General features: G+C 53.3%; 52 protein-coding genes (1 of these 52 running past the window's edge). 26 read left to right on the plus strand and 26 right to left on the minus strand.

The window, feature by feature from the left end:
* Positions 1-407 precede the first annotated feature (407 nt).
* From add to glnA, 6 genes are all read right to left on the minus strand, one after another.
* Positions 408-1,412 (minus strand): adenosine deaminase, encoded by a 1,005-nt coding sequence (gene add / locus JIG40_RS10615; protein WP_199465328.1) that lies wholly within the window; start codon positions 1,410-1,412, stop codon positions 408-410.
* A gap of 81 nt (positions 1,413-1,493) precedes the next feature.
* Complete coding sequence (locus JIG40_RS10620) at positions 1,494-4,052, minus strand: GGDEF and EAL domain-containing protein (protein WP_199465329.1); 2,559 nt, start codon at positions 4,050-4,052, stop codon at positions 1,494-1,496.
* Between the two features lie 63 nt (positions 4,053-4,115).
* The gene (glnG, locus tag JIG40_RS10625; RefSeq protein WP_020329310.1) at positions 4,116-5,519 is read right to left on the minus strand and encodes a nitrogen regulation protein NR(I); all 1,404 of its coding nucleotides are present in this window, start codon (positions 5,517-5,519) and stop codon (positions 4,116-4,118) included.
* Between the two features lie 54 nt (positions 5,520-5,573).
* Positions 5,574-6,620: a nitrogen regulation protein NR(II) gene (gene glnL, locus JIG40_RS10630; protein WP_020329311.1), complete on the minus strand. Its 1,047-nt coding sequence runs from the start codon at positions 6,618-6,620 to the stop codon at positions 5,574-5,576.
* A gap of 136 nt (positions 6,621-6,756) precedes the next feature.
* Entirely contained in the window at positions 6,757-7,287 is a 531-nt protein-coding gene (locus tag JIG40_RS10635) for a DUF4124 domain-containing protein (RefSeq protein WP_154183905.1), read from the minus strand.
* 174 nt (positions 7,288-7,461) lie between these two features.
* Complete coding sequence (gene glnA / locus JIG40_RS10640) at positions 7,462-8,871, minus strand: glutamate--ammonia ligase (RefSeq protein WP_020329313.1); 1,410 nt, start codon at positions 8,869-8,871, stop codon at positions 7,462-7,464.
* 504 nt (positions 8,872-9,375) lie between these two features.
* Between glnA and typA the strand changes: the two genes are divergently transcribed.
* Positions 9,376-11,205 carry a translational GTPase TypA gene (gene typA, locus JIG40_RS10645; protein WP_032082483.1) on the plus strand — a complete coding sequence of 610 codons (1,830 nt, stop codon included), beginning with the start codon at positions 9,376-9,378 and terminating at the stop codon, positions 11,203-11,205.
* A gap of 74 nt (positions 11,206-11,279) precedes the next feature.
* Positions 11,280-11,828 (plus strand): AAA family ATPase, encoded by a 549-nt coding sequence (locus JIG40_RS10650; protein WP_158151641.1) that lies wholly within the window; start codon positions 11,280-11,282, stop codon positions 11,826-11,828.
* Here JIG40_RS10650 and JIG40_RS10655 read toward each other — a convergent pair.
* On the minus strand, positions 11,818-12,456 hold the full coding sequence (locus JIG40_RS10655) for a DUF2959 domain-containing protein (protein WP_199465330.1): 639 nt from the start codon (positions 12,454-12,456) through the stop codon (positions 11,818-11,820). The two genes, JIG40_RS10650 and JIG40_RS10655, sit on opposite strands and share 11 nt — an antisense overlap.
* Before the next feature lie 62 nt (positions 12,457-12,518).
* Between JIG40_RS10655 and JIG40_RS10660 the strand changes: the two genes are divergently transcribed.
* The 3 genes from JIG40_RS10660 to JIG40_RS10670 are packed head-to-tail and all read left to right on the plus strand — an operon-like array spanning position 12,519 to position 14,802.
* A complete protein-coding gene (locus JIG40_RS10660) occupies positions 12,519-13,433 on the plus strand; it encodes a virulence factor BrkB family protein (RefSeq protein WP_038127848.1) in 915 nt (304 codons plus the stop codon).
* A complete protein-coding gene (gene dtd, locus JIG40_RS10665; RefSeq protein WP_020329319.1) occupies positions 13,405-13,839 on the plus strand; it encodes a D-aminoacyl-tRNA deacylase in 435 nt (144 codons plus the stop codon). Before JIG40_RS10660 ends, dtd begins: the two co-directional genes overlap by 29 nt.
* 36 nt (positions 13,840-13,875) lie before the next feature.
* Positions 13,876-14,802, plus strand: coding sequence for a bifunctional GNAT family N-acetyltransferase/hotdog fold thioesterase (locus JIG40_RS10670; protein WP_020329320.1), 927 nt, complete (start codon positions 13,876-13,878; stop codon positions 14,800-14,802).
* On the opposite strand, the gene JIG40_RS10675 is transcribed toward JIG40_RS10670, so the two are convergent.
* The 4 genes from JIG40_RS10675 to hslR form a co-directional block, all read right to left on the minus strand.
* Positions 14,799-16,697, minus strand: a complete 1,899-nt coding sequence (locus tag JIG40_RS10675; protein ID WP_199465331.1) for an AsmA family protein — start codon at positions 16,695-16,697, stop codon at positions 14,799-14,801. The two genes, JIG40_RS10670 and JIG40_RS10675, sit on opposite strands and share 4 nt — an antisense overlap.
* A gap of 110 nt (positions 16,698-16,807) precedes the next feature.
* Positions 16,808-18,436 (minus strand): phosphoenolpyruvate carboxykinase (ATP), encoded by a 1,629-nt coding sequence (pckA, locus tag JIG40_RS10680; protein WP_199465332.1) that lies wholly within the window; start codon positions 18,434-18,436, stop codon positions 16,808-16,810.
* A gap of 338 nt (positions 18,437-18,774) precedes the next feature.
* Positions 18,775-19,650 (minus strand): Hsp33 family molecular chaperone HslO, encoded by an 876-nt coding sequence (gene hslO / locus JIG40_RS10685; RefSeq protein ID WP_024373342.1) that lies wholly within the window; start codon positions 19,648-19,650, stop codon positions 18,775-18,777.
* A gap of 33 nt (positions 19,651-19,683) precedes the next feature.
* Positions 19,684-20,070 (minus strand): ribosome-associated heat shock protein Hsp15, encoded by a 387-nt coding sequence (hslR, locus tag JIG40_RS10690; RefSeq protein WP_020329324.1) that lies wholly within the window; start codon positions 20,068-20,070, stop codon positions 19,684-19,686.
* A gap of 266 nt (positions 20,071-20,336) precedes the next feature.
* On the opposite strand from hslR, the gene gspC reads away from it, so the two are divergent.
* Genes gspC through JIG40_RS10750 form a run of 12 tightly spaced genes read left to right on the plus strand, consistent with a single transcriptional unit; the run spans position 20,337 to position 31,533 of the window.
* Positions 20,337-21,182 (plus strand): type II secretion system protein GspC, encoded by an 846-nt coding sequence (gspC, locus tag JIG40_RS10695; RefSeq protein WP_206769376.1) that lies wholly within the window; start codon positions 20,337-20,339, stop codon positions 21,180-21,182.
* A 35-nt stretch (positions 21,183-21,217) separates the two neighbouring features.
* Complete coding sequence (gene gspD / locus JIG40_RS10700) at positions 21,218-23,254, plus strand: type II secretion system secretin GspD (protein ID WP_020329326.1); 2,037 nt, start codon at positions 21,218-21,220, stop codon at positions 23,252-23,254.
* Positions 23,251-24,762 (plus strand): type II secretion system ATPase GspE, encoded by a 1,512-nt coding sequence (gspE, locus tag JIG40_RS10705; RefSeq protein WP_020429371.1) that lies wholly within the window; start codon positions 23,251-23,253, stop codon positions 24,760-24,762. Before gspD ends, gspE begins: the two co-directional genes overlap by 4 nt.
* Complete coding sequence (gspF, locus tag JIG40_RS10710; RefSeq protein ID WP_199465333.1) at positions 24,762-25,985, plus strand: type II secretion system inner membrane protein GspF; 1,224 nt, start codon at positions 24,762-24,764, stop codon at positions 25,983-25,985. Before gspE ends, gspF begins: the two co-directional genes overlap by 1 nt.
* A 37-nt stretch (positions 25,986-26,022) precedes the next feature.
* Positions 26,023-26,466 (plus strand): type II secretion system major pseudopilin GspG, encoded by a 444-nt coding sequence (gspG, locus tag JIG40_RS10715; RefSeq protein ID WP_020329329.1) that lies wholly within the window; start codon positions 26,023-26,025, stop codon positions 26,464-26,466.
* Positions 26,467-26,520: 54 nt separating this feature from the next.
* Positions 26,521-27,102, plus strand: a complete 582-nt coding sequence (gene gspH, locus JIG40_RS10720; RefSeq protein WP_199465379.1) for a type II secretion system minor pseudopilin GspH — start codon at positions 26,521-26,523, stop codon at positions 27,100-27,102.
* Positions 27,089-27,445: a type II secretion system minor pseudopilin GspI gene (gspI, locus tag JIG40_RS10725; RefSeq protein ID WP_158142533.1), complete on the plus strand. Its 357-nt coding sequence runs from the start codon at positions 27,089-27,091 to the stop codon at positions 27,443-27,445. The genes gspH and gspI overlap by 14 nt, the downstream gene beginning before the upstream one ends.
* The gene (gene gspJ, locus JIG40_RS10730) at positions 27,432-28,079 is read left to right on the plus strand and encodes a type II secretion system minor pseudopilin GspJ (RefSeq protein WP_199465334.1); all 648 of its coding nucleotides are present in this window, start codon (positions 27,432-27,434) and stop codon (positions 28,077-28,079) included. Before gspI ends, gspJ begins: the two co-directional genes overlap by 14 nt.
* Positions 28,069-29,079, plus strand: coding sequence for a type II secretion system minor pseudopilin GspK (gene gspK, locus JIG40_RS10735; protein WP_199465335.1), 1,011 nt, complete (start codon positions 28,069-28,071; stop codon positions 29,077-29,079). The genes gspJ and gspK overlap by 11 nt, the downstream gene beginning before the upstream one ends.
* Positions 29,048-30,259, plus strand: coding sequence for a type II secretion system protein GspL (gene gspL, locus JIG40_RS10740; protein ID WP_199465336.1), 1,212 nt, complete (start codon positions 29,048-29,050; stop codon positions 30,257-30,259). The genes gspK and gspL overlap by 32 nt, the downstream gene beginning before the upstream one ends.
* 9 nt (positions 30,260-30,268) lie before the next feature.
* Positions 30,269-30,775: a type II secretion system protein M gene (locus tag JIG40_RS10745; protein ID WP_024373337.1), complete on the plus strand. Its 507-nt coding sequence runs from the start codon at positions 30,269-30,271 to the stop codon at positions 30,773-30,775.
* Positions 30,775-31,533, plus strand: a complete 759-nt coding sequence (locus tag JIG40_RS10750) for a type II secretion system protein N (protein ID WP_199465337.1) — start codon at positions 30,775-30,777, stop codon at positions 31,531-31,533. The genes JIG40_RS10745 and JIG40_RS10750 overlap by 1 nt, the downstream gene beginning before the upstream one ends.
* Before the next feature lie 29 nt (positions 31,534-31,562).
* Here the strand turns inward: JIG40_RS10750 and cysQ are convergent, their stop codons facing one another.
* The 4 genes from cysQ to JIG40_RS10770 form a co-directional block, all read right to left on the minus strand.
* Complete coding sequence (cysQ, locus tag JIG40_RS10755) at positions 31,563-32,390, minus strand: 3'(2'),5'-bisphosphate nucleotidase CysQ (protein WP_020429367.1); 828 nt, start codon at positions 32,388-32,390, stop codon at positions 31,563-31,565.
* 23 nt (positions 32,391-32,413) lie between these two features.
* On the minus strand, positions 32,414-32,962 hold the full coding sequence (nudE, locus tag JIG40_RS10760; protein ID WP_047459232.1) for an ADP compounds hydrolase NudE: 549 nt from the start codon (positions 32,960-32,962) through the stop codon (positions 32,414-32,416).
* A 145-nt stretch (positions 32,963-33,107) separates the two neighbouring features.
* Positions 33,108-33,695: a Fe-S biogenesis protein NfuA gene (nfuA, locus tag JIG40_RS10765; protein WP_024373335.1), complete on the minus strand. Its 588-nt coding sequence runs from the start codon at positions 33,693-33,695 to the stop codon at positions 33,108-33,110.
* A gap of 100 nt (positions 33,696-33,795) precedes the next feature.
* Positions 33,796-34,497: a phosphoribosyltransferase family protein gene (locus JIG40_RS10770; RefSeq protein WP_199465338.1), complete on the minus strand. Its 702-nt coding sequence runs from the start codon at positions 34,495-34,497 to the stop codon at positions 33,796-33,798.
* Positions 34,498-34,583: 86 nt separating this feature from the next.
* On the opposite strand from JIG40_RS10770, the gene bioH reads away from it, so the two are divergent.
* Entirely contained in the window at positions 34,584-35,354 is a 771-nt protein-coding gene (gene bioH / locus JIG40_RS10775; RefSeq protein WP_199465380.1) for a pimeloyl-ACP methyl ester esterase BioH, read from the plus strand.
* A gap of 128 nt (positions 35,355-35,482) precedes the next feature.
* Positions 35,483-35,953: a hypothetical protein gene (locus tag JIG40_RS10780; protein ID WP_020329343.1), complete on the plus strand. Its 471-nt coding sequence runs from the start codon at positions 35,483-35,485 to the stop codon at positions 35,951-35,953.
* 81 nt (positions 35,954-36,034) lie between these two features.
* On the opposite strand, the gene JIG40_RS10785 is transcribed toward JIG40_RS10780, so the two are convergent.
* Together JIG40_RS10785 and JIG40_RS10790 are read right to left on the minus strand one after the other, a co-directional pair.
* On the minus strand, positions 36,035-38,344 hold the full coding sequence (locus tag JIG40_RS10785) for a Tex family protein (protein WP_020429362.1): 2,310 nt from the start codon (positions 38,342-38,344) through the stop codon (positions 36,035-36,037).
* Positions 38,345-38,399: 55 nt separating this feature from the next.
* On the minus strand, positions 38,400-39,062 hold the full coding sequence (locus JIG40_RS10790) for a hypothetical protein (RefSeq protein WP_199465339.1): 663 nt from the start codon (positions 39,060-39,062) through the stop codon (positions 38,400-38,402).
* 143 nt (positions 39,063-39,205) lie between these two features.
* On the opposite strand from JIG40_RS10790, the gene greB reads away from it, so the two are divergent.
* Positions 39,206-39,691 carry a transcription elongation factor GreB gene (greB, locus tag JIG40_RS10795; RefSeq protein ID WP_020329346.1) on the plus strand — a complete coding sequence of 162 codons (486 nt, stop codon included), beginning with the start codon at positions 39,206-39,208 and terminating at the stop codon, positions 39,689-39,691.
* Positions 39,692-39,827: 136 nt separating this feature from the next.
* Positions 39,828-40,826, plus strand: coding sequence for a LacI family DNA-binding transcriptional regulator (locus JIG40_RS10800; RefSeq protein ID WP_020329347.1), 999 nt, complete (start codon positions 39,828-39,830; stop codon positions 40,824-40,826).
* A gap of 8 nt (positions 40,827-40,834) precedes the next feature.
* Here JIG40_RS10800 and edd read toward each other — a convergent pair whose 3' ends face one another.
* Together edd and JIG40_RS10810 are read right to left on the minus strand one after the other, a co-directional pair.
* Positions 40,835-42,640 (minus strand): phosphogluconate dehydratase, encoded by a 1,806-nt coding sequence (gene edd / locus JIG40_RS10805; RefSeq protein ID WP_199465340.1) that lies wholly within the window; start codon positions 42,638-42,640, stop codon positions 40,835-40,837.
* Positions 42,637-43,158: a gluconokinase gene (locus tag JIG40_RS10810; RefSeq protein WP_199465341.1), complete on the minus strand. Its 522-nt coding sequence runs from the start codon at positions 43,156-43,158 to the stop codon at positions 42,637-42,639. The genes edd and JIG40_RS10810 overlap by 4 nt, the downstream gene beginning before the upstream one ends.
* Positions 43,159-43,317: 159 nt before the next feature.
* Here JIG40_RS10810 and JIG40_RS10815 point away from each other — a divergent pair, with 159 nt between their 5' ends.
* The 4 genes from JIG40_RS10815 to envZ all read left to right on the plus strand — a co-directional run bounded on the left by JIG40_RS10815 (position 43,318) and on the right by envZ (position 47,691).
* Complete coding sequence (locus JIG40_RS10815; protein WP_020329350.1) at positions 43,318-44,697, plus strand: GntP family permease; 1,380 nt, start codon at positions 43,318-43,320, stop codon at positions 44,695-44,697.
* A 12-nt stretch (positions 44,698-44,709) separates the two neighbouring features.
* Positions 44,710-45,315, plus strand: a complete 606-nt coding sequence (locus JIG40_RS10820; protein ID WP_199465381.1) for a bifunctional 4-hydroxy-2-oxoglutarate aldolase/2-dehydro-3-deoxy-phosphogluconate aldolase — start codon at positions 44,710-44,712, stop codon at positions 45,313-45,315.
* Between the two features lie 273 nt (positions 45,316-45,588).
* Positions 45,589-46,311, plus strand: coding sequence for a two-component system response regulator OmpR (gene ompR, locus JIG40_RS10825; RefSeq protein WP_020329352.1), 723 nt, complete (start codon positions 45,589-45,591; stop codon positions 46,309-46,311).
* Between the two features lie 72 nt (positions 46,312-46,383).
* Positions 46,384-47,691 carry a two-component system sensor histidine kinase EnvZ gene (envZ, locus tag JIG40_RS10830; protein WP_020329353.1) on the plus strand — a complete coding sequence of 436 codons (1,308 nt, stop codon included), beginning with the start codon at positions 46,384-46,386 and terminating at the stop codon, positions 47,689-47,691.
* Positions 47,692-47,767: 76 nt separating this feature from the next.
* Here envZ and JIG40_RS10835 read toward each other — a convergent pair whose 3' ends face one another.
* From JIG40_RS10835 to gmk, 6 genes are all read right to left on the minus strand, one after another.
* Complete coding sequence (locus JIG40_RS10835) at positions 47,768-49,159, minus strand: uracil-xanthine permease family protein (protein WP_032080316.1); 1,392 nt, start codon at positions 49,157-49,159, stop codon at positions 47,768-47,770.
* A 267-nt stretch (positions 49,160-49,426) separates the two neighbouring features.
* Complete coding sequence (gene recG, locus JIG40_RS10840; protein ID WP_199465342.1) at positions 49,427-51,505, minus strand: ATP-dependent DNA helicase RecG; 2,079 nt, start codon at positions 51,503-51,505, stop codon at positions 49,427-49,429.
* An 88-nt stretch (positions 51,506-51,593) separates the two neighbouring features.
* Positions 51,594-52,280, minus strand: a complete 687-nt coding sequence (gene trmH, locus JIG40_RS10845; RefSeq protein WP_020329356.1) for a tRNA (guanosine(18)-2'-O)-methyltransferase TrmH — start codon at positions 52,278-52,280, stop codon at positions 51,594-51,596.
* A gap of 144 nt (positions 52,281-52,424) precedes the next feature.
* Positions 52,425-54,545 carry a bifunctional GTP diphosphokinase/guanosine-3',5'-bis pyrophosphate 3'-pyrophosphohydrolase gene (gene spoT, locus JIG40_RS10850; RefSeq protein WP_020329357.1) on the minus strand — a complete coding sequence of 707 codons (2,121 nt, stop codon included), beginning with the start codon at positions 54,543-54,545 and terminating at the stop codon, positions 52,425-52,427.
* Positions 54,546-54,583: 38 nt separating this feature from the next.
* A complete protein-coding gene (gene rpoZ / locus JIG40_RS10855) occupies positions 54,584-54,856 on the minus strand; it encodes a DNA-directed RNA polymerase subunit omega (RefSeq protein ID WP_004728487.1) in 273 nt (90 codons plus the stop codon).
* A gap of 102 nt (positions 54,857-54,958) precedes the next feature.
* Positions 54,959-55,582 (minus strand): guanylate kinase, encoded by a 624-nt coding sequence (gmk, locus tag JIG40_RS10860; RefSeq protein WP_020329359.1) that lies wholly within the window; start codon positions 55,580-55,582, stop codon positions 54,959-54,961.
* A gap of 396 nt (positions 55,583-55,978) precedes the next feature.
* Here gmk and JIG40_RS10865 point away from each other — a divergent pair, with 396 nt between their 5' ends.
* Positions 55,979-56,644 (plus strand): 7-cyano-7-deazaguanine/7-aminomethyl-7-deazaguanine transporter, encoded by a 666-nt coding sequence (locus JIG40_RS10865; RefSeq protein ID WP_020329360.1) that lies wholly within the window; start codon positions 55,979-55,981, stop codon positions 56,642-56,644.
* A gap of 80 nt (positions 56,645-56,724) precedes the next feature.
* Here the strand turns inward: JIG40_RS10865 and JIG40_RS10870 are convergent, their stop codons facing one another.
* Positions 56,725-57,671, minus strand: partial view of a sodium:solute symporter family protein gene (locus JIG40_RS10870; RefSeq protein ID WP_044363295.1) — the 3' portion only. The gene runs 757 nt beyond the window's last position; only the last 947 of its 1,704 coding nucleotides appear in the window; its start codon lies beyond the right edge, outside the window; its stop codon occupies positions 56,725-56,727.

Below are 57,671 nucleotides of genomic sequence, written 5' to 3' on the forward strand. Positions count from 1 at the left end.
TGCTGGGGTTTTTTGCTATCTGGGAGTTGCTAAACCTCCACACTCTCCAGCCTCACTGAGCGCTTCGCTCTCCTCTTTCTCTCGCCCCAGCGCTTTGTCGCTCTTAAGTGTTATTCCTAACGGCTAACGGATTGTTACCTATCTCAGGCTCTTACCCCTTCGGCTTTGTTGTCATCGCGCCTCTGTTTGGTAAAGATAGACTTGGCTTCTCTTGCTTGGCATTGCTCAGGTTGGCTTCAGACTGGTGCACTACAGAACCTTGTCTTGAAGGCTTGCGGAAGAGAGTGTGCGAATCTGGGCCGAAAGTTGTGACCCCTTGGTGCGGTGTTTCTGAGTGGTTAGGGGAGAGCAGAGATATAAAAAAGCCGATGCAGGGCATCGGCTTGGTAAGAGATAGATTCTTTATACTAAACGCGTTGAGCGACTTTGGCTTTCAGCGCCTGTTTATCGCTATCGGACAAGAACGCCAGTTCCAAGCCGTTTAATTGCGCCTGACGAATCTGCTCTTGGCTCAATCCGGCTTGAGGCGCAGCAACTTCATACTCATAAGGCAGCTCAATGCCCTCTACGGCAGGATCATCGGTATTTAGACAGGCGAGTACCCCATGCTCAAGAAAACGCTTGAGAGGGTGTAATGCCAAGCTTTCTACTGTACTGGTTTGAATGTTGGATGTCAGACATGACTCAATACCAATGCGATGTTTTGCTAAATAATCCATTAGCTGCGGATCGTGAATCGCTTTCACCCCATGACCAATACGGGTCGCGCCTAAGTCACGAATCGCTTGCCACATACTTTCCGGACCAGCCGCTTCTCCTGCGTGAACAGTAATATGCAGGCCTGCATCGCGTACCTGTTTAAAATGGCTGACGAAACGATCGCCGGGCTGGCCGAGCTCATCACCGGCAAGGTCGACGGCCACAACATGATCTTTCTGGCTCAGAATCGCGTCCAGTTCTTGCTGACAAGCGTCTGTGCCAAAAGTACGGCTCATGATGCCAATCAGGTTGGCTTGTACGCCAAAATCGCGCACGCCGGCTTTTACGCCGTCGACAACGGCTTCAACGACACCCGCTACAGGCAAGTTGTGTTTCATTGCCATGTAGTACGGTGAGAAGCGCAGCTCGGCGTAATCAATTTGCGCGTTGAGTGCATCTTCTACGTTTTCATACGCAACGCGGCGGCAAGCGTCCAGATCGCCCAGTACTGCCACACCCCAGTCTAGTTTAGACAGGAAAGCGACCAGTGAAGGTTCAGCTTCAACGATCTGTACGTGCGGAGTGAGATCCGCAACGGTGTAGGCTGGCAGAGCTACACCAAATTTTTGACCGAGGTCGAGAATGGTTTGAGTGCGAATGTTACCGTCAAGATGGCGGTGTAAATCAGTGAGTGGAATATTTTTCGTAATCATTATCGTCTACCAAGGCAAAATCTGCGCTAAGTATAAAAACCAAACCTTGCGGTGTCAGTAGTGAGAATGGCGAATCGAGTGCTATTTTGCTGATATTCTCTTCATGTTAACCAGATCTGTTGGCCATTCATGGTACGACATCGGTTTGTTGAACAAGAACCCCTGGCCTTGTGGGCAGTCAAGTTTGGCTAGCAATTCGGCCTGTTCAGGTGTTTCAATGCCTTCTGCAACGATGTTGACCTTAAAACTGTTGGCCAGATTGATGATGGTGGCTGCAATGCTGCTTTCATACTGTTCTTGCTTGAGTAGAGAAACGAAAGCCCGATCGATCTTAAGGCAATCGAAAGGCAGCTTATACAGATAGGCGAGCGAGCTGTAGCCGGTCCCAAAGTCGTCAATCGCCAGACGGATCCCCAAGCGCTTGATGGAGTGCATGGTGTTTAAAATCACCGGGTCGTTATTGACGATACGGGATTCGGTAATTTCCAGCGTCAGATTGTTCGGTTGCATGCCCGTGACACGCAGCGTCTCTTCAAGCTGTGGCATGAATTCAGGATGGGAAAGCTGATTGACTGACAAATTAACGTGCATCTGGAAGTCTGCGGCCCATTTACCTTGCTCGATACCTTTCACGGTATCGCAGCATGCTTGTCGCAGGATTTGTTCGCCAATCGCGTTAATAAGCCCGCTTTCTTCTGCAATCGGGATGAAGTCCATGGGTGGTACTAAACCATATTCTGGCGACAGCCAGCGCGCTAAGGCTTCTGCTCCCAACACTTCGCCGCTGTGCAGGTCAACGATTGGTTGATAGAACGGAACAAACTCGTGGTTTTCCAGCGCCAGCTTAATCTGCGTCACCATTTGGGTTCGCTTGCGAGAAACATCGGCCATCTCCGGCACATAGTAACTGAGACGGGTGGAGTCTTGCTTGGCGTTACTTAATGCGATGCTGCCGTTGCGCAGCCACACCGTCATGCTGGCAGGTTCAAGCCCATGAACAATACCCACCGAGATGTTCACGGCGATGTTTTCATTCGGCATATTGAACGGCGTGGCGAACAGTTGCAGCAACTGTTGGGCAAACTGCTTGATGGCCGGAATATCATTGCTTTGAGGAAGATAGATGGCGAACTCATCACCACCAATGCGGGCGATGTAGCTGTTGTCGTGACTGACGGTTTTCAGGCGTTGGGCAATGAGGACGAGCAGCTGATCGGCCTGGTGATGGCCAAGGCTGTCATTGATGTCTCTGAACTTATCGATGCCAATCAAGAACAGGCTACCATGCAACGTTGGCAATTGGTTGCAGCTGTCTATCATGCCTTCGCGACTGTAAACCTTGGTCAGCGAATCGTAGATGAGTTGCTCGCGCAGCGCTTTAAATGACGCTTTGAGGTTGTTCGCCATTTCCGTAAAGGCAAACACCATCATACTGGTTTCGTAGATCTTGCCCGGTTTGGGCATTGGGCTGTCCCAATCTCCCTGCGCCAGATGTTTTGCTGCCGCCGCGGTAGAGGTAATGGGCGCCGTGATGCGGTTAAAGGTGATAAAGCCGATGCCAATCCCAAACAGGCTGACGATCAGGCCCAGCAACCAGCTGTTGCGCTGGTTTTGCGGCAGAGAGCCTAGAAGGTCTGCTTCGGAGATGGTGACATTGATGTACCACTTGAGCCCATGTTCGTCCTCGACCGACGTCACTTGGTTGAAATAGCGCGCGCCATCGACCTCGGTGCTGAACACCTCTTTCGGCAGGGTATGCGCGCTTTGCAGAACGCGGGAAATCTCGATGGCACTGGCTTTCAACACCGGATTCGGGGTTTCCTGAGTGGTGAGTCGATCGCCTTTGGGTGAATACTCGGTGCCCCATGAGACAACGCCCGTTGGCGCTGAATGTGCGATCAGACGCTGGGTTTCGTCAAAGATATACACGTCGGCATTGGTTTCACGTTTCAGCATGTGGAGAAAGGTGTTAAAGGTGCTGATTTTGACGTCGGTGACCATGACGCCGACAAACTGGGTTTGTTGCATCACCGGTGTCAGAGCGGATAACGTGATGTCCTGGCGTTCGTCCATGTTGGTATACACCGGTGACCACATCGGATGTGGATTCGCTGCCACTGGCGTATAGAAGGGACGAGTACGGGGATCATATCCGGCTATCACCGAACGGATTTCATCGCTGACTGAATCGCCATGGTAAATCGTGAGCTGCTGCTTTGTGCGGCTGTCTTTGAGCATCAGCGTGAAGCTCTGATTGTCTTCCTTGCGAAAGCCGACAAATTCGCCGTTGATGCCAGCAAAACTCATCACATCGATTTGAGAAATCGGGCGGTACAGGTCGCTGAAGCCGGAAACCAGAAATTGTTCGATCTGCTGTGAGTCATTGGGCTGATACAGATGGTGAAAGCCGATGCCGTGGCTCATGCTCTGATTAGCACGGAACGGTTCATCGAGAAAGGCGTGTAAGCGTTGGTCAACGTTGTGGGTCAGGAAGGTGAGCTGTTTGCGGCTCACATCCTGCACCATCTGTTCGTAGCTGTATTTCTGAACCGCTCCAATGACACCGATCGTCACCAGAATAATGATCACGAAAGGGAATAACACAGCGGTTTTCAAAGTCATCTGTTGTCTGAACGGCATATCCTGATTCTGCAATAATGGCCTGTGATTCGGGGCATTGGCAGTGGAGACAACAAAAGTCCTTTAATACAACTCTTTCAATTTACGTGTGAGTGTATTGCGTCCCCAGCCTAATACTTTTGCGGCATCCTGCTTATGGCCATTGGTATGGTTGAGCGCTGCTTCTAAAAGTATACGTTCAAACTCCGGGAGTGCGTAAGACAGTATCTCAGTTTCTCCTGAAGCGAGAGCGGATTTCGCCCAGGATTCCAGCTGTTTCTGCCAGCTGACATCACTGTCGAAATCGACGTTTTTCTTCTCGGCCAGCAACTCTGAAGGCAGGTCGCTCGGCAGTACCTCTGTCCCACTCGCCATTACGGTCAGCCAGCGGCACATGTTTTCCAACTGGCGAACGTTGCCTGGCCAGTCGAGGCGATTAAGAATCTCGATGGTCTTAGGATGCAGGGTTTTCATCTCCACGCCTAACTCTTTTGCGGCCAAAGCGAGGAAATGTTTAGTTAATTTATCAATATCCTGACGCCGCTCACGCAATGACGGGATCTGGATTCGAATCACGTTGAGGCGGTGAAACAAGTCTTCACGAAACTTGCCCTGATGCACCAGCTTCTCAAGATTCTGGTGTGTGGCCGCGACAATACGTACATCCACCTTGATCGCAGAGTGACCGCCGACGCGATAAAATTGCCCATCGGCCAGTACGCGCAGCAAGCGCGTCTGAATATCTAAAGGCATATCACCGATTTCGTCGAGAAACAGAGTGCCGCCGTTGGCCTGCTCAAAACGTCCCTGACGCACATTGTTTGCGCCGGTAAAGGCACCTTTTTCGTGACCAAACAGCTCTGATTCGATCAAGTCTTTCGGAATGGCCGCCATGTTAAGTGCGATAAAGGGTTTCTGCGCGCGTGGGCTGTGACGATGCAGAGCATGAGCCACCAGTTCTTTACCGGTACCGGATTCACCATTGATCAGCACTGAAATCGACGAGCGGGACAAACGACCAATGGCGCGAAACACTTCCTGCATCGCTGGCGCTTCGCCGATGATTTCCGGAGCATCATAGGTTGGGGTCAGGCGTTGTGACTGCTCTTTACGCTGCTCCTGGCCGTGGGCGATGGCACGTTCGACCAGCGTCAGGGTTTCATCCACATCAAACGGCTTAGGCAGATATTCGAATGCCCCCTTCTGGTAAGCGTTGACGGCAGCATCCAGATCGGAGTGCGCGGTCATGATGATGACGGGCAGTTCTGGTGAGCGTGAGTGCACCTGATGGAGCAACTCAATGCCGTCAATTCCGGGCATGCGAATATCGGACACCAGTACGTCAGGCGTTTCTCTTTCGAGTGCCATTAACACACTTTCGGCATCGGAAAATGTTTCGCACTTGATGTTGGCTGATGACAGGGTTTTCTCCATCACCCAGCGAATCGAGCTGTCGTCATCGACAACCCATACGTATCCTTTACTCATAGTTTGGTTCCTCAACAGCAGCCCCCATTCTCATGGTGAGAATGGTCACGTCGTTCAAATCGGTAAATAAATCGTAAATGTTGTTCTTCCTGGCCAGCTTTCTACGTCTATTTTTCCATTGTGCTGGTCTATCAGGTTTTGCGAAATGGATAAGCCGAGCCCGGTTCCTCCCTCACGGCCGCTGACCATGGGGTAGAACAAGGTGTCCTGCAGTTCTAGCGGAATGCCCGGACCGTTATCAATAATTTCGATTCTGGCCACCAACTTATGTCGCTGGCCGTGAATATTGGCTTGGTGCACTGTTCTGGTGCGCAGGGTAATCACGCCGTGTGGCTGGTTGGCCAGAATCTGCGCTGCGTTACTGACAATGTTGAGCAGCGCCTGCTCAATCTGGTAGGTGTCCATCATGATGTTGGGCAGGCTAGGATCGTAATCACGTTCAATATGCAGATCGGCACTGCCTTCCAGTTCGACCAACTGGCGTACTTTTTCCAGAATCAGGTGCAAATTTTCGGAGGTTTTTTTACCCGGCTTTTGCGGCCCCAGCAAGCGATCGACCAGAGCGCGCAGGCGATCGGCTTGTTCGATAATGATTTGGGTGTATTCGGTCAGGCTCTGGTCGGGCAGCATGCGTTCTAGTAACTGAGCTGCGCCGCGCAGGCCTCCGAGCGGATTCTTGATTTCATGAGCCAGGCCACGCACCAACAGCTTAGCGGCTTGTTGCTGCGCATGCTGGTTGAGTTCCTGAGTCAGACGGCGCTGCTGGCCTATCTTGCGCATTTCAACCAGCAACATCAGCTCTTTCTGCCATGACAGCGGGCTGACGGTAACTTCCAGCATCAGCGGCTTGCCATCCACCACAAACGTTACATCGCTGTCGGTGATGCTTTGTCCGCTCTGTAGCGGTTGGGAGAGCAGCGCCAGATCCATCGAAGCGTGTTGAATCAGCTTGGAGAGTGGTTGATTAATGATGCGTTTGGCACTTTGTGAGAACAACTGCTCGGCGGCGGGATTGGCATAACGCACACACAGGGTTTCATCCAGCATTAAAGTGGCGGTTACAACGTTGTTCAGTATCGTTTCGCTTAGCTCTGCGCTCACAGGTTCGTCCTTGTCCGTGTTCCAAAATGATGCAATGCACAATATTGGTGCATTGATTTTGTCAAGTATGGCGCAACGGAGCACAAAGAAAAAGTCAGAGACTGTTGGAAATCGAGCTATTTAGTGCAGATCTTGCCTAATTCACGGACGCTCGATGTAAATGCACCGTTACAAATAGAGACGATGCAATAACCTTGCCGTTTCCAAACGCCTGAATTGAAAAGGTATGCGACCCGCGTTCAATATTTTTCAGCTCCCACACCGTTTTGGTGCTGGGCGCACCATAAGGCTTGCCATCCATGACGAGCTGCAGGTGTTCGGAAACGTCAAGCGAGCGATTCAGCTCGGCCGCGACGGTGATTTGCCCCTGATTATTGCGGATGGTTTGGTCTGGTTGGGGAGAAGTCAGGTGGATTTGCAACGCGAGAGGCGCTGCTTTGTTCGCTTTCGGTGCAGGCAGGTCAATAGGTTGCGCGGCTTCGTAGCTGGGTTCTGGCGCAGATGCGTCATAATCGGGCAACTGAAGAGTCTGAGCTTGTGTATCGGCCGGAGCATCACTGAAGTGAACAACGCCATGTTCATCTTCCCATGTGTAAACGCTTTGTGCGTAAAGCCATTGGGGCATAATGAGCAGCCACGATAAGCATAAACCTGAAAAACGTTTCATCTTCCACCTCACTAGGTTGTGGGTTCGCCAAGACGCGGAGTCACTGGTTCGATACTGAGTATGTAACGTTCATGTTAAATGGCTTCATCACGGGCCCAAATACGAAAAAGGCCCGCCTGCGAGGCGAGCCTGATTTTCGTGTGTAACCTGCGTTACGCTTACAAAGAATAAGACTTATACAGAGTAGTACAGTTCGAATTCTAGTGGGTGTACTGCAACGTTCACGCGCTCTACATCTTTCGTTTTCAGTTCGATGTAAGAGTTGATGAAATCATCAGAGAATACGCCACCTGCAGTCAGGAACTCGCGGTCATCGCTCAGGCACTGCAGCGCTTGTTGCAGTGATTCAGCAACTTTTGGAATCTCGGCTGCTTCTTCAGCTGGAAGATCGTACAGGTCTTTATCCATTGCTTCGCCTGGGTGGATCTTGTTCTTAATACCGTCAAGGCCAGCCATCAGCATTGCTGCAAACGCCAAGTATGGGTTCGCTGCTGGATCTGGGAAGCGAACTTCGATACGACGTGCTTTAGGGCTTGGTACCACTGGGATACGGATAGACGCTGAACGGTTACGTGCAGAGTAAGCCAGCATGACAGGCGCTTCGTAGTGTGGAACCAGACGTTTGTATGAGTTGGTCGATGGGTTAGTCAGTGCGTTCAGTGCACGTGCGTGCTTGATGATACCACCGATGTAGTAGATCGCCATTTCAGACAGGCCGCCGTACTTGTCGCCAGCGAACAGGTTAACGCCGTCTTTCGCCAGAGATTGGTGTACGTGCATACCAGAACCGTTGTCGCCAACCAGTGGTTTAGGCATGAAAGTCGCTGTTTTGCCGAATGCGTGAGCAACGTTATGAACAACGTACTTGTAGATTTGGATTTCGTCCGCTTTGCTGGTCAGCGTGTTGAAACGTGTTGCGATTTCGTTCTGACCTGCAGTTGCAACTTCGTGGTGGTGTGCTTCAACAACCAGACCCATTTCTTCCATGATCAGACACATTGCTGAACGGATGTCTTGAGATGAGTCAACTGGCGCTACTGGGAAGTAACCGCCTTTCACACCTGGACGGTGACCTTTGTTACCGTCTTCGTAGTCAGTACCTGTGTTCCAAGCTGCTTCTACGTCATCGATCTTGAAGAAAGAACCTGACATGTCAGTAGAGAATTTCACGTCGTCAAACAGGAAGAATTCTGGCTCTGGACCTACCAGAACAGTATCTGCGATTCCAGTAGAACGCATGTACTCTTCCGCGCGTTTTGCGATAGAACGTGGGTCACGGTCGTAGCCTTGCATTGTTGCAGGCTCAAGAATGTCACAACGGATGTTCAGCGTTGCGTCTTCTGTGAATGGGTCAAGCACAGCTGATGATGCATCTGGCATCATTACCATGTCTGATTCGTTGATACCTTTCCAGCCAGCAACTGATGAACCATCGAACATTTTACCTTCTTCGAAGAAGTCTGCGTCGATTTGGTGAGCAGGAATTGAGATGTGCTGCTCTTTACCTTTTGTGTCTGTGAAGCGTAGGTCAACAAACTTAACTTCGTTTTCTTGGATCAGCGATAGTACGTTTTCTACTGACATCTTGGATAACCTCCAGTGTTAATAAAGCGGTTTGGGCTCGAATCAAAGTGAAACCAGCATTGATTAATGTCTGAACTACTACTTAATCTGTGCTGAATTCATATTAGCTAGAATCGTGCCAATTTCTTAAGTCCTATAAATTCAATGCCTTGCATAAGCTTGGCTCTTTTTGGTGCTTTTCGTTGCACCAATAAGATCCCTCATTGCACCTTGTTGGTGCGTTATCGGTTTCACTGCACCAATATCTATCAAAGCGAACACTATTCAGCCGATAATTTGTAGGGTTGTCAATTGGCATTTCCGTCCAGTATGCCGCGGTTTGTTTTAAATCAATTTGACGGCTAGGCTCTAAAGGAGCGAAATTCAGCGTGACAGATCACATATTCCTAGGTTTTTCGCCAAAATCTGGTACATTATTGGCCGTTTTTTGAACCAAACTCAGGTACCGGTTTTGCCTACGCGCGGAAGCGGACCATTTTGTGTAATTAAGTGAAGCAAAACTCCATGGCTACTCCACAGATTGAAAAATTAAGAAACATCGCGATCATCGCGCACGTTGACCACGGCAAAACGACCCTGGTGGATAAACTACTCCAGCAATCAGGCACGTTAGAGTCGCGCGGTGATGTTGAAGAGCGAGTCATGGACTCGAACGACATTGAAAAAGAGCGCGGCATTACCATCCTGGCGAAGAACACCGCTATCAACTGGAACGACTACCGTATCAACATCGTAGACACCCCGGGACACGCGGACTTCGGTGGTGAAGTTGAACGTATCATGTCAATGGTTGACTGTGTTTGTCTGATCGTTGATGCGGTTGACGGCCCAATGCCACAAACTCGTTTCGTAACCCAAAAAGCGTTTGCTCACGGTCTGAAACCAATTGTTGTTATCAACAAAATCGACCGCCCTGGCGCGCGTCCTGACTGGGTAATGGATCAGGTATTTGACCTGTTCGACAACCTAGGTGCAACGGATGAACAGCTGGACTTCCAAGTGGTTTACGCATCAGCTCTGAACGGCTGGGCAACGTTGGAAGAAGGCGAAACTGGCGAAAACATGGAACCGCTGTTCCAAGCCATCGTTGATAACGTAGAGCCTCCTCAAGTTGACCTTGACGGTCCGCTGCAAATGCAAATTTCTCAGCTGGACTACAGTTCATACGTTGGTGTTATCGGTGTTGGCCGTGTGACTCGCGGTACGGTAAAACCAAACCAGCAAGTGACCGTTGTGAGCGCTGATGGCAAAAAACGTAACGGCAAAGTTGGTACTGTTCTGGGTTACCTGGGTCTGCAACGCTCTGAAACAGAACAAGCGACTGCGGGCGACATCGTTGCGATCACCGGTCTTGGCGAACTGAAAATTTCAGACACCATCTGTGACGTGAACTGCATCGAAGCGCTGCCACCACTGAGCGTTGACGAACCAACGGTAACCATGACTTTCCAGGTAAACACTTCTCCGTTCGCGGGTAAAGAAGGTAAGTTCGTGACTTCACGTAACATCCTTGAGCGTCTGGAAAAAGAACTGGTTCACAACGTTGCACTACGTGTTGAGCAAACGGACGATCCAGATAAATTCCGCGTATCAGGCCGTGGTGAACTTCACTTGTCTATCCTGATCGAAAACATGCGCCGTGAAGGTTTCGAACTGGCGGTATCTCGTCCAGAAGTAATCCTGAAAGAAGAAAACGGCCAACTGATGGAACCGTTTGAAACGGTAACTATCGACGTGTTGGAAGAGCACCAAGGCGGCATCATGGAGAAAATCGGTCTGCGTAAAGGCGAACTGAAAGACATGTCTCCAGATGGCAAAGGTCGTGTACGTCTAGACTTCGTGATGCCATCACGCGGCCTGATCGGCTTCCAGACGGAGTTCATGACCCTGACTTCAGGTTCTGGTCTGCTGTACCATACCTTTGACCACTACGGCCCACACAAAGGCGGTAACATCGGCCAACGTGTGAACGGCGTACTGATTTCGAATGCAACCGGTAAAGCACTGACTTACGCTCTGTTTAACCTGCAAGAGCGTGGCCGTCTGTTCACTGAACACGCGGACGAAGTTTACGAAGGTCAAATCGTGGGTATTCACAACCGTTCGAACGACCTGACAGTAAACTGTCTGAAAGGTAAACAGCTGACGAACGTACGTGCATCAGGTACCGATGAAGCTCAGGTTCTGACTCCAGCAATCAAATACACGCTAGAGCAAGCGCTTGAGTTTATCGATGACGATGAGCTGGTAGAAGTTACGCCACAAAGCATCCGTATTCGTAAACGTCACCTGACTGAAAACGATCGTAAACGTGCATCTCGCGACGCAAAATAATCGTTGAACGAATAGAATTGAGCCCTCGGCGGTAACGCTGGGGGCTTTTTTTATGCATCTGATAAGGAGCGAATGTGAAACCCATCATCATCACTGGCGGTCCGGGCGCCGGCAAAACCACTCTGATTGACGCGTTAGCACAGGCGGGTTTGGCAACGTTTCCCGAAGTGTCGCGCACCTTGATTGAGCAAGAGAGTGCGAAGCCGAATGGCATATTGCCGTGGCACGATTTAGCAGGATTTGCTCAATTGTGTCTGGTCGCGATGAGTGAGCAAAAACGGAATGCGGACAAAGAGCCACTGGCGTTTCTCGACCGGGCGATTCCTGACATTTGTGGTTATCTGCAGGCGGCGGATATCGAACCGGATCTGCATTATGTGCAGGCCAGTCAGGGCTATTTCCCGACCGTGTTTGTGTGTCGGCCACACGCCGCCATTTATGTGCAGGATGATGTGAGACCTTATCCATTTGAGCACGCATTGGCGATTCATGAACAGTTAGTGATGACTTACATACAACTGGGTTATCACTGTGTTGAAGTGCCGTTTGATGCGGTCAGCGAGCGAGTGCGCTTTGTGCTGCGCGCCGTGGAGCACGCAGCATCATGCCACGCTACTGTTTGAGATGGGCGAGGAACTGATCCGATTCTTTAATCGCGGCGTTCATCTGCGTGATCGCGGTGCGAATATCCTGCTCTAAGGTCGCAAATTCACCTTGCAGTGAACCCACCGCGCTGGCATTGAGGTTATGCTTCAGATACAGAGTATTGTCGCGCAGGGTGTTGAGCACTGGTGTCATCTTTTGCTCGGAGCGTTTCATCGCTTTAAGCATCGTCTGATATGAAGCTTTGGTGGTGTTGAGTTTCTGCTCACTGGCACGGCGCAGTTTACTGCTGGTGTAAAGCGCAAGCTCGCCTTGCCATTCGTCAAACAAGGCATCGGCAACGTCTTCAATCGCGGCAATGCGCTCATGCACATCGGCAGCTGCTGCTTCGCTTTGTTGGTACTGATCGTTGATGCGCTCATAGGCGCTTTCCAGTTCGCCACCATCAAATTGCGTGAATGCCGACAGGGCTTCCAGTGCGCTGGTCAGCTCCTGCTGTGCGTCTTTTTGTGACTCTTGGGCGGCCTCGACACGGTCAACCATAATGTCGCGTTTGTGATAACCGACCTTTTCCATCGCCGAATAATAGGCGCTTTGACAGCCTGTCAGGGTAAAGATCGATAAGAAGATGGCCAACAGGTAAGGCATCATGAGCTCCTTTCTATTAAAATGAAGGCGTTAGCATGGCTTAGTCGCATGGGAGAGACAAGTTGAAAATCCAATCTTTGGTAAAGGATAGCGTATTGTTCGGGCGTTATTTGTTGGTGCGTATGGGCCACGACCGAGTCAATGTGAATGCCGGATACCTTGCGTACATCACGCTGTTGTCGATTGTACCAATGTTGACCGTATTGCTGTCGATCCTCTCTTCCTTCTCCATTTTTGAAAACGTCGGTGATGTGGTTCAGGATTATGTGATTACCCACTTCGTGCCCGCGGCTGGGGATGCGGTGCGTAACGCGCTGACAGAGTTCGTCACCAATACCGGCAAAATGACCGCAGTGGGTGGTATGTTCCTGTTTGTCGCAGCGCTGACGCTGATTTCGAATATCGATAAGAACCTCAACTACATCTGGCGGGTACGTAAGAAACGCCGCATGGTGTTTTCGTTCTCAATGTACTGGATGATCCTCACGCTGGGACCAATTCTGGTCGGTGCCAGTATTGCGGTCACCTCGTACATCACGTCGCTCAAACTGCTCGACAGCGAAGCACTGACTGGTGCCTTCAACTTCTTCCTGCGTCGCCTGCCGCTGTTGCTGTCGTTTTCTGCGTTTGCCGGGTTATATCTGTTGGTGCCAAACAAAAAAATTCATTTTCTGCATGCTATCGCTGGCGCATTTGTCGCTGCTATTCTGTTTGAGCTGAGTAAAAAAGCCTTTGCGGCCTACATTACTCAGTTCCCTTCTTATCAGTTGATATACGGGGCGCTTGCCGCGATTCCCATTCTGTTTGTTTGGGTGTATTTATGTTGGCTGATTGTGTTGATCGGGGCCGAAGTGACCGCTGCGCTCGGTGAGCGTGAGTACTGGAGTGACGACCCAGACGTGGTACACTCACTGCCTCAAACTCAGCACAAACAAGAAGGAAACCAAAGTGATAGCCTTGATTCAACGGGTGAGTGAAGCGGCAGTCCGCGTGGAGGGCGAAATCGTCGGTGAGATTAACCATGGCCTGTTAGTGCTGCTTGGGGTTGAACGTGATGACGATGAAGCCAAAGCCAAACGCCTGATGGAACGAGTGACCAGCTATCGTGTGTTTGAGGATGACGCAGGCAAAATGAACCTCAGCGTCAAAGATGTCGGGGGCAGTGTGCTGGTGGTCTCGCAGTTTACCTTGCCTGCGGATACGAAAAAGGGCACCCGTGCCGGCTTTTCACGTGGCGCGCACCCACAAGAGGCGCAGCGTCTATACGACTATTTTTCTGATTTGTGTGCACAGGTTTTGCCGACAGAGCGTGGACGTTTTGCGGCCGACATGAAAGTGTCACTCATCAATGATGGCCCGGTAACCTTCTGGTTGCAGGCTTAAATTTCGGCTCCTTGTGAGCTTTCGGGAACGGACTCTATGTTTAAACTTATTACGCCGAAAACGGATAATCAGCTCAATAAGTATTATCACTTCCGCTGGCAGTTGCTGCGCGAGCCGTGGCGTATGCCGATTGGCTCAGAGCGTGATGAATATGACGCGATGAGCCACCACCGCATGATTGTCGACAGTCGGGGACGGCCAATCGCGATTGGTCGCCTGTACATTACCCCGGATAACGAAGGCCAGATCCGCTACATGGCGGTCAAAGCCAGTCGTCGCGCCAAGGGTATGGGCTCGCTCGTGCTGGTGGCGCTTGAGTCTCTGGCGCGTCAGGAAGGGGCGAAACGCTTGGTGTGTAACGCTCGTGAAGACGCGATCAAATTCTATGAGAAAAATGGTTTTGAGCGCCGCGGTGAACTGACCGATGAACGCGGCCCGGTACGCCATCAGCAGATGGTCAAACCGCTCGACCCGATGGCCAATGTGCTGCGTAAACCGGAGTGGTGTACCGAGCTTCAGGAGCGCTGGGCGGCGCACATTCCGATCAGCGAAAAAATGGGGATCAAAGTGCTGCAGTACACGGGCTATCAGTTCCAGTGTGGCGCGCAGCTTAACCCGAACCTCAATCCCCATAACACCATGTTTGCGGGCTCTGCCTTTACGCTGGCGACGCTGACTGGCTGGGGGATGGCGTGGCTGCTGATGCGTGAGCGTAACCTGGAAGGAGATATTGTGCTGGTCGACAGCCGTATCCGTTACCGCCATCCGGTGGTACACAACCCGGTGGCGTCGACGTCACTGGATGGCATCAGCGGCGATTTGGACCGCCTGGCCTCCGGGCGCAAAGCGCGCATTGTGGTTAACGTGAATATTTCGAGTGGCGATAACGACGCCGTGGAGTTCATCGGCACTTACATGCTGATCCCGAACTACCAAGCCATTTTGGAAAATGCGCGCGGCTAAGGGGCTGGCACGCACGCTTTGTCCGAGCCTTTCTCCTCGCGCTGTTGATTGCGCAGCAGATCAAAATGCTGAGTATCGCAGCGCTGAGTCACCTCCAGTTCCAACATCCCTTGTTTGGGTTCAACCAAATCGATGTCACCGTGCAGGCGGGCATTGAGCGTTGGGCCGGACAGCGGCGTCGCATGCAGTGACAGGCGACCGCGGTCGGCGTTCAGCCTCAGCCCGTCGAGCGAGAAAGGCTGCACCACCAACGCATCAGAGTTCTTCATCACCAACGTGCCATCGCGCAAATTGAGGTTCAGTTCGCCGCTCAGTGAGTGAGCCAGCATCGTATAGTCGCCCGCAAGGCCATCGGCGGCCAAATCGATTTCGGCCAAGGCATCGACTTTCAATGGCAGAGGCAGCCACTGGCCGAGTTGAGTGAGCGGTACGCCGTCCCCATGCAAATTGACGTTCCATGGCGCGCTGGCTGCGTCAAATGCCCAGTTGGCAGTGGCATCCAAATAACCGTTCTCCAACGGCAGGAACGCGCGCTCAAGCTGCCAGTGTGCCTCTTTGCTGCTCATCTCCACCACACCTTGGCTACTGACGAGCGAGCCGATACTGGCGCTGTTGGCGCTGATGCTCAGTTTCCCATTCCACAGGCCCCAACGGCCATTGCGATTGAGCTCGGTATTGCGTCCTTCAACATTCAGGCCAGAGAGTTGCCAAAACGGCTTATGAGTCAGTTGGATCAATTGCAGGTTGTTGAGATCCCATTGATCAATGGTCAGATTTTTCAGCGCAGGAAGATCGCTGTCCAGCCACGCCCAATCCTGTTGCTGCTCGGCAAACCATTTGATGCCGCGTGCGGTTAACTGGTGAAGATGGATGCCGGAGGGCTGAATGTCACCACTGAGCTGAATGCTGCCTTGCAGCAATTCGGCAGCAAAATCACTGATGGTGATGTTGCCCGGGCGAAACTCGAGCTTAAACGTCGGTTCAATCCATTGCAGTCCATGCCAGTCCGCGGATTCGGCGTTGAGTGACAGGTAGCCACTGTCTTGCTGCCACAGTGACTGATCGACCGTCAGGTTCTCCAGCGACAGCGCGAGGTTGGTCAGTTTGGTCTCACCCAGCTGCAAATTGCTGCTCAGCACATCGAGGCTGTTGATGTGGTGAAGATAAGGCTTGGCCAGCTGCCACCACGGCGCGCTCAGCGTAGACAGATCGTCTTTCAGGTCCAGCTTGCTGATGGTGACGTTGACCAGCGACCAACCGGCCGGATACTGCTCTGCCTGACCAGAAAACTCGCCGCCGCGCCATTGAAACGAGGCGCCGTAAACGGTGCTGTCCTGTGCTTTGTAATCGGCATCGATCAGTACATTGTTGAGCGCTTCACCTTGCCAGTAAAACTGTTCGGCTGAGAGTTGCAGTTCGCCGTAAGGCAGCCACTGTTTGGCGTTGTTCCAGATAGGCTTTTTGACCTGTAAATTGACGCCGCGTGCAATCAGGCCGCGATTGGCGAAATCGATATTGTGCAGCGCCAGTTGATTGAGCTGCAGTTGGGCAAGAAAATCATTGTCTGGCAAGCCATCGGAAAAGTTGGCGCCATCGAGCAGTACGCTGTCGATCACCCATTTGTCCTGATGAAACAGTTGCGGGCTGAGCCAGATATCCACTTGTTGAAAGCTCAGCGGGTTGGCTCTGGTTTCCAGCGTCACATTGTGCAGGCGGAAATGGAGTGGGTATTCGTAATCGAGCTCACTGAAGGTCAGTTTTTCGGGCCACAGATGCTCGGTCAGCCACTGCGCAGACGGTGTCAGGTAACGGGTGTGCATGATGCCGAATGCGACCAGCGTCAGTGCCAGCAGCAGCGCAACCAATCCAACCCCGAGAGCAAGCAGCTTTTTCATAATTCCCTGATGCGATGACCGTCCTGAAAGTCCACAGCTTGGAGTAAATTGGCGTTGGCTTCAACAAAAAAAGCCCCTCAAAAGAGGGGCTTGCTACTGAGTTATCAGTTTTAGTCCAGTTGAGGGCCTGCCGCAACCAGCGCTTTACCTTCCGCGTTGTCGGTGTACTTAGCAAAGTTGTTGATAAAGCGAGAGGCCAAATCTTTAGCTTTGCTTTCCCATTGTAGTGGGTCGGTATAAGTATCACGTGGGTCAAGGATTGCAGGATCTACGCCTGGCAGCGCTGTTGGGACTTCCAGGTTGAAGATAGGAATGTGCTTGGTTTCGGCTTGTTCGATTGAACCATCCAGAATCGCATCAATGATGCCACGGGTATCTTTAATCGAGATACGTTTGCCCGTGCCGTTCCAGCCCGTGTTAACCAGGTAAGCTTCCGCACCAGCGGCTTCCATGCGTTTCACCAGCACTTCGGCGTACTTGGTCGGGTGTAGCGTCAGGAACGCTGCGCCGAAACAAGCAGAGAAGGTTGGCGTTGGCTCGGTAATGCCGCGTTCAGTACCAGCCAGTTTGGCAGTAAAGCCAGACAGGAAGTGGTACTTGGTTTGTTCCGGCGTCAGTTTAGACACTGGAGGCAGCACGCCGAATGCATCGGCAGACAGGAAGATCACTTTGTTCGCGTGACCGCTTTTAGAGACGGGTTTAACGATGTTGTCGATGTGGTAAATCGGGTAAGAAACACGGGTGTTCTCGGTTTTTGAACCATCATCGAAATCGATCGAGCCATCAGCGCGGACAGTCACGTTTTCCAGCAATGCATCACGACGAATCGCGTTGTAGATGTCTGGCTCGGCTTCTTTCGAGAGCTTGATGGTTTTCGCGTAGCAACCGCCTTCGAAGTTGAAGACGCCATCGTCATCCCAGCCATGCTCATCGTCACCAATCAGCGCGCGTTTTGGATCGGTCGACAGAGTCGTTTTACCGGTACCAGACAGACCAAAGAACACGGCGACGTCGCCATCTTTGCTCATGTTGGCACTACAGTGCATTGATGCGATGCCTTGCAGCGGCAGGAAGTAGTTCATCATCGCGAACATACCTTTTTTCATCTCGCCGCCGTACCAAGTACCGCCAATCAGTTGCATTTTTTCGGTCAGGTTGAATACGGTGAAGTTTTCAGAGTTCAGACCGTGTTCCTGCCATTTATCGTTGGTGCATTTCGCGCCGTTCATGACCACGAAATCCGGTTTGAACGTCGCCAGCTCTTCTTCTGAAGGACGGATGAACATGTTCTTCACGAAGTGAGCCTGCCATGCCACTTCAGTAATAAAGCGTACGCACAGACGGGTATCGGCGTTCGCACCGCAGTAGCCATCAACCACAAACAGGCGCTTGCCGGACAATTGCTTGCCAACCAGCGCTTTCAGATCGTTCCACACGGCCTGATTGATCGGTTTGTTGTCGTTTTTCGCTTGTTCAGACGTCCACCACATGTTTTCTTCGGTAGTGGCGTCTTTAACGATGAATTTGTCTTTTGGTGAGCGGCCAGTGAAGATGCCGGTATCAACGGCCACTGCACCCAGTTCAGTGACTACGCCTTTTTCGTAGCCTTCCAGATCTGAGCGAGTTTCTTCTTCGAATAACAATTCGTAACTTGGGTTTCGCACCACTTCAGTTACATCGGTTATTCCGTATTGGGTAAGATCTAATTGTGCAGCCTTAGTATGTTCCATAACGGTCATAGGTGCTCCTTATAAGGATTTTGTAGGGATTTTTAATAATGTTTGTAATTGTTATCTGCTCACCATGCTAGCAACGGGGTGGGGAAAAAACAGGGAGATAGTTCAAAAATTATCCACGCTTTCCCTGTGGTTTTAGGTAACCCGTCACATATTGTTGGCTGGGGTATTTTATCGCGCACGCAAACCATTGCGCCAGACCAAAGGGATTATTATTCCAAAGAAATTAAGTACGGCGTACGGTGAGTGTAACTATTGATTTTATTGGGTTTTGATCACAAAAAAAGCCAGCATAATGCTGGCTGTAGTGGTAAATTTTCGTGCTTGTTAAACCCGATAAATTAATGCAGGGTTTTGTTCTCTGAGCTATCTTGTGCGAACAATTCAGCCACTTGCGCGGAATCGAACGAGTAAGTGGTGCCGCAATAGTCACAATGCAGAGCGACAAAACCTTCTTCTGCCAGAATCTCGTACACCTCGTCACGCGAGAGGGTTACGATCGCTGCGGCGCTGCGCTCACGAGAACAACCGCACTGGAATTGAACCGGTTGAGGTTCGAATACTTTCACTTTTTCCTGGTTGTACAGGCGGTACAGCAGCTCATTGGCTTCCAGTGTGAACAGCTCTTCATCCTTCACCGTATTGGTCAGTTGTTCCAGGTGTTCGAAATCTTCCGGAGTACCTGTGCCGTCAGGCATGATTTGTAGCAGCATGCCAGCAGCATGAGGTTTGCCATCTTGTTCACCAACGCGAATCCACAGGCGGGTTTTCAGCTGTTCTGAACGCAGGAAGTAACCTTCCAGTACCTCTGCCAGATTGTCACCTTCCAGGCCAACCACGCCCTGATAGCGCTCGCCCTGTTTCGGTTCAATGGTGATCACCAGATAGCCGCTGCCCATCATATCGTGCAGGCCTGCGTCATCGGCAATATCGCCTTCCCAGCGAGCCACACCACGTACTTTCTGGTTGTTGTCACCGTTAATCACAGCCAGTGAAACCGGGCCGTTGCCTTGCAGCTGCAGGGTAATCGAGCCTTCAAACTTCAGCGTAGCCGTCAGCAGTGAGGTCGCAACCAAAAGCTCACCCAACAGTTTCTGTACTGGAGCTGGGTATTCCTTGCTGGTAATCATGTGTTGGTACGTTTCATCCAGTTGCACCAACTCGCCACGTACTGAAAGATCTTCAAATAGGTAGCGGTTTAACGTGTTTTTCGACACTGAGCTTGTAGTCATAAGGAATAGTCCGGCTCTTTATTGATGTTTAAATTTTAGAAGATCGCGGCGCTGTTTTTTATCCGGGCGGCGATCCGGGGCTGGGTTGGTGGCGTTGAGTTTACGCGCCAGCGCCATGCGCTCGCGTTTCACCACGCTTTCAGCCGTTTCTGAATACAGGGTCTGAGCTTCCGGTGCGCCACGTCTCTGTTCGGAAACGCGTTCAATTACAACGGTTTTTTCTTCGTTGCCTTGGCGCAGGGTAATGATCGCACCGACTTCGACCAGCTTACTTGGTTTTGTTCGCTGGCCATTATAGTGAACTTTGCCACCATCGACCATATTCCGCGCCAGCGAGCGAGTTTTGTAAAATCTTGCGGCCCACAACCATTTATCGAGTCGAACCGCTTCAGATGGGGAACTCATGCTGGCAAATTACCTCTAATGTGTTTATTTCGCTTTTGGCTTGCTGGTTACAATGGTGATTGCATGTCAGTTTTTCAAGCAAGTCGACAATTTAATCGTAAGTTAAAAGAAGTCCGCGAAGCTTGTGATATATTGCTATATTTTATATAAGGTCCTGAATTAAAAGGCTCCTACTGATAAAAAACATGACGTTAGCGCAACAATTTAGGAATGAAGGACACAGAGTGGAGCGTATCAATTTACAACAGCTGACATCCGGGGATTGGATGCAGCGTTTTCCACATTGGCAAAAGCCGCTCAGTTTGTGGGTCACTTTGATTTGCATCGCATTGTCTGCGTGGATCGTCGGCAAAATGGTTTGGATGCTGCACAGTGAACAGACGACGGTCGCCGCATGGTCAGCCAATGCGTCTGCTCAGCCCAAAACCAGCAGTGGCATGGACATCAGCGTGTTGCAGAAAGGTGATCTGTTCGGACATTACAACGACCAGACGCCACCTCCGGCGCCTGTCAAAGTCGACGCGCCTAAAACCCGTTTAAACCTTGTGCTGGTGGGCGTTGTTGCGAGTTCTGAGCCGAGCCAGAGTCTGGCGGTGATTGCCAATCGTGGGTCTCAGGCAACGTATGGTCTGAATGAAGTGATTGAAGGCACGCGAGTAAAACTCAAAGCGGTGATGCCGGATCGGGTCATTATTGATAATTCTGGCCGGGATGAGACCCTGATGCTGGAAGGAATAGACTATTCTAAAGTCAGTGCCCAACCTGCCGCAGCACCAACCCGAACAGCCAAAGACACGCCCGTGGAAGATAAACTCGACGCGATTCGCGCCGCGGTCGCCAAAAACCCCCGCGAAATTTTCCAATACGTCACGCTCTCCCAGTTGAAGCAGGATGACAAAATTCTGGGCTATCGTGTCAGTCCGGGTAAAGACCCGGCACTGTTTGAGTCAGTGGGATTACAGAACGGCGATATCGCCACACAATTAAATGGTCTGGATCTGACGGATCCGGACGTGATGAGCAAGGTCTTTGAGTCGATTACGGATTTGACCGAGATTAACCTCACAGTAGAACGAGATGGACAGCAACATGACATCTATATTCAGTTTTAACATCAAAGTGTCAGCAAACGTTGAGGGAGTATTCTGTGAAGCATTGGCTTAACAAAAGTGCATGGCTGTTAGCCGGAAGTTTATTGGCAACGCCGTTAGCACTGGCGAATGAATTCAGCGCCAGCTTTAAAGGCACGGATATTCAGGAATTCATCAACATTGTCGGCCGCAACCTCGAGAAAACCATTATTGTTGACCCTTCTGTACGAGGCAAAGTGGATGTCCGCAGCTACGATACGTTGAATGAAAAGCAGTACTACAGCTTTTTCCTCAATGTTCTCGAAGTGTACGGCTTCGCGGTGGTTGAAATGGACAACGGCGTGCTGAAAGTCATCAAGGCGAAGGATGCCAAAACGTCCGCCATTCCGGTTCTGGGCGACAATGATCGCGCCAACGGCGACAACGTCATCACTCAGGTAGTGGCGGTCAAAAACGTATCAGTGCGTGAACTCTCGCCGCTGCTGCGTCAGCTGATTGATAACGCAGGCGCGGGTAACGTGGTGCATTACGACCCGGCTAACATCATTCTGATCACTGGCCGCGCGGCGGTGGTTAACCGTCTGGCGGACATTATTCGTCGTGTCGATCAGGCTGGTGATAAAGACATCGAAGTGGTTGAGCTTAAAAATGCGTCGGCGTCTGAAATGGTGCGTATCGTTGAAGCGCTCAATAAGGCCAACGACGCGAAAAATACGCCGGAATTCCTGCAGCCGAAATTCGTCGCCGACGAGCGAACCAATTCAATTCTGATTTCCGGTGACCCGAAAGTGCGTGAACGTCTCAAACGTCTGATCAGACAACTGGATGTTGAGATGGCGACCAAAGGTAATAACCGCGTGGTGTACCTCAAATACGCCAAAGCGGAAGACCTGGTCGATGTGCTCAAAGGCGTGTCGGATAACCTGCAGGCCGATAAGCAAAATGGCCAGAAGGGCGCCACAGCGTCCGGTGGCGGCCAGCGTAATGACGTGATGATTGCTGCGCATGCGGAAACCAACTCACTGGTGATCACGGCGCCGCAGGACATCATGAACGCGATTCTTGATGTGGTTGCACAACTGGATATTCGTCGTGCTCAGGTCCTAATTGAAGCGCTGATCGTCGAAATGTCGGAAGCGGACGGTATTAACCTCGGCGTGCAGTGGGGCTCTTTGGAAAGCGGCTCTGTGGTTCAGTTCAGCAACAGCGGCGCTTCGATCGGTAATGTGATGGTCGGTCTGGAAGAAGCCAAAGATCAGACCACGACCGAGTACTACTATGACTCAAGCGGCAACCGTCGTCCTTATACCAGTACCGAATCGGGTGATTACACCAGCCTCGCGTCAGCACTCTCCGGCATCAATGGTGCTGCGGTCAGCGTGCTGATGGGCGACTGGACCGCACTGATCAGCGCGGTATCGACCAACTCCAACACCAACATCCTGTCATCGCCAAGCATTACCGTGATGGATAACGGCGAAGCGTCGTTCATCGTCGGTGAAGAAGTGCCGGTGATTACCGGCTCAACATCGAGCTCAAATAACGATAATCCGTTTCAGACGGTGGATCGTAAAGAGGTCGGTATCAAACTCAAAGTGGTACCGCAAATCAACGAAGGCGATTCCGTACAGCTGTCGATTGAACAGGAAGTTTCCAACGTACTGGGTGCGAATGGCGCGGTCGATGTGCGTTTTGCCAAACGTCAGCTCAATACTTCTGTCATGGTACAGGATGGTCAGATGCTGGTGCTGGGTGGTTTGATTGATGAGCGTACGGCTGAAAGCGAATCCAAAGTGCCACTGCTGGGCGACATTCCGATTCTGGGCCATCTGTTCACCTCAACCAGTACTCAGGTTGAGAAGAAAAACCTGATGGTCTTTATCAAGCCAACCATTATCCGCAACGGCGTAACCGCCGATGGTATTACGCAGCGTAAATACAACTACATTCGCGCTGAACAACTGTTTAAAGCGGACAAAGGCTTGAAACTGATGGAAGACAGCAACATTCCGGTGCTGCCGAAATATGGTCAGGATCGCCTGCATCAACCTGAAATTCAGGCATTTATTGAACAAATGGACGAGAAGCAATGACGGAAGTGGTAGCAGCGCAAGTGGCCCGTAATCTGGTTCGCCGTTTGCCGTTTAGCTTCGCGAACCGCTACAAGATTGTGTTGGAATGGCACGATGGCTTAGAGGCGCCGACGGTCTATTACGTGGCTCCGATGTCGATGGCGCCGCTGGCTGAGGTCCGCCGCGTGGTCAAAGGCAGCCTGACCTTAGTCGAGCTGCCAGCGAACGAGTTTGAAAGCAAACTGACTCAGGTGTACCAGCGTGATTCGTCGGAAGCCCGTCAGTTAATGGAAGACATCGGTGCCGACAGCGATGATTTCTTCTCGATTGTGGAAGAATTGCCACAAAACGAAGACCTGCTCGAATCGGAAGACGATGCGCCCATCATTAAACTGATTAACGCCATGCTCGGCGAAGCGATCAAAGAAGGCGCATCCGATATTCATATCGAGACGTTTGAGAAAGCGTTGTCGATTCGTTTTCGTGTCGACGGTGTACTGCGTGAAGTGTTGTCGCCGAGCCGCAAGCTCTCGCCGCTGCTGGTGTCGCGGGTCAAAGTCATGGCTAAGCTCGATATTGCAGAAAAACGCGTCCCGCAGGATGGCCGGATTTCGCTGCGCATTGGTGGTCGTTCGGTGGATGTGCGGGTGTCAACCATGCCCTCATCCCATGGCGAACGGGTGGTTATGCGTCTGCTCGACAAAAACGCGACCCGTCTGGATCTGCACAGTTTGGGAATGACCGAGCGTAACCACGACAACTTCCGCCATCTGATTGAACGCCCGCACGGCATTTTGCTGGTTACCGGCCCGACGGGTTCGGGTAAATCGACCACGCTGTATGCTGGTTTGCAGGAGCTCAACAGCAACGAGCGCAATATTCTGACCGTCGAAGATCCGATCGAATTCGATATCGACGGCATTGGTCAGACTCAGGTTAACCCGAAAGTGGACATGACCTTTGCCCGCGGGTTGCGCGCTATCTTGCGCCAGGACCCGGATGTGGTGATGGTGGGGGAGATTCGCGACCTGGAGACTGCGCAGATTGCAGTACAGGCGTCGCTGACTGGTCACCTGGTGATGTCAACGCTGCACACCAATACTGCGATTGGCGCGGTGACGCGTCTGCGCGATATGGGCATTGAACCGTTTCTGATTTCTTCGTCACTGCTGGGCGTATTGGCTCAGCGTCTGGTACGTACCCTGTGTCCGGACTGTAAAGTGCCGTATGAAGCGGATAAAGAGCAGCGTAAGTTGTTCGATTTGAAGAAAAAAGATGAGCTGATCTTATACAAAGCGCATGGCTGCGAGAAATGTAACTTCAAAGGCTATCGTGGCCGGACCGGGATTCATGAACTGGTGCTGGTGACGGATGAAGTTCAGGCGCTGATTCACGCCGAAGCGGGTGAACAGGCGATTGAAAAGCTGGTGCGCGAAACCACACCAAGCATTCGCGACGATGGTCTGGAAAAAGTGCGTCTGGGCGTGACCTCGCTTGAAGAAGTGATGCGCGTGACCAAGGAGTCCTGATGGCCGCGTTTGAATACAAAGCGCTGGATGCTCGTGGCAAACAGAAAAAAGGTGTCTTGGAAGGCGACAATGCGCGTCAGGTGCGCCTGCGTCTCAAAGAGCAGGGGCTGGTGCCGGTCGAGGTCGTCGAAACCAAAGCCAAAGCGGCTAAGGCGCAGAGTGCCAGTCTCGGTTTATCCCGTCGTGGTATCAGTACGCCGGATCTGGCGCTGCTGACGCGTCAGCTTTCAACGCTGGTACAGTCCGGTATGCCGCTGGAAGAGTGTCTGCGCGCGGTGTCCGAGCAGTCTGAGAAACCACGTATTCGCAACATGCTGGCGGCGGTACGCTCCAAAGTCACCGAAGGTTATACGCTGGCAGACAGTATGGCGGATTACCCGCAGGTGTTTGATGAGCTGTTTCGCTCCATGGTGGCTGCCGGGGAAAAATCCGGTCATCTTGATTCGGTGCTGGAGCGTCTGGCGGATTATGCAGAAAACCGTCAGAAACTGCGTTCCAAACTGCTACAGGCAATGCTGTATCCGATTGTACTGGTGGTATTTGCGGTCTGTATCGTGGCGTTTCTGCTGGCCGCAGTGGTCCCGAAAATTGTCGGCCAGTTTATTCAGATGGGGCAGGAACTGCCGAAATCGACTCAGTTTCTGCTCTCGGCCAGTGATTTTGTGCAGCATTGGGGTATCCAGTTGGTGATTGCGCTGATGCTGGTGGTCTACCTGTGCCGCTGGCTGCTGCGTAAGCCGGATGTGCGCCTGAACTGGGATCGCCGAGTGATTCACATGCCGGTGATCGGCAAAATTGCCCGCGGCCTAAATACCTCGCGTTTTGCGCGCACGCTGTCCATCTGTACCTCCAGTGCCATTCCTATTCTCGATGGTATGCGCGTGGCGGTGGATGTCATGACCAATCAGTACGTCAAACAGCAAGTGCTGGCGGCGGCTGAGAATGTGCGTGAAGGTTCGAGTCTGCGTAAAGCGCTCGATCAGACCAAACTGTTTCCCCCGATGATGCTGCACATGATCGCCAGTGGCGAGCAGAGTGGTGAGCTGGAAAGCATGCTCACGCGCGCGGCCGATAACCAGGACACCAACTTTGAATCCACGGTCAATATTGCGCTGGGGATTTTCACTCCGGCACTGATCGCGCTGATGGCAGGTCTGGTGCTGTTTATCGTCATGGCAACGCTGATGCCTATTCTTGAAATGAATAACTTGATGAGCCGCTGAGTCGGCTCAACTTCGCCTTGTTTAACATGGAGTCTTTATGAACAAAAAAGTAAACAAACAGTCTGGTTTTACCTTGCTGGAAGTGATGGTCGTGGTGGTGATTCTGGGTATTCTGGCCAGCTTCGTTGTTCCTAATCTGTTAGGTAACAAAGAAAAAGCGGACCAACAGAAAGCGATTACGGACATCGTGGCACTGGAAAATGCACTCGATATGTACAAGCTGGACAACAACGTTTACCCAACCACCGACCAAGGGCTTGACGCGCTGGTCAACAAACCATCCAGTCCTGAGCCACGCAACTACCGTGCCGGTGGCTACATTAAGCGTCTGCCAAAAGATCCTTGGGGCAACGATTACCAATACCTGAGCCCGGGTGATAAAGGCACGATAGACGTTTTTACGCTGGGTGCGGATGGTCAGGAAGGCGGTGAAGGAACCAGTACCGATATCGGTAACTGGAACCTGCAGGATTTCCAATAAGGTCGGTAGGGCGGTTTTGCCGCCCGGTGATGTATGACGAGTTGCGACGGTGTGATGAAGTACAAACGCGGGTTTACCCTGCTGGAAATTCTGCTGGTGCTGGTGCTGTTGTCAATGAGTGCCGTTGCGGTGATTGCCACGTTGCCTTCGAAACAGAACGACGACGCCAAAGAAGTCGCGGAAAGCCTTTATCAGCGTCTGCAACTGCTGAATGAAGAAGCGATCCTCAGCGGGCTTGATTATGGCCTGCGCGTGGATGAAAAAACGCACCAACTGCATTTTCTCAGTCTGAATGAAAAAGGCTGGCAGCGGCTGAATAAGTCCGGTTTTGCCTCGATGTTGGCGCTGAAAGAGGGGCTGGCGATGCAGTTTTTGCCAGGCGGCGATGTGTGGCAGGACAAAGATCGACTGTTCAAACCCGGCTCGCTGTTTGATGAAGAGATGTTTGCCGCGAAGGAAGACGAGAAGAAAGTGCGTCCGCCGCAGGTGTTTATTCTGTCCAGCGGTGAGCTGACCCCGTTTACGCTTGATGTCTTCGCAACCGGGGATAACCCGGAGAAAGGGTGGCAGGTGCGTGTGCAGGATAATGGTGAAATTCGCCTGCTGGCGCCGGGAGAGCACAATGCGAAGCGCTAAGCGAGGGTTTACGCTGCTGGAAGTGTTGGTGGCACTGGCCATTTTTGCCACTGCGGCCATCAGTGTCATGCGCGCCGTGAGCCAGCACATCAATACCATCAGCTATCTGGAAGAGAAAACCTTTGCGGCGATGGTGGTGGACAATCAAATGGCCAATGTCATGCTGGCGAATACCACGCCACAGGCGCGGGAAGGGACGCAGCAACTGGCAGGACGCACCTGGTACTGGAAAGTCACGCCAGTGAAAACCAGTAACGATATCCTGGTGGCGTTTGATGTCAGTGTTGCGACTGAGAAAAAAGCCGCTCCGGTGGTCACGGTGAGAAGTTATGTGGCGAAATAACGCTGGACGTCAGCGCCGCCTACGCGGCTTCACTCTGATCGAAGTGCTGGTGGCGATGGCCATATTTGCCAGTCTGAGCCTTGCGGCGTATCAGGTACTGAATCAAGTGCAGCGCAGCAACAGTTTGTCTGCTGAGCGCGAAGCCCGCCTGAGCGAGCTGCAACGTGCCGTGGTGATGATGGATGCCGATTTTCGTCAGATGGCGCTGCGCCGCTTTCGAACCAATGGCGAAGAGCCGGGCGAAAAAATGCTGCTGTGGAGTGACTATCTGCTCGACTCTGACAGCAAAGGCGTGCTGTTTGTGCGTCTGGGGTGGCATAACCCGCAGCAACAGTTTCCGCGTGGCGAAGTTGCTAAGGTTGGCTATCGTATAAAAGATGGCGTGCTTGAACGGTTGTGGTGGCGTTATGCCGACACGCCCGTGGCCCAAGAGCCTGTCGTAATGCCGCTGCTGACTAAGGTTGAATCCTGGTCTATGAAGTTTTATCACAAAGGGGAGTGGCTGGATGAATGGGATGCCAAAAACGCCATTCCGCAGGCTGTTTCGGTCACGCTGACACTGAAAGATTACGGTCAGATTGAACGTATCTACCTGACCACGGGTGGTCAGTTGGGAGATGGCAATGATTCGTAACCAGCGTGGCGTTGCCCTGATTATCGTTTTGCTGCTGCTCGCGATCATGGTTTCTATCGCCGCAACGATGTCGCAACGTATGTTTACTCAGTTCCAGCGTACGGGTCATCAGCTCAATTATCAACAGGCATACTGGTACAGCGTCGGGGTGGAAGCGCTGGCCAGAGCGGCGATTGAGCAGAGCCTGAAAGATAACGATGTGGTGAGTCTTAATCAGCCATGGGCGCAGAAAGACCGCCGCTATCCGCTGGATTATGGTGAAGTGGTGGGCAGCATTACCGACAAGCAGGCGTGTTTTAACGTCAATGTGTTTGCCAGTGAACAAGCCGTCAATACCGGCACCAGCCAGCCTTATATTTATCGCGTGTGGCGCGCATTGCTCGATGATCTCGACATCGATAATTACCAGGCTGAAACCATTGCCGATTCGACCTGGGATTACATCGACAGCAACGACAGCGTCAACGCGTCGAGCGGGGTTGAAGACAGTTACTACGAGTCGATGTCACCCGCGTATCTGGCGGCCAACTCGCTGCTGGCCGATGCCAGCGAGCTGCGGGCAGTCAATCAGGTCAGTGGCGATGTGATGCAGAAATTATTGCCGTATGTGTGTGCGTTGCCAGTCGATGACTGGCGGCTCAACATCAATACACTGGCACCGGATCAGGCCAAACTGCTGGCCGCGATGTTCAGCCCGGCGCTGAGCGACGCCAATGCCAAAACGGTATTGGAAAACCGACCATTTGATGGTTGGAGCAGTGTCGATAACTTTCTGGCGGAAGCCCAGATAGCCGCGGTGGACAGCGCAATACGCGATGAAGCCAAAGCGTATCTGGCCGTAGATAGCCAATATTTTGAACTGGATGCGCAGGTGAAAGTGGACGAGTCCCGCGTGCGTGTTCGGAGCCTGTTTTATAGTAATGAACAAGAAACTGCAACGGTGATACGCCGTCGCTTTGGAGGAATCAGTGAGCGAGTTTCTGACCGTTCGGCTGAGTAGTCAACAAGATGCCACCATTCCCTGGTTGGTGTGGTCGCCTCAGCAGCAGGCGGTGATCGCCAGCGGAGAAGTGGCTGGTTTGGATCAGTTGGAAGAACTGACCCCGTATGCGGCTCAGCGCTCGACGTTGCTGTTGTTAGCGGCCAGTGATGTGGTACTGACGCAAGTCGATATTCCATCGGGCGCCAGCCGACAACTGGAATCGATGCTGCCGTATTTGGTGGAAGATGAGATTGCGCAGGATGTCGATGAGCTGCATTTCAGCGTATTGAACAAAAGTGGTGGCGTGGCCTCGGTTGCCGGGGTAGATCGCCAATGGTTGCAATCGTGCCTCGACACTCTGAAAGCCCTCCAGTTTGATGTGAAACGCGTCCTGCCGGATGTGCTCGCGCTGCCACAGGCTGAAGGCATGGCTGCGGTGCAACTGGGTGATGAATGGCTGGTGCGTAAGGGCGAGTTTTCAGGCCTGAGCGTGGAATCTCAGTGGCTGCCGCTGTTCAGTCAGTCTGATTGGGTGCGTGATGGCGACGCCTGGCTGCCGCTGAAGGCCTACACGCCGCTACCTGAGCTCACGCTGGCAGAAGGTCAGGATTGGCGCAGCGAGCCTTCTGAGCTGGTGATGCAGGTCCTGACACAGGAAGCATTGCGCAGCAAAATGACCTTGCTGACTGGAGAATTCACACCGAAATCTTCCTGGTCTAAATACTGGCTGGTGTGGCGCAAAGCGGCCATTGCCGCCGGGTTACTGCTGGTGGTATCGATGGGATATCGCCTGGTTGAAGCTTATCAATATGAAACGACCGCACAGACTTACCGTGCGGAAAGTGAACGCATTTTCCGAGCCATTTTCCCTGATAAGCAGCGCATTCCGACCGTCAGCTATTTAAAACGCCAAATGAGCGATGAACTGGCGATGTTATCCGGAGGCAGCAGCGGTGAGCATGTGTTGGGCTGGCTGAGCAAGTTGCCGGATACCCTACGCAGTATCAATGCACTGCAGGTGCAGAGCCTGCGTTTTGATGGCGATCGCGGCGAAGTGCGCCTGGAAGCAACCAGTAAAGATTTCCAGACCTTTGAGCAAGCACGGGTGAAGTTCGAAGAGAACTTTGCGGTTGAGCAAGGGCAACTGAGCAAAAATGGCGAATTAGTGGTGGGGTCGTATGTCCTCAAACGCAAATAGGGGCAGAGCATGAAAAATTTACTCAACCCGTTACAAATCTCACTCCACACCTGGTGGAGCAGTATCAGCCAGCGTGAGCAGCGTCTGGTGCTGGTGTGTGGCGGTTTGCTGCTGCTGGGCATTCTCTACTGGGGTGTGCTGCAGCCGCTGCAGCAACGCAGTGACGCGGCGAGAGCGCGTATTGTCTCGGAGCAGCAGCTTCTGCAATGGGTGCAGTCCACCGCTGACGATATCGTCACACTGCGTCGACAGGGAGGCGTGGTGGGCACGGCTCAACCGCTTAATCAGGTTATTTCCAGCTCGACGCGTCAGTTTAATATTGAGCTGATCCGCGTGCAGCCTCGAGGCGAGATGATGCAAGTGTGGATTCAGCCACTGCCCTTCTCGCAATTGGTCTCGTGGATTGCGTACCTCAAAGAGAAACAGGGCGTGGATGTCGAATTTATGGATCTCGACCGCGGTAAAGTGCCGGGTGTGGTAGAAGTGAAACGTCTGCAGCTGAAACGGGGAGTGTGATGAAACACAAGTTAGGTTATGTCGCCCTGTTTGTGGTGGTGTTTGCGGTCAGTGCGATTGTCCATTTACCGGCTAGCGTGGTGCTTAAGTCGGTGCCGCTGCCGTCGGGGCTTGAGCTGCAAGGTGTGCAGGGCAATTGGTGGCAGGGGAGTGCCAGTCAGGTACGCTGGCAGAGCAGCAATCTCGGCGCATTGAACTGGCATTTGCAGTGGTCCTCACTGCTCAGCGCCGAAGCCAGAGTCGCGGTGCGTTTTGGACGCGGCAGTGATCTGGATGTGCGCGGCAAAGGCATGGTGGGTTACACTTTTTCCGGCCCGTTTGCCGAGGATATGGTGGTGTCTGCGCCTGCAGAAAAAGTGGTGCAGTCGCTGCATCTGCCACTGCCTATCAATGCTATGGGACAGGTCGAGCTGACACTGCGTGATTATCGCTATGGAGCGCCTTGGTGTCGTGCGGCCAGTGGCAATCTGGTGTGGGCTCAGAGTGCCATTCAGTCACCGCTTGGCGATTTACAGCTTGGGCCGGTCATGGCCGAAGTGGGATGTGAAGACAACGTATTGAACGTCAAAGGTGGTCAGCAGAGTGGTCAGGTGAGCAGTGAATTCAGCGCACAGATTAATGCCAATCGCCGTTTTACGGCTCAGGCCTGGTTTAAACCCGGCGCAGAATTTCCCAACTCTATGGCTGAGCAGCTTAAATATCTGCCACGTCCGGATGGGCAAGGGCGTTTTCAGTTTTCCCGTCAGGGCCAGCTGTAAAGAAAAGGGCGAGGTTATCTCGCCCTTTTTTAATCTTTGACCTTGAGAATCTTGTCCCATGGCAGGTCAGCGTCACCCAGCACAATAAAGTTCGGGTTCTCCAGCGTATCCCGCTCGTTGTACGACAGCGGTTCTAACTGTGTGCTGAGTATGCGACCGCCGGCTTCTTCTACAATACACTGGGTCGCGGCGGTGTCCCACTCGCCAGTCGGCCCCAGACGCAGGTAGCAATCGACCGCCCCTTCGGCCACCAGGCACGCTTTGAGTGCCGCAGAGCCGAGTGGCACCAATTCGTAGTTCCACTGACTGCTTAACCGGTTGGTAATGCGGTTAATGTCCTGGCGGCGGCTGATGGCAATCGCGATCGACTGTCCCGGCAGTTCATGTTTGTGGGTCTCGATGCGCAGGCTTTCCGACATATCCGGGATCTTCCATGCGCCTTTGCCGGAATACGCGTAGTAAGTGACGCCGGAAACCGGGCCATACACCACGCCCATCACTGGTCGGTTGTTTTCCACCAGCGCAATGATGGTCGCGAAATCACCGCTACGGGCGATGAACTCCTGCGTACCATCCAATGGGTCAACCAGCCAATAGCGCTGCCAGGTTTCCCGCGTGGTCAGGCTAATGTTCGCCGCTTCTTCGGATAACACCGGAATGTCAGGTGTCAGTTCGCTCAGGCGTTCCACCACCAGTTTATGCGCTGCGAGATCGGCGCTGGTGACTGGGGTTTCATCACTTTTGGTATAGGATTCGTAGGATTTGTTCTCGTAAATATCGAGAATCAGTTGTCCGGCAGAACGCGCGATGCTGATGACATCGGGCAGCAGGTGAGACAGATCTTTGGCGGTAGGCATACTCTTTCCTTTAGCTCTGCTGGTCAGGATTGCAAGTGGCGCAGAGCGAGCAGTAGTGCAGTGATGCTGCGAGCTTCGCTAAAATCTAAGTGAGTCAGCAACTCTTCGGCTTGAGCGAGGGGCCAGCGAACCACTTCGAGTGGCTCAGGTTCATCGCCTTCCAATTGTTCTGAGTATAGATCCTGTGCGATGAAGAGTGTCATACGGCTGGAAAAATACGACGGCGCCAACACCACTTCTTTGAGGTGGGTTAAGCGATGCGCACCAAAGCCAATCTCTTCTTTCAGTTCGCGCACGGCGGCTTCCTGAGCTGATTCTCCCGGGTCAATCAAACCTTTGGGAAAACCGAGTTCGTAGTTTTCAGTGCCCGCGGCGTATTCGCGCACCAACAGCAGATCGCCGTTCTCGGTGACTGGTACCATCATTACGGCGTTGCGGCCACTGGGTTTCATGCGTTCGTAGGTGCGTTGCTCACCATTAGAAAAACGGAGGTCGAGCGCCTCAATGGCAAACAGTCTCGACTTGGCAACCGTACTACGGGCCAAAATCTCCGGTAATGATTTAGATGGCATACGCTAACTCCTTCGCATTCAAAAGTTTTCTTACTATATGAGAAAATCTTGCGAGTGAAAATATCACTCTTTACAGGCGACCACACGTGCTGGCGCAGAAAATAAAAAAAGCTGATGCATGCATCAGCTTTTCGTTGTCGGTGTATCAGTAGTAAGAGTGCTCACCACGATCGTGTTCGGTGGAATCGCGCACCGCAGTCAGTTCACCTTCGAACTGAGCCAGCAGCTCTTTTTCGATCCCTTCTTTCAGTGTTACGTCCACCATTGAACAGCCGTTACAGCCGCCGCCGAACTGAACCAGCGCAACGCCGTCGTCCGAGATTTCCAACAGTTGGACGTGACCGCCGTGACCTGCCAGTTGTGGGTTAACCTGAGTCTGAATCGCGTATTCCACGCGTTCCATCAGTGAGGCGTCATCCGACACTTTACGCATTTTCGCGTTCGGTGCTTTCAGCGTCAGTTGTGAGCCCATTTTGTCTGTTACGAAGTCGATCACGGCTTCTTCCAGGAATGGCAGGCTCAGTTCGTCCACATACGCAGAAAAATCGCTGTATGGGATTTCAGTATCGGTAGCTTCCACAGCCTCAGGCGGGCAGTAAGACACGCCACATTCCGCATTTTGGGTGCCCGGGTTGACCACGAACACACGAATGTTAGTGCCTTCTGGTTGCTGAGCAAGCAGCTTAGCAAAGTGAGACTGGGCAGATTCGGTAATAGTAATAGTATTTGACACGACGAATACCTGAGTAAAATTGTAGGCTATTTAGTCACCATTCTACTCCTGTCGAGCCGAGGATCCAGCCCTTTTTTGTGAGCGCATTTTAACGCTGGGGTCAGTCACCCGGTTCAGGAGTGCGGCATATGCAGTAAATATCAAGGCTTTCGACGCCTACATCAAGCAGTAAATTGCATAATTGTCGCACCGTACTGCCTGTGGTGACGACATCATCAACGATCGCGATGTGTCTGTGGCTCGGCGCACTGTTTAAGACAAAAGCTTGGTTGAGATTGCGCCGGCGCTGAGCTTTGTTCAGGCCTTGCTGCGGCGGGGTGGCCAGGCGACGGGAAAACAGCCGAGGCTGGTATTGGCTGCCGAGTTGCTGCGCAAGTTGACGTGCCAAAACATCACTTTGATTGAAACCGCGCCAGGCATGGCGGCGCCAGTGCAGCGGCACGCAGGTCACCAGTGGGGCGGGCGATACAATTCTTGGGGCTAACAATCCGGCCAGCGGCTGCGCTTGCCAGAACTGGCGCTGATATTTGAGCTGATGCACGCTCTGACTGAGCGGAAAACGGTAATCGCCCAAACAATAGAGCTTGTGCCACGGCGGCGGCGATGTCAGGCATTGGCCACACTGCTCGGTAGCGGCTTCACAAGGCTGGCCGCAGCGAGCGCAACGCGTGGTTGGTGCGTACCAGTCGAGGCATGCGCCACACAAGCTCTGCGTGTTATGCGATTCAAGGGGCAAACCGCACAGCTGACACGACGGTCTCAGCCACGAAAACATGGTTTTTTGAAGTCGATTGGTTAACATAACAGACCAAAACTAAAGGGTATGGCGCTATCATTGCGACAGGCTCAAGCACGGTGTGCATGGAATAAGTAGGAGAACATGTGACGATGGCAGCGGAGTTGTATTGGCAGGTAAACGGCAGCGGCCCGGATTTGGTGTTGGTGCACGGCTGGGGGATGAATGGCGCCGTGTGGCAGCAAACCGCCGAGGTACTGGCTGCGTATTTTCGCGTGCATGTGGTCGATTTGCCCGGCTACGGACACAGCGCCGATCAGCATGCGGATTCTCTCGAAGCCATTGCGCAACGTTTGACGGAACGTGCTCCGAAGCAGGCGATTTGGGTCGGTTGGTCACTGGGTGGGCTGGTGGCGACGCACATGGCGCTGCACCACAGCGAGTATGTTGCCAAGTTAGTCACGGTCGCCTCATCACCGAAATTTGCTGCCGAGCGTCCGTGGCGTGGCATTCAGCCTCAGGTGCTGAGTGCGTTTACCGATCAACTGGTGGACGATTTTCAAACCACGATTGAGCGCTTTATGGCGTTGCAGGCAATGGGCAGCCCGTCCGCGCGTCAGGACGTCAAAACCCTCAAGCAGGCGGTGTTGTCGCGTCCCAGCCCGAACCCACACTCTTTGCTGGCGGGCTTGCAAATGTTGGCTAATGTCGATTTGCGTGAGCAACTGCCGCACATTTCGGTGCCGCTGCTGCGCCTGTATGGTCGCCTTGACGGGTTGGTGCCGGTTAAAGTGGCGCACGATCTGGCTCAGGTGGTGCCAGACAGTCAGCAATATATTTTCACCGAATCTTCCCATGCGCCGTTCATGACAGAGTTTGACACTTTCTGTCAGCAACTGGTGGCGTTCGCCGGACAACACTAAACCTTTGGCTTAATTCCGCGCGTTAACATAAATATCACTCAATGTTTGTCACTACTGGTCGATAAATAAGCTAACCCCGACGCGTGAACGCGCCGACCGGGCCGGGCGATACTGAGGAGGTTTCGGCTATGATCGTGTCACCGACAAATGTCAGCGTGCCACTTATCGCCCCATCAGTAAACGTGCCGACAGAGCAGGCCGCGCGTGACAACCGAGTCCGTGAGCCTGTGATGCCGACAGTAGAGCTGACCAAACCCAACGCGGAGCGTAAGGTCAAAGGCGACGACAAACGGCGTAAGCAGTCGTCCTGGGATCCGTCTGAGCATCCCGGCTATGAGCTGGATCAGGAGACCGAGACGACGGTGCGTCCGCATGACGAGCCGAAAAGTGAGCTGGAGCGATTGTTCGATCTGCTGGCTTTGTCGACTTACAGCCATTCGCAGGGTAAAGGTTATGCGATGCGGTTTCGCCTGCCGAAACGCGTTATTGATGCTGCGATAACTGAAGGCAAAATGGCCAAGCGGCGCACCGTAATCAAATTCCATTACGGCCATGCTGTAGCGCCGAACACGCCATCAGAAGTGATTGCGGTCTTGTAGTCATCGCTTGCGATGAGACACGCAGAAAAAATCCCCAGCGGAATATTCCACTGGGGATTTCCTTTTTCAGCTCAATTGCGCTTATTTCTTCGCTTTGGCAAAGGCCGCGGCAAAGGCGCCGCTCATCGCGCCACCAGCGTTGGACGGTTCATCACGCCGACGCGGTGCACGCTCTTGGCGCGGCTGGCTGCTGCGCGCCGGACGGCTTTCCTGGCCCGGTTCGTCGTTCAGGCGCATAGTAAGCGCAATGCGTTTACGCTGCACGTCAACTTCCATGACCTTAACTTTCACGATGTCGCCCGCTTTGACCACTTCGCGAGGGTCGGAGACAAAGCGATCGGTCAGCGCAGAGATGTGGACTAACCCGTCCTGATGCACGCCGATGTCGACAAATGCGCCGAAGTTGGCCACGTTCGATACCACGCCTTCCAGCACCATGCCGATTTCGAGATCCGACACTTCATTCACGCCGTCGGCGAAGGTCGCGGTTTTGAACTCAGGGCGCGGGTCACGGCCCGGCTTGTCGAGCTCTTTGATGATGTCGCTCACGGTCGGCACCCCGAAGTGTTCGTCGGTGTAATCGACCGCGCGCAGGTTACGCAGAAACTCGCTGTTCCCAATCAGCGCTTTGATCGCTTTTTGGTTTTTCTCCGCGATGTTTTTCACTACCGGATACGCTTCCGGGTGCACCGCAGAGGCATCGAGCGGGTTTTTGCCATCCATAATGCGCAGGAAGCCGGCACACTGTTCAAAGGCTTTTGGCCCCAGACGCGGCACTTTTTTCAGTGCACTGCGCGAATCAAAGCGGCCGTTTTCATCGCGGTAGTCCACGATATTTTGCGCCAGCGTGCTCGACAGGCCCGCGACGCGCGTGAGCAGCGCCGGAGAGGCGGTGTTGACATCCACACCGACGGCGTTCACACAGTCTTCCACCACGGCATCAAGACGCTTGGCCAGCATCGACTGGCTGACGTCGTGTTGATATTGGCCGACACCGATGGATTTTGGGTCGATTTTCACCAGCTCTGCCAGCGGGTCTTGCAGGCGACGGGCAATGGACACTGCGCCGCGCAGGGAAACATCCAGATTCGGAAATTCTTTGGCGGCCAGTTCGGACGCTGAATACACCGAGGCGCCGGCTTCGCTCACCGTGATTTTCTGCACTTTGAGGTTGCCGCGTTTGATGAGGTCAGCAGCAAAAGCGTCGGTTTCACGCGATGCGGTGCCGTTACCGATCGCAATCAGATCGACATGGTGTTGCTTCACCAGCGCTGCCACGCTCGCCATCGCGCGGTCGTATTGATTGTGCGGTTGGTGCGGATAAATGGTGTCAGTCGCGAGCACTTTACCGGTGGCATCCACCACCGCCACTTTACACCCAGTACGCAGGCCCGGATCGAGGCCAAGGGTTGCGCGCGGGCCTGCCGGGGCTGCCATCAGCAAATCTTTCAGGTTGGTGGCGAACACGTCGATAGCATCGATTTCGGCGCGCTCTTTCATCGCGCTCATCAATTCGGTTTCCATGTGCATCGAAACCTTGATGCGCCATGACCAACTGATCACCTGTTTGCGCCACGCGTCGGCTGCCGCTTGGCTGAGGTGAATGCCGTAATGTTCGGCAATCAGGGTTTCGCAGTACGACTGACGCGCGGTCTCTTCCAATTCCGGATCGGCGTTTAGCGTCAGGGTCAGGAAGCCTTCGTTGCGGCCACGTAGCATGGCCAACGCACGGTGCGACGGCACTTTGCTGATGGGCTCGCGGTGGTCAAAGTAATCTTTGAATTTCTCGCCGTCACGCTCTTTCCCTTCCACCACGCGAGAGACGATTTCGGCGTTACGCGTCAGGTGCTGACGGATTTTTTCCAGCAAGTTCGCATCTTCGGCGATGCGTTCCATAATGATGGCACGTGCGCCGTCCAGCGCCGCTTTGCTGTCGTCGATGCCTTTGTCAGCGGCAATGTAGCGTTCTGCTTCACGCTCCGGATCGGTATCCGGCTGCGTCCACAGTTTATCTGCCAGCGGTTCCAGACCCGCTTCAATCGCGATTTGGCCTTTGGTGCGACGCTTAGGTTTGTATGGCAGATACAGATCTTCCAGACGGGTTTTGCTGTCGGCGTCCTGAATCGCTTGTTCCAGTTCAGGAGTCAGTTTGCCCTGATCCTGAATGGATTTGATAATGGTCTGGCGGCGGTCATCCATTTCGCGCAGGTACGCGAGGCGGCTGTCCAGCGTACGCAGCTGGGTATCGTCCAGACCGCCGGTGACCTCTTTACGGTAACGGGCGATAAACGGAACGGTGTTGCCGTCGTCAATCAGTTTGACGGCGGCGATGACTTGCTCTGAGCGAACGTTCAGCTCTTTGGCAATCGATTGACAGATAGCTAAGCTCATGGTTGATATCACTTTTTACAACAGAATCACTGAAGTGGGGGCAACAGAGTCTATTTTAAACGTCTACCAGCCTTGTCAGAGAAGATTGAATTTCGTCGGTGTGGGTTTGGGGGCGCCAGCACTGGCAATAGGCGGCGTAACTCATCCAGATGTACCCCAGCAGCTCGAGTCCTTCCTGCAAGGCACTCTTGAATACAAAATTGTAGTCCTGACCCATGATGTGCTCCCACAACAGTCGTCCGCTTCCGAACACGCGGCTGAAGACCAGCACCATGAGTAATCCGCCGACCATATACACATACTCTCTTTGCTTTGTAAAGGCAGCCAGCGGAATCCAGATGGAGTCGTTGCAGTACAGGCATGCGTACCCGATACACAGCATGGCCGTCAGCAGAGCCGGAATCAGCCAGAAACCGTGATAGACGTGGTCAAACAGCTGGTCGAGCTCGCGGATCAGTACGCAGCTGAAGAAGCCCGCCGCCAGCAGATAAAAACCGCGTGCTGGTGGCGTGCGTTTGGCTGCCAGCGCAAAGAGCAGCGCGGCAAAAGCGACGAATGTTTCCTGAGTGAGCTCGGTGACGGAGATCTCGCCGATGTCGTTGTGCAGAATCGCGAGGTCAATATACAGGGCGAGTGGTGCGATAAGCAGCATGACAATCAGGGTCAGCAACTCTTTAGCGCTGGCGAGGATTTGGAGTTTTGCATCGTGTGCAGACATAATGAAGTCGACTCGAAAGTAATTCTTAATCGCACAATGCTATTGAAACAGTGTTTTTTAATGTAATAAAACAAACTAAAATGATGTGATTTTAGGTTTTGGCTTTTTTTAACCAAATGATTATTAGAATGTTTAAGGTGTAAATGAAAACCAAGCTGATCACCCGAGAGGGGTACAATAAACTCAAAAAAGAGCACGACTATCTGTGGAATGAACGCCGTCCGGAAGTGACCAAAATCGTTACCTGGGCGGCCAGCCTTGGTGATCGCTCCGAGAATGCGGACTACACGTTCAACAAGCGTCTGCTGCGTCAAATCGACCGCCGGGTGCGTTTTCTGCGCAAGCTGCTGCCAGAGCTGAAAATCGTCGATTACTCTCCGCAGCAGGAAGGCAAAGTGTTCTTCGGCGCCTGGGTTGAAATTGAAAACAGCGCGGGCGAAGTGAAAAAATTCCGCATCGTCGGGCCAGAAGAAATTTACGGCGACGATGTGAAAGATTACATCTCGATTGACTCGCCGATGGCGCGAGCGCTGCTGAAAAAAGAGGTCGATGACGAGTTCGTGGTCCGTACGCCGAGTGGCGAGAAAGAGTGGTTCATCAACCACATCGAATATGAGAAAAATGCGTAAATGCGCACGCGATCGCTCAGTTTGGCGTGCTTTTGTGAAAAACTGGCGTAGTTTCGGTTACAGCCTTGTTTTATCATAGCCCGCCGACACCGGGGTCGTGACAGGGCGGCGTTAGCCCGCACCGATTAGGATAAGTATGCAGCGAAAAACCAGACCGACATTACAAGACATTGCCGACCAGGTGGGCATCACCAAGATGACCGTGTCGCGCTATTTGCGTGACCCGAATTCGGTGGCGCAGAAAACCCAGGAAAAAATCGCGGCAGTGATTGATGAACTCGGTTACATCCAGAACCGCGTGCCGGCGATTCTGTCCAAATCCTCCAGCCGTGCGATTGGCATTATTCTGCCTTCGCTCTCCAACCAAGTGTTTGCCCATTTGGTGCAGGGGATTGAAGCGGTCACCAAAGCGGCTGGTTACGACACGCTGATTGCGCATACCGGCTACAGCTCCAAAGAGGAAGAAGAGAAGATCGCGGCATTGCTGTCCTATCGTGTGGATGGCTTGATCCTGACCGAAACCAACCACACCGACCGCACGTTGCAGATGCTCAACTCGGCTGGCATCCCGGTGGTGGAAACCATGGAAATTCCGCTCAGCCCGATTGATATGGCGGTCGGGCTTGATCACGAGCAAACCTCTTACGAAGTGGTGCAGAACATGATTGCGCGCGGCAAAAAGCACATCGTTTATCTCGGTGCGCGCTTGGATACGCGAACCCGCTTGCGGATGAAAGGGTATGAGCGAGCGATGCAGGATGCCGGACTGGAGCCGCTGCAGGTCTCAACGGGTGAGCATTCGAGCTTTACGCTCGGAGGTGCGCTGCTGGAAAAGGCGCTGCGCGAACAGCCGCAACTGGATGCGATTTTCTGCACCAACGATGACGTGGCGATTGGTGCCATGATGTATTGCGCCCACAAAGGTATCAAAGTGCCAGAGCAGATTGGTGTGGTCGGGTATAACGCGCTGGATATCGGTCAGGCAATCATTCCTAAGCTGACCAGTGTTGAAACGCCGCGTTTTGAAATTGGTAAAAAAAGCGCAGAGCTCTTGCTGGCTGCGCTCTCAGGAGAAACGGTGGAGCAGAAAGTGTTTGATCTCGGCTATCGCCTCACCGAAGGCGACAGCCTGTAATTCTCACTTTACTGCGCGTCGAATAGAAACGTCGCGCCCTGATCCGCCGCTGTCACCAGATGGCGCGCCTGAGCAAACAACTCTCTGCCCCAACTCTGCTGCGTTGCTGCGCAGTTGGGTGCCACCGCCGTGCGGCCACGTAAATCCGTCAAACAGGTTAACTGACCTTGGGTGGCATCGAGACGAATTCGGTCTCCATTTTGCAGCAAACCAATCGCGCCACCGCGCAGTGCTTCTGGCGAAACATGAATCGCGGCCGGAATTTTGCCCGATGCACCCGACAAACGGCCATCGGTGACCAGCGCCACGCGATAGCCCGCTTTTTGCACGTTGCCCAGAATCGGCATCAGTTTGTGCAGCTCCGGCATGCCGTTGGCCGCAGGTCCGCTGTAGCGTACGACGACCACACAATCCTGATTGAGTTCGCCACGATGATAGGCCGCTTCGACATCGTGCTGCGAATCGAACACCTTCGCCTCGGCTTCAATTACGTGATGCTGCGCTTTGACCGCTGAAATCTTAATCACGCTCTGACCCAAGTTGCCTTGCAGCACTTTAATACCGCCGCTGGCCTGAAACATTTCGCCTTGCGGCGCAATCACGCTGGGGTTGAGAGTCTCGGTGCACGCTTGCCAGTATAGTTCGCCACGCTGCAGCTGTGGGCGCTGCAATTGCTGCTCAAAGCTGCCGATGGCGGGCGTCACATTTTGATGCAGCAGGCCGCGCTCATTGAGGCGCGTCATCAGCATCGGCACGCCGCCGGCGGCTTCAAATTCATTGATGTCGGCGGTGCCGTTCGGATAGACATTGACCAGCAGCGGCACCACATCGGACAGATCGCTGATGTCCTGCCAGGTCAGAATCAGGCCCGCGGCGCGCGCGACTGCGACCATGTGAATGGTGTGGTTGGTGCTGCCGCCGGAAGCCAGCAGCGCTATCACGCCATTGACCAGACTTTCTTCGGTCACCACGTCGCTGAGTGGGCGGTAACCCGGTGTGCCCGGCGCCTGCGCCGCAATTGCTTGTGCGGTGTAATCGGTCAATGCCTGGCGTAGCGCGCTGTGCGGTGGCACAAACGCTGATCCCGGCAACATCAAGCCCATGGCTTCAAACACCAGTTGGTTGGTGTTGGCGGTGCCATAAAAGGTGCAGGTGCCCGGTGAGTGATAAGAGCTGCATTCCATCTCCAGCAGTGCGTCGCGACCGACCTGACCAGCGGTGTACTTCTGGCGCACATCAACTTTTTCTTCGTTGCTGATCCCGGTCGCCATGGGACCGGCAGGAATGAACGCGGTCGGCAAATGAGCGTAGGCGAGGGCGCCCATCAGTTGCCCTGGGGCTATTTTGTCACAGATGCCGAGCAACAGGGTGCCATCGAACATGTTGTGGCTGAGAGACATCGCTGTGGTCTGGGCAATCAGATCGCGTGAGAACAGCGACATGTCCATGCCCGGTTGGCCCTGAGTCACGCCATCGCACATCGCGGGTACGCCGCCGGCCACTTGCGCAGTATGGCCAAGCGGTGCCAGTGTGGCTTTGATCTGCTCAGGATAGTTTTTATAGACCTGATGGGCGCTGAGCATGTCGTTGTAAGCGGTGACGATGGCCAGATTGGAACGGGTTAAGTCAAGAATGTGCGATTTTTCGTTGTTGCATGATGCGGCGATCGCGTGGGCTAAGTTACCGCACGACAGGCTGGCTTTGCCTTTCCCGGCTGCGAGTTGCGCCGCGGTTTTGGCCAGAAATTGTTGCCGGGTTTGTGCGCTGCGCTGGCGAATGCGCTCGGTGACCTGCTCGATGATTGGCTGAATCATGCGACCGCCTCCTGCTGATTCAGTGCCGCGACGGCATGAGCGACCACCTCATCAATGCTGCAATCGATGGGAATGATCAGTACATCGCGCTCGTCGACAGTCGGGTACTCCAGCGTGGCAAACTGGCTGTCGAGCATATCGGTTTTCATAAAGTGACCCTGACGGGCGCGCATGCGCTCCAGAATCAGAGATTTATCCCCATCAAGAAACACAAACGTCATGTGCTCATTGCCTTCGCGAATCTGGTCGCGATAACACCTTTTGAGCGCCGAGCAGACAATCACCCCACGTTCGCTCTTGTTCTCGAGACTGAATGCGGCATCGCGAATGCGCTCCAGCCAAGGCGCACGATCAGCGTCGTTGAGTGGTTCACCGCGGCGCATTTTTTGAATATTGGCGCGTGGATGTAGGTCATCACCATCGATGAATTTCGCGTCGAGATGCTTGGCAATACTTGCGCCAATGGTGCTTTTGCCCGAGCCACTTACGCCCATAACGATAATGCTGCTACCCGTCATACAGACTCCTTAATCACGAGATCTGAGCGAGATCTCAATTTCGAAAATTGCCCTAAGAATTGACTTTATCTTAGTGGTGTTATCGGTAACATGTTACCCGTAACTTTTAGATTTGTGAACCAATACACAAACATCCAATCCTTGATAAAGGTGAACAAAATGGAACCATTAGCACATAGCCCAGACCCTACTTATCTGCTGCTGATCGCTGCCTGCGCCATCGCAGCATTGCTGATTTTGATTATGAAATTGAAGGTGCACGCCTTTGCCTCACTGACGTTAGTGAGCTTTGGCACCGCCCTCGCCACCGGTATGCCGAGTGAGAAAGTGGTACCGACTATGATGTCGGGATTTGGAGGCACACTGGCTTCGGTCGCACTGCTGGTCGGCCTTGGTGCGATGATCGGTAAAATTCTCGAAGTGACTGGCGGAGCGAAAGTGCTGGCGGACACCTTAATTGGCCGTTTCGGCGAGCAGCGCGCGCCGCTGGCGCTTGGTGTGGCATCGCTGATGTTCGGCTTTCCGATTTTCTTTGATGCCGGCCTGATTGTAATGATGCCGATCCTGTTCAGCGTGGCGAAACGCTTTGGCGGTTCGCCGCTCAAATACGCGCTGCCAGCTGCCGGTGCGTTTGCGGTGATGCACGCGTTTGTGCCGCCGCACCCGGGCCCTGTTGCCGCGTCGGATTTGCTCGGCGCAGACTTAGGTCTGCTGCTGATTGTCGGCCTTTTGGTGGCGATGCCGACCTGGTATTTCGGTGCCTACCTGTTTGGTCTGTATTCCGGCAATAAATTCAACATTCCTCTCTCCAAAGCGTTTCTGAACACCGAAGTGATGTTCAAAGACAAAACTGATTTACCGAAGTTTTCCACGGTTCTGCTGATCCTGATTCTGCCTGTATTGCTGATTTTCATGGATACCGGTCTGAACACGCTGGCGGTGGCGGGCCTGATTGATGGTCAGCAACCCGCGATTGAGTTCCTGCGTATGCTGGGCAAAACGCCGATCGCCCTGCTGATCACTTTGCTGGTGTGTTTGTGTGTGTTCGCTGGCAAATACGGCATGGGTAAGCTGGAAAAACTGTGTACTGACGCGCTGGCGCCGATTTGTGCGGTGATTCTTGTCACTGGTGCGGGTGGTATGTTTGGCGGCGTGCTGCGCTCAAGTGGTATCGGTCAGGCGTTGGCGGATGTACTGGCGGACACGGGCATGCCAGTGATTGTCGCCGCGTTTGTGATTTCAACCTGTCTGCGCGTCGCGCAAGGTTCGGCCACCGTGGCGCTGACTACCACCGCGGCGCTGATGGCACCGATTGTGTCTCAGACCGTCGGCCTGAGTGAGCTGGATTTGTGTTTTATCGTGATTGCGATTGCCGGTGGTGCGACGGTGTTGTCACACTTCAACGATTCCGGTTTCTGGCTGGTTTCCCGCTTGCTGGAAATGGATGAGAAGACCACACTGAAAACCTGGACGGTAATGGAAACCCTGCTCGGCACGATTGCCTTCGTGATCGTCGCGCTGCTTAGCTTCATTTTTTAAGGTGTATTGATGATGACTCTTGAACAACGACTGCAACAAATCAAAATTGTCCCGGTGATTGCGATTAACGATGCGGAGCATGCGGTGCCGCTGGCGAAAGTGCTGGTAGAAAACGGCCTGCCTTGTGCGGAAGTGACGTTTCGTACCGATGCGGCGCAGGAATCGATTCGCCTGATGCGCGACGCGTATCCGAAGCTGCTGATTGGCGCAGGCACGGTACTGACCACGCAGCAAGTCGACCAGGCCATCAGCGCGGGGGCCGATTTCATCGTCAGCCCGGGATTAAACCCGACCACAGTCAAATACTGCCAACAGCGCGGTATTGCGATTGTTCCCGGGGTGAATAATCCCAGTCTGGTTGAACAGGCGATGGAGCTGGGGCTAAAAACACTCAAGTTCTTCCCGGCAGAGCCGTCGGGCGGCGTCGCGATGCTGAAAGCATTGTCTGCGGTCTATCCGGTGCAGTTTATGCCGACAGGCGGCGTTAATCCGCGCAATGTGGCCGACTATTTGGCGCTCCCGTCGGTGGTTGCCTGTGGCGGAACCTGGATGGTGCCGAGCGATCTGATGGACAGCGGCAACTGGGACGAGATTGCGCGTCTGGTGCGCGAGCTGTAATCCTCTCTGGTCATTCATGAGAAAGTCAGCCCAAGCGGCTGGCTTTTTTGTTTTGTGCTGCATGAAACGGGTTGTTCAGTGCTGATGGGCTATGATAAAAGCAAATTAATGCCTAGCGGCGCGTAACCGCCTCAACCGTCAAAGGGTTACTGCAAGGCGGTAAACGGAAATAAACGTTAACAATTCTTTGAATCTAAGCGTGCATAACAGTGTTACATTTTACTCGCCCCGGTCTTATCGGGCGCAGTCACTTAATTGGTGGGATCAGGACACATGCAAGAAAACTACAAAATTTTAGTCGTCGATGATGACGCGCGTTTGCGTGCATTGCTGGAGCGTTATTTGTCTGAACAGGGATTTCAGGTGCGCAGCGTGGCGAACAGTGAGCAGATGGACCGCCTGTTAACCCGTGAAACCTTTCACCTGATGGTGCTCGATCTGATGCTGCCCGGCGAAGATGGCCTGTCGATTTGTCGCCGTCTGCGTAACGCCAACAATTCAATTCCGATTCTGATGCTGACTGCTAAAGGCGATGAAATTGATCGCATCGTCGGCCTGGAAGTAGGCGCAGACGACTATCTGCCAAAACCATTTAACCCACGTGAGCTGCTGGCCCGTATTAAAGCGGTGCTGCGTCGCCAGGTGATTGAAGCGCCGGGCGCGCCAAGCTCAGACGATACCGTGGTCGAATTTGGTGAATTCCGCCTTAATCTCGGCACGCGGGAAATGTTCCGTGGTGACGAAGCGATGCCACTGACGTCGGGTGAATTTGCCGTGCTGAAAGCGCTGGTAACCAACGCGCGTGAGCCATTGTCGCGTGATAAACTGATGAACATGGCTCGTGGCCGTGAATATTCGGCGATGGAGCGTTCGATTGACGTGCAGATCTCTCGCCTGCGCCGCATGCTGGAGGTTGATCCAAGCAAACCGCGTTATATTCAGACCGTATGGGGTCTGGGTTACGTGTTCGTTCCGGATGGTAAATCCGCCAGCTAATCTGACGCCCCTTGCAGTACCAGTGTCACCCTGACGCTGGTACTCAACATTCTCTTTTCCTAAAGGTGTCTCATGCGTATCCGCAGTTCATTTACTCAAACCATTCTGTTGTTCTTCACTCTGCTGATTGCCAGCCAAGCCTACTCTTATTACGCCCTGTTTAATTATGCGCTGATGCCGAGCTTGCAGCAGTTCAACAAAATCCTCAGCCATGAAATCAGCCTGATGCTCGACGATTCGCCCAATCCGGCAGAACAAGGTTTGTCGATGGATGTGCCGATGAGGCGCAAAGTGCTGGAGCAGCTTGGGGTGAGCATCTTCAATGAGAACAGCCCGCAGGCCGATGGTTTCAACCATTCGATGACCATCGATCTGATGAGCGAAGAGATGTCGCAGGAACTCGGTTCGCACACCGAAGTGCGCATGGGGCTGGGCAAAGACAGCTATGTGCTGTGGATGAAAATCGATTTGCTGCCGGGGCAGGTATTGCTTATCCCGCTGTCTGAGCTGCAGGAAGAGGATTTTGCGCCGCTGTTTCGCAATAGTATCGTCATGGCGGTGCTGATTCTGGTTGGCGGCTGGCTGTTCATCCGCTTGCAGAACCGGCCGCTGATTGCGCTGGAAAAAGCCGCCAAAGCGGTGGGCCGTGGTGAAATTCCGCCGCCGATCCGTGAAAAAGGCGCCAGCGAAATTCGCTCCGTGACGCGCGCCTTCAATCAGATGTCGAAAGGCATTCAGGCTCTGGAAGACGATCGTGCGCTGCTGATGGCGGGCATCAGTCACGACTTACGTACGCCGCTGACCCGCATTCGTCTGGCGACGGAAATGATGTCACCGGAAGAGAGCTATCTCGCCGAAGGCATCATCAGTGACACCGAAGAGTGCAACGAGATCATCAGTCAGTTCATGGACTATCTCAAACCCGTCAACAAACAGAGTTTTGAACAGGTTGATTTGAATGAGATTGCCAACGATGTGGCGACGTCTGAAGGTGGCTACGAGGTGCAGGTAGAAGTGAATCTGCATCCGGAACTGGTGCCGGCATTTGGCAACCCGATCGCGATTAAGCGGGCGGTGAGTAATCTGGTCGTCAATGCACTGCGCTACGGTAACGGCTGGGTCAAAGTCAGCACCGGCTTAACCGCGGATAAGAAAATGGCGTGGGTCAGTGTGGAAGACAACGGCCCGGGCATTGAGCCGTCGCAGGTCAACAAGCTGTTTGAACCCTTCACTCGTGGTGACACCGCGCGCGGCAGTGAAGGTACCGGGCTGGGGCTGGCGATTGTCAAACGTATCATCAGCCAGCATCACGGCTCGGTGGCGGTGAATAACCGCAGTGATGGCGGCCTGAAAGCGCAAATCAGCTTTCCGACCCGCTAGTTTTTTCCAGCACTGAGACAACGAAAAAGCTCGCCAAATGGCGAGCTTTTTTATGATTTGCAGTCAGGATGCGCGATTACGAATCCAGTGCCTCTTCGCGAGCTTCTTCACGAGGAGTATGTGTTTCTGGCAGCAGCAGGTTAAGCAGAATAGCGGTAATTCCGCCGGCTGCGACACCAGATGAGAAGATGCTCTTAATGAAGTCCGGCATAAATTGTAGGATTTCCGGTTTCTGGGCGATACCCAGGCCCATCGAGAACGACAGCGCCATGATCAGAATCGCGCGGCGATCGAGGTCGACGCGGGAAATGATGCGTACACCCGCCGCAGCGATGGTACCGAACATCACGATGGTCGCGCCGCCCAAAACAGGTTCAGGAATCAGCTGGACAAAGCTCGCCACACCCGGGAACAGGCCAAGCAGAACCAGCATGCCGGAAATGAAGTAGCCCACGTAGCGGCTTGCAACACCAGTCAGCATGATCACACCGTTGTTCTGGCTGAAGGTAGAGTTCGGAAAGCTGTTGAACACCGCTGCCAGCGCCGAGTTGATGCCGTCTGCCAGTACGCCGCCTTTGATACGTTTCATGTATACCGGGCCTTTGACCGGCTCGCCAGACACTTCTGAGGTTGCCGTGATGTCGCCGATCGCTTCCAGCGCAGTGATGAGGAAAATCAGTACCAGAGGAATAAACAGCGACCAGTCAAAACTCAGGCCGTATTGCATCGGAATGGGCAGTGCAATCACGGCGGTATCGCCCAGCTGGCTGGTATCGATCATACCCATCAGGTACGCCATCACATAACCCACCAGCATTGCAATGACGATAGAAGCGACGCGCACATAGGGATTGTGTGAGCGGTTAAGAATCACGATGATGGCCAGCACTGTACCTGCCAGCGCCAGTTTATCCAGGCTTCCGAAGGTACCATCACCCAGCGCCGCGTAGCCGCCGCCCATGGATACCAGACCCACTTGTACCAGCGTCAGACCAATCAGCGTCACGACAATCCCGGAGACCAGAGGGGTGATGATGCGCTGGGCAAACTCCAGCACGCGCGACAGCAGAATTTCAGCAAAAGAGGCCAGCAGAATAGTACCGAAAATGGCCGCCATCATGGTTGAGATGTCAGCGCCACCCGCTTTGAGCGCCAGTCCTGCACCGATAATCGGACCAAGGAAGTTAAAACTGGTCCCCTGAATCGACAGCAGACCGGAACCAATCGGGCCGATGGTACGAATCTGGATAAACGATGACAAACCAGAAGCAAACAGCGACATGCTGATGATGGTGTTGGTCTGATCGGCGGGTACGCCCAGCGACTGACAAATGATCAAAGACGGGGTGATTACGGCAACAAACATCGCCAGCAGGTGCTGCAGAGCGGCAAAGAACGTTTGTGGCAGCGGCGGACGGTCATTGAGCTGGTAAACCAGATCGGACTTACGCGTGTTTTGGGTTGTCATGGCAGTTTCCTAATGTGTTATGTCACTTCGCCTGCGCTGAGTGGGCAGTGGAAGCGGAACGCGGACGTTATCTGTGATTGCTGTTAATCAGGTCCGGTTCAGGATGTGGGGATGCACCCCAAGGTAAACGTTTGCGTTTACTCGATTTTGGCGGCGATTATAGAGGTTTTACTCAGAAAGGCAAACGTTTGCCATGGCGTGGAGATAAGTGATTGATCGCGGTCAATCAGCGCGAGTTCGCGCCTGTTCTATTGTCGACAGTGAGAGTTAGGCTTTGGCGTAAACGTCGCGTTCACCCAGCCAGCGGTCGATAATGGCCAGCGCACTGTCCGGGTAATGGTCGTGAATGTGGCGCGCGATGCGTTTTACTTCAGGGATCAGGCGTTGATCGCGCACCAGATCGGCGATTTTGAAATCGGCCAGGCCAGTCTGTTTGGTACCGAGCAGTTCACCCGGGCCGCGGATTTCCAGATCGCGCTGCGCAATCACAAAGCCGTCGTTGCTCTCACGCAGCACGCCGAGACGCTTCTGCGCTGTTTTTGACAGCGGTGCATGATAGAGCAGCACGCAGTGACTCGCCACGGAGCCACGGCCAACCCGGCCGCGTAACTGGTGCAACTGGGCCAGACCCAGACGCTCCGGGTTTTCGATGATCATCAGGCTGGAGTTGGGGACATCCACCCCGACTTCAATCACGGTAGTGGCGACCAATAAATGCAGCTGATTGTCTTTAAACGCCTGCATCACGGCCTGCTTTTCCGCCGGTTTCATCCGCCCGTGCACCAGACCAATTTTGACCTCCGGCAGTTTGCGCTGCAGCTCTTCGGCGGTCTCGGCCGCCGCTTGCGCTTCGAGCACTTCCGACTCATCAATCAGTGTACAGACCCAGTAGGCTTGTTTGCCTTCGGTCAGACATGCATGGCGTACGCGCTCAATGATGTCGTCACGCTTGGTATCCGGAATTGCCACGGTTTGAACCGGAGTACGCCCTGGCGGCAATTCATCAATCACGGAGGTCTCTAAATCAGCGTAGGCGGTCATCGCCAGCGTGCGCGGAATCGGCGTTGCGGTCATGATCAACTGATGCGGGTAAGCACCCTGTTTGGCGCCTTTTTCACGCAGTTCCAGACGCTGGTGGACACCAAAGCGGTGCTGCTCATCAATGATCACCAGCGCCAAATGGTCAAACACTACGTGCTCCTGAAACAGGGCGTGAGTGCCGACCACCATTTTGACTTCGCCGCTGGCAATGCGCGCCAGTTCGGCTTCTTTTGCTTTACCTTTCAGTTTGCCCGCCAGCCAGCCGACCTGAATACCCATGCTTTCAAACCAGTTGGCAAAGTTGATCGCATGTTGCTCAGCCAGGAGTTCGGTCGGCGCCATCAACGCGACCTGATAACCGTGTTCGATCGCCCGCACCGCAGACAGTGCGGCCACCAGCGTTTTGCCTGACCCCACATCGCCCTGTACCAAGCGCATCATCGGATGCGGTTTGGCGAGATCGGCTTCGATTTCACGCACCACGCGTGCTTGCGCATTGGTCGGAGAGAAGGGTAACTGTGCCAGCAACTGCTGTTTTAGCTGCTGAGTTTCTGGCAGCGGCAGCGCGATGTCCTGCTGACCTTTGCTGCGTACGGCGAGCATCGACAGATTCTGCGCCAGCAGCTCCTCCATGATCAGGCGAATCTGCGCCGGATGACGGCCTTCGTCAAACAGGCTCAGATCGATGTCCGCTGACGGGCGATGAATGGTGTGCAGCGCTTGGGCGAGGGTGATTTGGTGGTCATACAGGCCTGAGGGCAGTAGCTCCTGCACGGCGGCTTTGTCGAGCAAGGCCAGTGCTTGATCGGTGAGGTTACGCAGCGTGAGTTGGCGCAGGCCATCGGTGGTCGGATAGACCGGAGTCAGGTTGGGTTCTACATCGGGGCTTTGCGCCGGGGCGAAAAATTTGTAATCCGGGTGGATGATCTCCAGCCCGCCATTACCGCGCTTAATTTCACCGTAAGCGTGCACTAACTTACCGTCGGCGAAGTTGTTCTTCATACCGGCGGTAAAGTTGAAAAAACGCAGCGTCAGTGTCCCGTTGCCGTCACTGATTTTAACCGTCAGCATTTTGCGGCGGCCAAAGGTGGTGTCGACCGCCATCACTTTGCCCTGCACCGCAGCCCACAGGCCCGGGTGCAGTTTGATAATCGGGTAGATACGGGTGCGATCTTCATAACGCAGCGGCAGATGAAACAGCAAGTCCTGAACGCTGTTCAAACCAATTTTTTCCAGCTTCTCGGCCACCTTGGCACCGACGCCGGAGAGTGAACTTAACGGAATTGCTGAAAGAAGCTGCGACATAGATTCAACCACGTAACCAATTGACTGGGTAACTATTCAAACACTGAGCTGTCTATTTGTACAGGGGTAATTCGGCCCGGTGGGCCAATTACGCGCTCTGCATCGCTTTCCACCACGCCTCGTCGGCCACGATCTGGCCTTCGTCATCCAGCTGTGGATAGTCAAGCTTTTTACGCTTGGCGACTTTCGCCAGCACCGGATGGCCGCGTTCAAACAGAATACGGTTGATGGTTTCTGCGGGCAGCGGACTTTCGTCGCGCTCATACATGCCCGCTTGCTGACGTTGGCGCTGCGCTTCATACAGAATCAGCGCGCCAGCCACCGAGACATTGAGTGATTGCACCATGCCGACCATCGGGATCACGATGTCTTTATCTGCCAGGGCCAGCGCTTGTTTGGAAATGCCCACTTTTTCACTGCCGAGAATGATGGCTGTTGGTTTGGTGTAGTCGATGTCACGAAAATCAACCGCATCGTCCGACAGATTGGTCACCAGGACCTGCATACCCTGATCTTTGAGGTGTTGAATCGCTTCCAGTGTGCTGTCGTGCGTTTGCAGTTCAACCCAGTTACGGGCACCGGCGGAAGTGTGGGTCAGGGTGCGCATCTGCTCGTTCGGCCAGATGGCGTGAATTTTGTGCAGACCGACCGCATCGGCAGTACGAATGACCGCGGAGACGTTATTGGGTTTGTGCACCTCTTCCAGACAGACGGTTAAGTCGGTTTGGCGGGCTTTTAAGACTTCCTGAATTCGGGAATAACGGTCTAAGTTCATGGTTAGGACTCTGAAGTTTTTACCTTTATACCCAAACGACTTCAAAGGGGGTCACTAAGGTGACGACGGGTGAAGTCGTTTGAACATAATCGAAAATAAAAAAGCCCTTGATAGGTGGCTATCAAGGGCAGTTCAAGCGTACGTTTAGTACTTTCTGCGCCTCACTTTCAGCGCATTTGGCATGGTGCGGATCTTCCGCATGATGCCTGCTAAGTGGACGCGATCTTTCGTGGTCAGCAGCACGGTCACTGTATACAGACGGCCATCACGCTCTTCGGTCGACAGGCCGTGGATGTTGGAGCCGGTTTTGGAGATGACATTGGTCAGCTCAGCCAGCGCACCCTGACGGTTTTGCATATCGACTCGCAGCTCGGTAATGAATTCCTGATCGTAATCACGGGTCCATTCTACCGCCATGTACTTATCCGGTTCGCGCTGATAGCCGCGTACGTTCGGACAGGTTTCACGGTGCACCACCAGACCTCGGCCCGGAGAGACGTGCGCGATGATCGAGTCGTCCGGAATCGGGTGACAACAGTTCGCGAACGTCAGCAGAATGCCTTCCGCACCGCGGATTGGCAGTTTCTTCTTCGGTTTGCCATCTTTGCTTTCGGTTTCCGTCAACTCATCGGCATCGCCCAACAGACGGCGGGCAATCACGATACTCATCAGTTCGCCCAGACCAATTGCGGCCAACAGATCGTTTTCGCTGGCGATCTTAAGGTCGCTCAGAACATGTTTGATGTTGTCGGCACTGATGTCGCTCAGCGACAAATCACCCAAAGCGTGGTTGAGCAGACGACGTCCCAGCGTGATCGACTCTTCACGGCGCATGGTTTTTAGTACCTGACGAATCTTGGTACGTGCGCGTGAGGTTACCACGTAGTTGAGCCATGCTGCATTCGGGCGGGCACCCGGTGCGCTGATGATTTCCACGGTCTGGCCGTTTTTCAGTGGTTTGCTTAGTGGGTACGGTGTGCGATCGACACGAGCGCCGACACAGGTGTTACCCACGTCGGTATGCACCGCGTAAGCGAAATCAACCGCGGTGGCGCCGACAGGTAGTTCCACAATGCGGCCTTTTGGCGTGAAGACGTAAATCTCGTCCGGGAATAGGTCGGATTTGACGTTTTCGATAAATTCGAATGAGTTACCAGCGCTTTGTTGCAGCTCAAGCAGGCTTTGCATCCAGCGCTGCGCTTTAATTTGCGCGGTGGTGCCGGCACGATCGCCGTTGGCTTTGTAAGACCAGTGTGCAGCGACCCCTTTGTCCGCCATCTGATCCATATCTTCGGTACGGATCTGCACTTCCACTGGCACGCCGTGCGGGCCGACCATGGAGGTGTGCAGCGATTGGTAGCCGTTGGCTTTCGGGACCGCGATGTAATCTTTCATACGCCCCGGACGTGGTTTGTACAGGCTGTGTACCTGGCCAAGCACGCGATAACAGGTATCGGCGCTGTCGACCACCACGCGGAACGCGTAAATATCCATAATGGTGTGAAACCGCTGCTCTTTGGTTTTCATCTTGTTGTAGATGGAGAACAGGTTTTTCTCGCGGCCCACCACGCGAGCGGGCAAGCCCACGTCTTGCAGGCGACCTTCGATTTCACTGTGAATGCGCTGAATCATCTCTTTACGATTACCGCGCGCGGCTTTCACCACTTCTTTGAGAACGCGATAACGGTTGGGATACAGAGCTTCAAAGCCCAGCTCTTCGAGCTCGGTTTTGATGTTATGAATACCGAGGCGGTGTGCCAGCGGAGCGTAGATTTCCAGTGTTTCACGGGCGATGCGACGTTTTTTGTCCGGGCGAAGAGCGCCCAGCGTACGCATATTGTGGGTCCGGTCTGACAGTTTGATCAGGATAACGCGAATGTCCTGCACCATGGCCAGGACCATTTTTCGAAAGTTCTCAGCCTGTGCTTCTTTGCGATCGCGGAATTTGAGTTTGTCGAGCTTAGATACGCCGTCCACCAGTTCTGCCACGGCATGGCCAAACTGAGCTTCGAGGTCTTCTTTGGTGACGTCACAATCTTCGATAACATCATGCAGGAGCGCGGCTTGCAGCGTTTCTAAATCCAGACGCATTTCTGCCAGAATTCGAGCTACAGCAACAGGGTGGATAATGTAAGGTTCGCCGCTTGAGCGGGTTTGCCCTTCATGGGCATCTCTTGCCACTACATAAGATTGGCGCAGAGCCTCAATTTGAGGCTCTGTGAGATATTCCTGGGCAACATCTTTGAGGCTATCGAATAGATACAAATTTCAGGCCCGAGTGTTGATTAATTCCTGATGCAGAATTAACGGTTGTGCACGATGCTGCTTACCGCTGCCAATTCTGCTGCTTCTTGCTCTTGCTGCTCTTGGCGTTCACGTGCGTCTAGCACATCTTTCGTGATAAGACCTTCTTCGATTTCGCGTAGAGCGATAACCGTTGGCTTATCGTTCTCTTCCGGCACCAGTGAGTCTTTACCGCCAGTTTGCATTTGACGAGCGCGGCGAGCCGCAATCAGAACTAGGTCGAAACGGTTGCCAACTTTTTCAACAGCGTCTTGAACAGTTACGCGTGCCATGAGAACTCCAAATAGTTAACTAAAATGTTGAATGACGAGAAAGTATACAGCCTAACGCGTTGAGATACTAGCGAGAGGCTGGCCAATTTCATGGTGGCGGGCTTAGTCCGCCAGAAGTGCAGCCAGCATACTGCTATATTTAGCAGCTTGCTTATCCTGCTTCAATCTTTCTGCACGCATGATGGCTTTAAAATCCATCAGTGCGACATCGAAATCGTCGTTGACGATCACGTAATCGTATTCGCTGTAGTGCGAAATTTCCGACTGCGCTTCGTTCATACGTTTTGCAATCACTGCTTCGCTATCCTGGCCGCGCGTGTTTAAACGACGCTCCAGCTCTTCTTTGGATGGCGGCAGAATAAAGATGCTTTTCGCCGCTGGCATCTGTTCGCGAATCTGACGCGCGCCTTGCCAGTCAATGTCGAGAAAAACATCGATACCTTTGTTTAAAGTTTCCTCAATCCATACACGGGAAGTGCCGTAGTAGTTACCGAATACTTCGGCGTACTCCAGAAACTCGCCTTTACCAATCAGATCTTCGAAGTGCTCTTTCTGCACAAAATGGTAATGCACGCCATCTTGTTCGCCAGGACGCATGCCGCGCGTGGTGTGCGAAATAGACACTTTCATCGCGTAAGTCGGATTGCGTTCCAACAGCGCCGCGATCAAGCTTGATTTGCCTGCGCCGCTCGGTGCAGAGACGATATATAGAGTACCTTTGCCCATCTGTTCGGTTCCACGTTGGGTTGGGGATTGTGTGCTGAAGCTTGCGCGTTCAACACCCTAAAAGATAGCACTGACCCGCATTTGTTCATTCGGAGGATGAATTTTAGGCCAGAAAAATGGAGGCGAAGATTAGCACGATCCTTTGGATCTTCTCAAGCAAAAGGTCACAGGCTGAGATCGGCTTCGCTGAGTGAGCGAAAGGGGGACTCGCGCAATTATTTGATGGTAAAAACGTTTGCTATTTTTTGCTCACTTGCAGGGCCAATTGATTAAGGTATAATCGCCGCCCCTGACGCTGGCTGCGAGCCAGATGAGTGTCAGTGACTAACATTGTGAGTGAAGCTACGGCTTCAATTTGGGTTCCCTCGCCCCCAAAACAAACTAAAAAGGTACAATATGAGTAACTTTACCCCTGCGCAGCAGCGCAAAGCTTTATCCTATCTTGTTCTGTTCCACCTGGTGATCATTGCCTCGAGCAACTACCTGGTGCAGATTCCGTTTACCATCTTTGGTTTTCATACCACCTGGGGCGCCTTCACTTTCCCGTTTATTTTTCTGGCGACCGATCTGACTGTACGTATCTTTGGTGCGCCGATGGCACGCAAAATCATCTTTCTGGTGATGCTGCCAGCGCTGTTGGTGTCGTACCTGCTGTCTGTGGTGTTCTTTGAAGGCCAGTTTCAGGGTTTGGCGCCGCTGAGTGAGTTCAACCTGTTTGTGGCGCGTATTGCCGCCGCCAGTTTTATGGCTTACTTACTGGGTCAGATTCTGGATGTGCATGTGTTTAACCGCCTGCGTCAATTGAAGCAGTGGTGGGTGGCACCGACCGCATCCACCTTATTTGGTAATGCGCTGGATACCATCGCTTTCTTCGCCATCGCGTTCTACCAGAGCCCGGATCCGTTTATGGCGCAGCACTGGACGGAAATCGCGTTGGTGGATTACAGCTTCAAGCTGATCATCAGCCTTGGCCTGTTCGTGCCGATGTATGGTGTTCTGCTCAATTATCTGATTCGCAAACTGACGGCGGTGAACCCGAATTTCACTGTCGCGAAAGCGTAAACCAAGATAGAGAAAAGCCCGGGCAGTGCCCGGGCTTTTTTGTGGAGAGAATCCCTACAATTCACTCGCTCTGGAGAGGATTAATGGTCGTGAGCCGCGCCAGCGCCTTTTGGATAGCGGATAGACTCAACCATGTCTTGGACTTCAGTCGGTACTTCAGCCGTGAATTTGTTCACCACGATTGAGACCACGAAGTTCAGACACATACCCAGCGTACCGATGCCTTCTGGGCTGATACCAAAGAACCAGTTGTCAGGCGTACTTGCTGCCGGGTTGATGAACTTGAAGTAGATGATGTAAGCCGCAGTGAACGCGATACCCGCCACCATACCTGCAATCGCCCCTTCTTTGTTCATCTTCTTGTAGAAGATACCCAGAATGATGGCAGGGAAGAAGGAGGCTGCTGCCAAGCCGAAGGCGAAGGCGACCACCTGAGCCACGAAGCCCGGAGGGTTAATACCCAAGTAACCGGCGCCGACGATGGCGACAATTGCAGCGACACGCGCAGCCATCAGTTCCTGTCTGTCGGTCATATTTGGCTTGAAGCCTTTCTTCAACAAGTCATGAGAGATAGACGTTGAGATAACCAGCAGTAGACCTGCCGCTGTAGACAGTGCTGCTGCCAAACCACCTGCTGCCAGCAGACCTACAACCCAGTTAGGCAGTTTCGCCAACTCTGGAGAAGCCAGTACGATGATGTCACGGTTGATGTTCATTTCGTTGCGAGCATCACCCGAGTAGAACATGCGACCATCGCCGTTCTTATCTTCCCACTTAACCAGACCTGTGCTTTCCCAGTTTTTGTACCAGCTTGGTGCTTGCTCAGCCGTCACACCTTGCATGTCCGGACCGTTGATGGTTTCGATAAGGTTCACGCGAGCAAACGCAGCCACACCTGGTGCAGTGGTATACAGCAGAGAGATGAACAGCAGTGCCCAACCCGCAGAGATACGCGCATCACGCACTTTTGGTACCGTGAAGAAGCGAATGATGACGTGTGGCAGACCTGCCGTACCCACCATCAGAG

Source organism: Vibrio sp. bablab_jr001, assembly GCF_016464285.1.
In the GTDB taxonomy this organism is placed as follows: Bacteria; Pseudomonadota; Gammaproteobacteria; order Enterobacterales; family Vibrionaceae; genus Vibrio; species Vibrio fluvialis.

Excerpts from the sequence above, each read along its gene's own strand:
- add (WP_199465328.1), bottom strand. The coding sequence starts at position 1,412 with ATGATTACGAAAAATATTCCACTCACTGATTTACACCGCCATCTTGAC.
- JIG40_RS10620 (WP_199465329.1), bottom strand. The coding sequence starts at position 4,052 with ATGCCGTTCAGACAACAGATGACTTTGAAAACCGCTGTGTTATTCCCT.
- glnG (WP_020329310.1), bottom strand. The coding sequence starts at position 5,519 with ATGAGTAAAGGATACGTATGGGTTGTCGATGACGACAGCTCGATTCGC.
- JIG40_RS10635 (WP_154183905.1), bottom strand. The coding sequence starts at position 7,287 with ATGAAACGTTTTTCAGGTTTATGCTTATCGTGGCTGCTCATTATGCCC.
- glnA (WP_020329313.1), bottom strand. The coding sequence starts at position 8,871 with ATGTCAGTAGAAAACGTACTATCGCTGATCCAAGAAAACGAAGTTAAG.
- typA (WP_032082483.1), top strand. The coding sequence starts at position 9,376 with ATGGCTACTCCACAGATTGAAAAATTAAGAAACATCGCGATCATCGCG.
- JIG40_RS10655 (WP_199465330.1), bottom strand. The coding sequence starts at position 12,456 with ATGCCTTACCTGTTGGCCATCTTCTTATCGATCTTTACCCTGACAGGC.
- JIG40_RS10670 (WP_020329320.1), top strand. The coding sequence starts at position 13,876 with ATGTTTAAACTTATTACGCCGAAAACGGATAATCAGCTCAATAAGTAT.
- JIG40_RS10675 (WP_199465331.1), bottom strand. The coding sequence starts at position 16,697 with ATGAAAAAGCTGCTTGCTCTCGGGGTTGGATTGGTTGCGCTGCTGCTG.
- pckA (WP_199465332.1), bottom strand. The coding sequence starts at position 18,436 with ATGACCGTTATGGAACATACTAAGGCTGCACAATTAGATCTTACCCAA.
- hslR (WP_020329324.1), bottom strand. The coding sequence starts at position 20,070 with ATGAGTTCCCCATCTGAAGCGGTTCGACTCGATAAATGGTTGTGGGCC.
- gspC (WP_206769376.1), top strand. The coding sequence starts at position 20,337 with ATGCAGCGTTTTCCACATTGGCAAAAGCCGCTCAGTTTGTGGGTCACT.
- gspE (WP_020429371.1), top strand. The coding sequence starts at position 23,251 with ATGACGGAAGTGGTAGCAGCGCAAGTGGCCCGTAATCTGGTTCGCCGT.
- gspF (WP_199465333.1), top strand. The coding sequence starts at position 24,762 with ATGGCCGCGTTTGAATACAAAGCGCTGGATGCTCGTGGCAAACAGAAA.
- gspG (WP_020329329.1), top strand. The coding sequence starts at position 26,023 with ATGAACAAAAAAGTAAACAAACAGTCTGGTTTTACCTTGCTGGAAGTG.
- gspH (WP_199465379.1), top strand. The coding sequence starts at position 26,521 with ATGAAGTACAAACGCGGGTTTACCCTGCTGGAAATTCTGCTGGTGCTG.
- gspI (WP_158142533.1), top strand. The coding sequence starts at position 27,089 with ATGCGAAGCGCTAAGCGAGGGTTTACGCTGCTGGAAGTGTTGGTGGCA.
- gspJ (WP_199465334.1), top strand. The coding sequence starts at position 27,432 with ATGTGGCGAAATAACGCTGGACGTCAGCGCCGCCTACGCGGCTTCACT.
- gspK (WP_199465335.1), top strand. The coding sequence starts at position 28,069 with ATGATTCGTAACCAGCGTGGCGTTGCCCTGATTATCGTTTTGCTGCTG.
- JIG40_RS10745 (WP_024373337.1), top strand. The coding sequence starts at position 30,269 with ATGAAAAATTTACTCAACCCGTTACAAATCTCACTCCACACCTGGTGG.
- JIG40_RS10750 (WP_199465337.1), top strand. The coding sequence starts at position 30,775 with ATGAAACACAAGTTAGGTTATGTCGCCCTGTTTGTGGTGGTGTTTGCG.
- cysQ (WP_020429367.1), bottom strand. The coding sequence starts at position 32,390 with ATGCCTACCGCCAAAGATCTGTCTCACCTGCTGCCCGATGTCATCAGC.
- nudE (WP_047459232.1), bottom strand. The coding sequence starts at position 32,962 with ATGCCATCTAAATCATTACCGGAGATTTTGGCCCGTAGTACGGTTGCC.
- JIG40_RS10770 (WP_199465338.1), bottom strand. The coding sequence starts at position 34,497 with ATGTTAACCAATCGACTTCAAAAAACCATGTTTTCGTGGCTGAGACCG.
- bioH (WP_199465380.1), top strand. The coding sequence starts at position 34,584 with ATGGCAGCGGAGTTGTATTGGCAGGTAAACGGCAGCGGCCCGGATTTG.
- JIG40_RS10780 (WP_020329343.1), top strand. The coding sequence starts at position 35,483 with ATGATCGTGTCACCGACAAATGTCAGCGTGCCACTTATCGCCCCATCA.
- JIG40_RS10785 (WP_020429362.1), bottom strand. The coding sequence starts at position 38,344 with ATGAGCTTAGCTATCTGTCAATCGATTGCCAAAGAGCTGAACGTTCGC.
- JIG40_RS10790 (WP_199465339.1), bottom strand. The coding sequence starts at position 39,062 with ATGTCTGCACACGATGCAAAACTCCAAATCCTCGCCAGCGCTAAAGAG.
- greB (WP_020329346.1), top strand. The coding sequence starts at position 39,206 with ATGAAAACCAAGCTGATCACCCGAGAGGGGTACAATAAACTCAAAAAA.
- JIG40_RS10800 (WP_020329347.1), top strand. The coding sequence starts at position 39,828 with ATGCAGCGAAAAACCAGACCGACATTACAAGACATTGCCGACCAGGTG.
- edd (WP_199465340.1), bottom strand. The coding sequence starts at position 42,640 with ATGATTCAGCCAATCATCGAGCAGGTCACCGAGCGCATTCGCCAGCGC.
- JIG40_RS10810 (WP_199465341.1), bottom strand. The coding sequence starts at position 43,158 with ATGACGGGTAGCAGCATTATCGTTATGGGCGTAAGTGGCTCGGGCAAA.
- JIG40_RS10815 (WP_020329350.1), top strand. The coding sequence starts at position 43,318 with ATGGAACCATTAGCACATAGCCCAGACCCTACTTATCTGCTGCTGATC.
- JIG40_RS10820 (WP_199465381.1), top strand. The coding sequence starts at position 44,710 with ATGACTCTTGAACAACGACTGCAACAAATCAAAATTGTCCCGGTGATT.
- ompR (WP_020329352.1), top strand. The coding sequence starts at position 45,589 with ATGCAAGAAAACTACAAAATTTTAGTCGTCGATGATGACGCGCGTTTG.
- envZ (WP_020329353.1), top strand. The coding sequence starts at position 46,384 with ATGCGTATCCGCAGTTCATTTACTCAAACCATTCTGTTGTTCTTCACT.
- JIG40_RS10835 (WP_032080316.1), bottom strand. The coding sequence starts at position 49,159 with ATGACAACCCAAAACACGCGTAAGTCCGATCTGGTTTACCAGCTCAAT.
- recG (WP_199465342.1), bottom strand. The coding sequence starts at position 51,505 with ATGTCGCAGCTTCTTTCAGCAATTCCGTTAAGTTCACTCTCCGGCGTC.
- trmH (WP_020329356.1), bottom strand. The coding sequence starts at position 52,280 with ATGAACTTAGACCGTTATTCCCGAATTCAGGAAGTCTTAAAAGCCCGC.
- rpoZ (WP_004728487.1), bottom strand. The coding sequence starts at position 54,856 with ATGGCACGCGTAACTGTTCAAGACGCTGTTGAAAAAGTTGGCAACCGT.
- gmk (WP_020329359.1), bottom strand. The coding sequence starts at position 55,582 with ATGGGCAAAGGTACTCTATATATCGTCTCTGCACCGAGCGGCGCAGGC.
- JIG40_RS10865 (WP_020329360.1), top strand. The coding sequence starts at position 55,979 with ATGAGTAACTTTACCCCTGCGCAGCAGCGCAAAGCTTTATCCTATCTT.